The organism is Dictyobacter arantiisoli (assembly GCF_008326305.1).
In the GTDB taxonomy this organism is placed as follows: domain Bacteria; phylum Chloroflexota; class Ktedonobacteria; order Ktedonobacterales; family Ktedonobacteraceae; genus Dictyobacter; species Dictyobacter arantiisoli.
Window position 1 is genome coordinate 57,672 of sequence record NZ_BIXY01000010.1, and the last position, 57,465, is coordinate 115,136.

The window sequence follows — 57,465 nt, forward strand, 5'->3', positions numbered from 1 at the left end:
TCCTTTTGCGACCTGAACAACAGATATCCGCGCTACTACGTGCATTGCGCCGACCAGCCGATAATGCATTGATCGTATTGGATCAGTTTGAATTGTTACTCCATCCTGAAACCAACCAGGGTGTAGCTGGCCGTGGCGTGCTCCCTTTGTTCCTGGAAATGCTACAGACCGATCTGGGAACCAGCCGTATATTGCTCACCAGCTATAATTCTCCTTATAATGAGGAGAAAATCACCGATCCCCATGTCCGTTCTTATCTGGTAACACGTATCAGTGTGCCAGAAGGAACCGCCTTGCTGCAACAGCGAGGTATCCAGGGGCGGCCCGAAGAAATCACCTATATCTGGCAACGCTGCGCTGGACATGCCTATGCACTGGTACTGTGTAGCGCCTTGATCCATCTCAGCAAATTTTCACTCGACCATCTCCTCAACTCACCCGATTACCGTCCACTCTGGTCAGGAGATGTCACAGCTAACCTGATTATCGCCATTCACTACTTTCTGAATCCTACCCAGAATGCCATCGTGCATGCCCTGAGCCTCTTCTATGAGCCAGTGCCCAAAGAAGGCATATTTATGACTATCACAGGCGAGGAGCTACAAAATCAAAGGAAAAGTGGGCATGCTGAAGTGGTTGCGGCTTTTGAACAGGAGATGCAGCTGCTGACTCAATATGGATTAATACAGGCAGTCATGAATGCTTCTAACCATCCTTGCTATACTCTGCATCCGATTTTACGCCAGTATACCCTTGAGCATTTTATGGAAGATATGAGTCAACGTGGTCAAACAGGTCACGTTCCTCCCTGGCCGGGCAAAAACGGGAACAAATCAACGTCTGATGATGACAAGCAGCTAAAAAATGCACTGGTGGCTGGTCATGTACAGGTCGCCACCTACTATGAACATGTCATTCAGGAGGTTTGCCCGCCGCGTGAGCAACGGCAGGGACTCCAGGACATCGCGCCTATCATTACGACTTTACGTCATCTCTGCCTCGGCCAGCGCTGGCAACGCGCCTGCAATCTCTTATTCAATGAGGGGCTGCATGAATATATGGTGCAATGGGGGGCCTGGAGTACGTTGATTGGACTCTATACCGCCATGCTTCCTCCCTTTGGCGTCTTACGTCCCCAGGATGAAGGGCTGGTCGCTAGCCATGTCGGTATGCTCTATGGGCGTATCGGCGAACAGCAACAAAGTAAGGTCTACTTTGATCAGGCTGTGGCACTCCAACGCAGTATTGGCGATCAACATGGCGAGGCGATTACGCTTACGAACCAGGGCGAACTCCTCCGTCTGCATCGGGATTATAAGCAAGCACGCCAGAATTTTGAACATGCCTTATCCTTGATCACGTCATTACCGGACAATCAGACGAAAAGCGTCATTTACCACAATCTTGGATTACTATCGCAGCAGGAACACGACTATACGCAAGCCTATACCTATTATGTGGATGCGCTCAAGCTCGCCATGCAGCTACAGCAAGCGCAAAATACAGGTATGATCTTAACTAATCTGGGCATGCTCCTCTACGAACAGCGTCATCATCAAGAAGCCCTGGCCGTCCTGTTTTCAGCTCTGCAAATCCGGCAGACGGCGCAAGATCCCACGACCTCGCTGCTTGAACGCTTCCTCGTCGCCATCGAACAAAAAATGGGCACAGAACAATACACAAAATTATGCGTCGAAGCCCTGGAGATCCAACCCCAGGTCCTGGCACGCTTTACCAACCCATAAAACAATCGATTATGTAGGCATCGACCTGTGCTACGCTTCATGCCGTTCCTACATCTTCCAACATTTATATCACCCTGGTATTTTTCTCATTTTGATGAATGCCGAATAATGTTGTGCGGCCCCGACGTTTTCGGCATTTTTGGTAGGAGGACAAACATGGTACACTTATGAGTAATGTTTTATTTACAATGAAAGAGAGTTTCACTGTATGTCCACCACTACAGGTTCTCGGGAGACACAGGCCACTGTGGAGTCGGGGGCGACGATCAGCCGTACGGGATTACAGGGCTGGTTGTTGATGCTCCTGGTTTTTATCGCTGGCGCTGCTTCGCTCTCGATTGAGATGGCAGCCTCACGCCTGCTCGCGCCATACTTCGGCGATTCTTTGTTTGTCTGGGCCAGTATCATTGGCTTGATCTTACTGTATCTCACGGTCGGCTATTATGTGGGTGGATTGCTCTCTGATCGCTATCCCAGACCAGCTCTACTCTATTGGATTACCGCCGCTGCCGCACTTCTGATCGCACTGGTTCCCGTCATCGCTGGCCCGCTATTGAGCTGGGCCCAACTTGCCTTTGCTGGTTACGACAATGGAGTATTTTATGGTTCCTTGTTGACCGTCATTCTCCTCTTTGCGCTTCCCACGATCCTCCTGGGTTGTGTGTCGCCATTCTCGATTCGGATACGTATGCAACAGGTCGGTAGCGCGGGACGCGTCTCCGGGATGCTCTACGCCATTTCAACTGCCGGCAGTATTATTGGTACCTTTCTGCCCACACTAGTGCTTCTGCCCGATCTGGGTACCCGACAGACCTATCTGGTGACGGCACTTGCCCTGCTACTGATTGCGATTGCTGGCCTGCTCTTTGGAGGCCGGATAAATACACAATTGGTAATAATGCAAGATTCCAGCGAGCTTCCCGTCTGAATGGCTAGCGGCCAGATTAAACGGTAGAATATTCGACACAGGCAGCAGGACATTTAAAGCATATGGTCTTCGCGTTGTGATATACTACCTTTGTTTCCATCTGCGGCCTTCGCTCCTGTCGAAGAAAGGAATTTTTCAATAGATGAGTAATCAACAAGGGTTACCCCCTAACTATTTCTATCATAAATTGCCGAATGGTATTGAGCTTATCGGTCAACGTATGCCCAGCCTGAGCTCTATTAGCTTTGGTTTCCAATTGGATGCAGCGGTTGTCCATGAGCCAGAGGAGCAGCAAGGGCTGGCTCATCTCTTTGAATATATGCTCTTCCAGGGTACAAAAACCAGGGATGCACGCGCATTGAACGAGGCGTTTGAGAGCCTGGGCGCACGCAAAGGAGCCAGCACCAGTCTGGAAACAGCGATGGTCTGGGGCCAGATTGTCAATACGAAATTCGATGCTACGCTCGATCTTTTCCGAGATATCTTGCTCACACCGACCTTCCCACGTGATGAGCTGGATCAGATGCGCAATCTTATCCTCCAGGAGATTCGTCGCCGTGACGATGAGCCGATGAGTAAGATCTTTGAGCTGGTACGCGCCGATTTCTATAAAGGGACAGCCCTGAGCCGTCTGGTACTGGGCACCGATGAGAGCGTACGTCAGTTAAAACAACAGGATCTCCGTAATTTCTGGCAAGCACGCTATCATCCCAATAACATCCTTTTCTCTATCGCTGGCAAATTCGAGTGGGATCAAGTGGTTGAGAAGATAGGTCATCTTTTCGGAGATTGGCAGGGGGAGGCCGCAGCATCGGCCGAGCAGACGCCCAATCCACAAACCAGCGTCTCGCTGGAGTTCCGTGAAGGCAAGCAGGAACATATTGGCCTGATGGTGCCATTTCCAAATTATAATGATCCAGACTACTATGCCGCGATGGTGATCGCGGAGGTACTGGGCGGCTCAATGGCCTCACGACTGTTTGTTGAGGTACGTGAGAAGCGCGGTCTGGTGTATAGCGTTTCAGCCGGTCTGGCCGGAAACAAACACATCGGAGCCCTGCGCATCTACGCTGGTACCACTCCTGAGCAGGCCCATGAGTGCCTTGAAGTGATCATTAATGAGCTGCACAAATTAGAACGTGAAGGCATCACTGCCGATGAACTGGATCGCACCAAGGTTCAGTTGAAGAGCGAGCATGTGATGCACGGTGAAGGCTCAGCCTCACGTATGAGTGCCATTATCCGCTCCTGGTGGTATGAGCGCCAACTCAAAACAATTCAGGATGTCAAAGATGGTATCGACGCCGTCACGCAGGAACAGGTATTGAGAGTGCTCAAACGTTACTCACCCGTTCAGCCTATGACAATCGCCGCCATCGGCCCCCTGTCCAAAGAAGAACTGGTAGGCACTACGCTTCCCAATTCCTAGCCTATCTTCAGCATAAAAAGAAATGCGGCTGCTCCTTTTCATATATGAAAAGGACTGCCGCATTTCTTTTTCGCCTATTTATAATTACCACATCCATTGATTGGTACAATGAATATATTTAATCAGGAGAGCATCAAATGAGCACAAGCAAAGATATCTTTAAGGATCAACAACCACATTGGGAAAGCATCTCAGGAATATTGGCCTTTCTGTGCAAATCTATCCATGATCCTCTCTATGGTCAGGGTGAGGAAATTGAACAGGACATGTTTATTAGAGACGGTCATGTCAGGCATTTTTTTAGCGAAGACTATGCAAAAGCTTGCTTAGGAAATAACTTCACAATAGAAACGCTCCAGAGTGGAACAGCAAAGTTCTATAGTCAACAGTCTGAATTTGTAAAAGTCATTGCACGAAAAATATAGAGCTTCGATCCTCTCACTCTCTTGTTACAATTGTGGACTTACTAATCCCCCTCAAGTGGACATAGCGAGAACTTGCTTCATTCTAGAGATAGCTGTACTTCAGTCTCCTGACGCGAGAAAGCGTGCGTAACGCCTGGTATAGAGCTCCCTCAATTGTGTATCAGGCAAGATGCGGCTCACTGGTCTGGGGGCCAGAGTATTCAAGGAGGCGATATCGGGCCAGGTTCCATTCGCCAGACCGCCCAGTAGCGCCGCGCCTCGCGCGGATGCATCTGGAGCCTCAAGCAGAATGAGTTCACGTTGCAGGATGGTTGCCAGCATTTTTTGCCAGGCGGGATGCTGTCCACCTCCTCCAGCTAAACGTAGCGGGATTGTCTGATCCGAACCAGGCAGAGCCGTTAGTGCCTCACGTATCCCAAAAGCGACGCCTTCGAGAGCCGCGTGTAAGAGGTGCACCCGCTGCTGATCAATACGCAGATGCAACCACGCTGCCTGACTGTGAGGATTAGCATGATGGGGGCGTTCGCGTGTGACATAGGGAAGGAAGAAGCCATGTTCCAGATCAGGAACGATCTGCTCGGCACTGGCATAGAGTTCATCCCAGCTCGCATGCAGGACGCGACAGACCCAATCCAGTGCCAGTCCAGCATTTTGTACTGCCGCCATGGCATACCAGTGAGAGCCATCCGCCGCACGATAGAGATGGGTGAGCAGGTTTGGATCAGACTGTGGCTGCTCACAGATCTTGATAAGCTGTGCACCGGTGCCGATGGTCAGTTGCATCGTACCAGGAGTCAACAGTCCTGTCCCCAGGGCGGCAGCGGCGGTATCAGCCGCACCGGCGGCAACGGGCAAGCCAACGGGTAAATCCAATTCACGCGCGGCCCGGGTGGTCAATGTACCAGCCGAAGCTGAGGATGCCATCAGAGTGGGAAAGAGCTCTCTGCGTAGTTCTAACGCCTCAATCACATCATGCGCCCAATTATCGGCGGGAAGATCATACAGCAAGGTGCCAGAAGCATCGCTGGCTTCAGTTATGATCTTGCCAGTCAGCCGCAAACGTATCCAATCCTTGGGCTGCAGCGCCCAGCGGGCCTGCTGATAAGAGGCAGTCTCATGTAATGCTAACCAGCGCAACAAGGGACCGGCCATACCGGGAACCAGAGGATTCGCCAGACGTTGCAGGGTCGCGGCTGGCAATTGTCGATAGAGATCCAGTTCCGCTGTCGCACGCGTATCGGACCATAAAAGCGCCGGGCGTACTACTTGCTCATTCGCCGTTACCAGCACCACCCCATGCATTTGTCCAGAAAGACCCAGTGCAACGATCTGCGTCTGCGGAACCTGAGCCTGCACAGCATGGACCGCCGTCACCGTCCCTCGCCACCAGTCCTCAGGATCGCTTTCAGACCAGCCTGGTCGAGGCGATGCAACTGGATACGCAGCTTTACTCACAGCCAGCGTATGTCCTTGCAGGTCCAGCAGTAAGGCTTTCACCGAACTTGTCCCTATATCGATGCCCAACATGGCACCGCCAGATCCCTGTATCTTCATGCTACCCATGCCTTTCTAGAATCCACCTGAATCCATGTCTAGAATTCCTATACTCCCACAATAAACTATATTCATTTTGTGAGTGTAATGATATACTCTACCATACAACAAAAGGCTATGATTATGCTCATCTAATCTTAGTTCTCCCATATGAAAAATCAAAATGACGCAAAATTCATAGAGAAATCACCTCGTTATTTAACGCAGATGCTATACAATAGAAGCAATAGTTATTGCATAGTGGGCACGGGAACAGCCTCCGAAAAGGGTTCAGATAAAACACATAGAAACCGGCCTGCGTCCAATCGCTGACAACGAAGAGCAACCGGGAATGTATGGCAAAACAATATACTGTACTCAACCACTTTTCGTACGTATAAGAGATAGTAGATAGATGATCATTGTAACCATGGTCCGTCAATGCAGACGATAATACTAGAAAAGGCAACGAAGCAAAGGAGCAAACAAGTATGGCAGATAAACGGGGAGACCACACCCTCTACGAACAGGTCATGGCTACCATTAAAAGCGAACGAATCAATTTCGTTAATCTGGAATTCACCGATGTTGTCGGCGTGGCAAAGTGTGTCACGATTCCAGCGGAACAGTTTGCAGATTGTGTGCGGCACGGCAAATGGTTTGATGGGTCCGCACTTGAGAATATTGCCCGGGTGGCCGAAAGCGATATGTACCTGTATCCAGATCTCGCTACCTTTTCCATTCTACCGGGTCACGTACGCCCCCCATCAGGTACACGAAAAAATGACATTCATAATGATGGTGATAATGTTATAGCCCGTGTTATTTGCGATGTACGCGAACCAGACGGCGAACGCTTCGAGGGTGATCCACGTGCTGCCTTATTCCATGTTCTGGAACTGGCAAAGGAGATGGGCTTCAAATACCAGGTCGCTCCTGAACTCGAATTCTTCCTACTGCGTTTTGATGACAAAAAACCCATGCCCCTGCAGGATGATCCAGGCAGCTATTTTGATCTTTCTACACAAACGACAATCAATATTCGCAGTGAAATGGTCCATGCTCTGCAAAGTATGGGGATGAAGATCGAGGGGAGCCATCACGAAGTCGCCTCTGGCCAGCATGAGATTGATTTTGATACCGGCGATGCGCTCCGCATGGCGGACAATCTATTGACGGCTAAATATGTTATCAAGGCCATTGCGGCCCAGCATCAACTTTACGCCACCTTCCTGCCTAAACCCTTTTATCGCATCAATGGATCAGGATTACATATCCATCAACAGCTGCTGCATCGTGACACCGGCCAGAACGCCTTTATCGATGACCATAGTGAATACGGCCTGTCGGAAATTGGACGCGGTTTTATTGCAGGACAACTGGCACATGCGCGTTCAATGTGTGCCATCCTTGCCCCACTGGTCAACTCCTACAAACGTCTGGTACGTGGCTATGAAGCTCCAGTCTTCATTAACTGGGGACGCGTCAATCGGCAAGCACTGATCCGGGTACCTCGTCCAGGGACCGATCCGCAAGCATCCATGCGCATCGAATTGCGCTGTACTGATCCCAGTTGTAATCCTCATCTCGCTCTGGCAGTGATGCTACGCGCAGGACTGGACGGCATCCAGCGCAAGTTAACGCTGCCGCCAGCCATGGATGAGACAATCTTCCTGCAAGATGATAGCGAACGCCTGCGCCCGCGCTCCCGTCTCTTACCAGCTACCCTGGGTGAGGCACTGGATAGTATGCGCGAAGATAGTCTGATCCGCGATGTATTGGGTGATACGATCTACGAAGGCTTCATGGATGCCAAAAGCATTGAATGGACCGAATATCGCCAGCAAGTCCATCAATGGGAAATTGAGCGTTATCTGGCTCAGTTCTAAACCCAGTTTTAACTGTGCTGAGAGGCTACAGCGGTTGGGCCGCAGGGACGCGCCCAACCGCTGTAGCCCTATCCATAGCCAGTGTATACACTTGCTCATGGGCATCCAGCATACGTTTGAGTGAAAAATTAGCTACGACATGGGCTCGACAGGCGCTCCGCTCGATAGTTGCCAACCGGGCTACGGCGGCGGCGGCCTGTGCGCAGTCCCCAGCGGGAATCAAAAATCCCGTCTGCTGATCGCGGATAACCTCGGTCACGGCTCCACGCTGGAAGGCGATCACGGGCGTGCCTGCAGCCATGGCTTCAACGGGCGTCAGGCCAAAGGGTTCGTCCCAGGCAATCGGAAAAAGTAAGCCTTGCGCCTGCCCCATCAGTTGCCAGAGCGTTGGATGGTCAAGCTGACCAAGATAGTGAATGCGCCCCTGCCCGACTTCCAGGCGTGGGACAATGCGTTCGCTATAATAAGACTGATCATAAATGCCGCCAGCCAGCAATAGTTGACGCCCGGCCTGCTCGGCGATCTCAATCGCCTCCTCGACTCCTTTCTCTGGCGTGATCCGGCCAGCGAATAGGAGCGGAGCATCGTCGGCTACCTGTAGCACAAAGGGAATGGCATCCAGATCCAGGCCATTGTAGATGATATGATCGAAGGTGGTATAGGATGCATAATCGCGTGCGCAGGCTTGCGAGACGGTGATCAAGGTGAATGGATGTTGCTGACGCTGTAGAATCCCTAGGACTGCATTAATCTCTGGCGAGACGGCTGGCAGATGAATGGTATGCAGTACCGGAAGCGTGGTGAGCAGGGCACTGGCAGTAAAGCAGGGCCAGTCAAAGGCGTGAGCATGCAGGATATCAAATTCACTGGCACGCTGGCGCAGCTGTAAAAAGAGCTCAAAAAAGACATTCGCCTGGATCATAAATCCTGGATCAGCGGATTGGGCGGTACCGGGCTCGGAGAAGCGTGAGGGAATCACGCTGTCAGGTACTACAACCGGCTCGATCTTAACGCCAGGAATAGATGAACCTTCGCGTGCAAACAATGTCACCTCATGACCACGTTGAACCATACCCAGAGCCAGATCAGCCACTAACGCCTGTGAACCTCCCACAAATGGTTGCGCTATCGGAGTCACCAGTGGAGCAACCAGCGCGATCCTCATACCTGACCTGCTTTCGACACGCTCTCACGATCTCCATGGTAGGTTGCAATATTATTCTCTGTCTCATGCAACTTTACCTCATATAATAATCCTTCCGGAAAACCGCGCTCCAGGCGCTCCCAGAACTTGATTGCCAGCATCTCCGCAGTCGGGATCACCCCTTCCAACCAGGGAACATCGTAGTTGAGATGCTTATGATCCACCCAATTAACAACCTGCTCATTGGTAATCCGCTTTAAATCGGTTAAATTGATGACCATACCCGTATGCTCATTGGGCTCCCCACATACCGTCACCTCCAGGACATAGTTATGACCGTGACCATTGCCATTGGCACATTTATCATAGATGCGATAATTTTCTTCTTCAGTCAGATGATTGCTCCATAGACGATGTGCCGCACTAAAGGTGACACGCCGGGTCAGATAGACCATGATCCTATCTCCTCTATCATAATCGTAATAGTAAGCGTAGCAACCACCCTTCACGGGCAATACCGCTTCAACAAGAGGAATCTCGACGAATACGGTAGGTGCGTGCCGAGGTCGCAACCAAGGTGCGCTTGCCCATTCATCGTACGAGCATCCCGCCCATAGGCCATTCCTACCCCGACACCCATGCCGGAGAACAGTGCAGAGCGTTGGGGTGAGAGAGTCGTACGCGCAAGGGAGCATTGACCTGCGCTGCGCTCCGTGCAATGCCTACGTTTTGTTCATAATGCTCCGTATTGAAGCGGTATTGCCCGTGAAGGGTGGTTACTACGATCTACGATCCTTTCTTTTCGCTAGGCGTTAGTGAACAGCTCGATGTTGCTGCCGCTGAACATGCTTCCAGAGTCATCGGCCAGGAAGCGGATAATTTCGGCTAACTGTTCAGGGGACATGGCTGCATTCAGATGCGGGGCCGCTTGCCGCAACATCTCGGTATCAATAGCACCGGGACTGACTGCCGTGACACGAATGTTATAAGGTTTGCCTTCGACAGCCAATATTTCAGTCAAGCCTGCTACACCTGATTTTGAGACGTTATAGGCACTCATTCCGGGGAATTTCTCTACTCCTTTGACGCCTGAAAGCGAGGAAATATTGATGATTACTCCCTGCTTCTGTTCCATCATCAGCCGGAACGCGGCATGGCAGCAGAGAAAGGTACCACGCAGATTGATCCCCATCACTTGATCCCAGGTTGCGATATCCATATCGGCAAATGGCTTTACCGCTACAATAGCAGCACAATTCACCAGAATATCCACGCGACCATGCGTCTCTTTGACACGCTGAAAAAGCGCCTCGACATCTGCTTCACGTGCAACATCACCAGCCATGGCGAGGACACTTCCAGCCGATGGCGCAATGTCAGCCACCAGCTCATCTAACTGGGATTGGGTGCGGCTGAAGAGCACAAGTTGTGCTCCAGCTTGCGCGAATAAGCGGGCTGTAGCGCGGCCTACGCCGCGACCAGCACCAGTAATAATTGCTACTTTATTTTTCATGCTTGAATTATAACAGGCAACGAGCCGCAACGTGATTGCATACAACCATCTATCTACCCTGTATCCAGAGGCGGTATGGCTATGGAGAGCAAACGTCAATCTGACCTGCTCACCCGCTTAAAATACGAAATTAAAACCTTCTTGCGCATTTACTTATTCAGCTTGTTGAATTACCTATAGCTCTGATATAATGCAATGCACAGGCCTTGATAGTAAGAACACTGAATGCTAAGATTATCTTCCACATCACCGATACATATTGTATCTAACTGACCAAGCTGGCTCATGGGGGGAGTATGAATACTAACACCGTCTTGTCCGGTAATCTAAGGGATTTTGGCCTCATAGAGATTTTACAGATGGTAGAGCTCGGAGGCATGACGGGAGCGATTCATCTCAAGCAGAATACCGGCCGCATGGGCATCCTCTATTTCAATGAAGGCCTCTTAGCCAACGCAACTGAACTTGATCCAGGTGCTCTGGCCCTCGGCGACGTATTACAACAACTGGGAATGACAACGTACCAGCATATTGAAGAGGCATATGCCCAACAATTACAGGACCCATTGGGCAAGCGCATCGGTGAACGTCTGGTAATGATGAATGTGATTACAGAACAGCAGTTGCATGAAGCTCTACGCATCAAGACGTTATGGACGGCACGCGAAATTTCGCTCTGGAACGATGGTCACTATGAGTTTATCGCCAGTTCTAGTGTCCAAAAATTATTACCCTATGGCGAGGCTTCACTGGATATTGAAGTGGTGCGCGCCACGATGGAGATGGTCCGTTACAGCGATGAGTGGCAGGAATTAAGCCACATTCTTCCCCATGGCATGCGCACGATGCTACAGCTGGCACCGACAATTTCCAGTGCCATGCGCTTCGATATCCGCAGCCTGGAACTCTTTACGCATGTCAACCTCTATCGCCGCGTGCGCCGGATCGCCAGCGCCTTGCGCCGCCCGGAATTGGATGTTGCACGCGAACTTGGTCAATTAACCAAACAACACTTCCTGTTGCCTCTCTATCAAGAAGCCCCACATCTCAACGGTCGCAAAGTACGCCTGCCTGGTCCAGCAGAAAAGCTACGCATGGAAAACTTTGAGTTATTGAATCTGATCAGTCGCATGGAACAGGCCTGGGAAACCAAAAACACGCCTACCGAACAACTTTCCGCACTGGTGATGTTTATTAACTGGACCATGGATGCACTCTCCGAAACCTGCCGCACCAATGGTATAGATCTCGATGTCAATACATTACAGACACTTATGCGCAATGAAAATCTCTGGCATATGGGTAGTTATGAATTTCGAGTTGACCATAACCATATCGACATTGAGAACTTCGCAGCCTTATGTTATGAAATTCTCAATGGCGATATTAAAAAAGCCGCAGGCTTCTATGATGAAGCCTCTATGGTGCTCCAACGCTTGCTTAGTTGTATCTTTGAAATGATCAATGGGCGTGTGGCGAATCCCCGAGAACGCATCGAAAACCAGGAGGTCTGGGAGGCGATGTTCGAGCAGTTCGCCTTACAACGTGGTGATGATTAGTTGTCTCTGGCAACGATATTCCCGGTCAGTGGCACCTCTGTGCTGACGGTTTCTAGCTGCACATCATCAATCCAGACCTGGCCGGAGCCGCTGAGCGCCAGCCCAAACTGGATATAGCTGCTAATGGCAGATACATCCAGCACTATCTCATAGCGGGCCCAATCTCTGGTACCCACAATTGGACGCGCACTCATATCATCAACAGACAGATGCCCGTCTGCATTGCCGATATGCATCCATAAACCAGCGTAGCCTGTAACATTGCGCGCTTTCACATTCGCCGATAAGCGAATACGGCGCTGGCGATAGAGATCAGATGGAAGCATTTGTCCCAGCCAACTGGTCTCAGCAGTAAGGGTTGCAGTGGATTGTAGATAGGCACAGACATGACCGCGATAGGCAAATGTTGTTTCAATTTCACAGGTGTATCCCTGGGGCGTCTTCCACTGCCAGAAAGCCAGCCCGGCTTCAAAACGTAGATTGCGCGGCCCCTTCAAATTTTTTGCTGTAAGCTGACGAGGAGCTTCCACAGCAGGCTGGATGGCATTCAACAATCTGGATGGCGTTCCCTCCTGCACATGCATAACCGCATCGAAGACATCCGGTAAGCACACTGTTGCCCAGCACTGTTTTTCTAGCTGAGGCGTATAGGCTGCACCTATGAGTCTGTAACAATGGGGATTTTGTATCCATTGATAAGGAACATCCGGCAATCCTTGTAAATCAATCAGCAGGCGCGGCAGACCCACGGCGCCGAATAAGGCTTCATAACTCTGTTGCGGTGCCAGACCGACAGCAGGCGTAATGATTTTTCCGGGCTGGCTACGATCCTCAGCATTAAAGGTTCCACTGCCAAGTAACAGACAAAATGAAACCAGATCATTACCATACATTTCGTTGAGATAGGAACCAAGTGTACGTGGTTGTGCATTAGCACTGGCAGCAGCGGCATGTCCATTATGCGTCCAGATACATATTCTGGCCTCATACTCATACTGTGCCAGATGCCAGGCAACATTCTCTGCCATGGAGCGACTGCGCAATGAAAAGTCATGCCGAGAATACATTTCTTCCGCCTGCAAGACAATTTGTGCGCATTGGAGAGCATAGGCAAATGCCTCATGAGATGAGGATTTCTCATAGGTCGCCCGCCGCTCCACCAATAGATCATGAACCCGTTGCAATTGCGACCAGCATGTTTGCTTAACCTGGATGGTCTCGTTACTATACAGTTCCAGATCATCGGTATATTCGCCGAAAGCTTGATAGAGGTCAGTGATTTCACTCACTGCATCCGCATCCACATAACCGATATAATTCAGCACGTTGATCATAGCTAAAGTGCACGATTGCATATCCAGACCAAGCAATTGCAAGGCAGGCTTCTCACCCCGCTGCTTATTATACTCCCGCATCCACTCAATCACATCCAACATCTCCTGCGTCTTCCAGGTCCAGGATAACAAACCGTTGAGGAGTTCTTTAGGATCTCCTTCACCCGTTAAAACATAGTGATTAACGCATTCCACCTCACACAGACCATCCTCAATTGCCAGCAACGTAAACCCTTGTTCCCGCACCAGAAATTCCAGGCAACGATGCTTGAGCATAAAAAACTCGTGATTTCCACGAGTCGCTTCTCCAAATGCTACGATATGAGCATCACCTACAATATTCGCCAGTGGTTGCAGATCGCGATAATTTCCACCAGGCATACTATTTTTCAGCCGCAGCGCGCTTTCTTTCAACAACTCAATCACATCTTCCAACTGTATAACGTGCTGTCGTTGCATATATCTCATCCTTGTTAAGCTATGGAACAGCTACTATGATATATACGCCGGGAAGTCTGTATTTGTTCTATCAACCTTCTTGTATATATTCTTTCTGCTATTGCAAAAACCGGAAAATATATTTGCCAATAGAGAGGAATCATGATGGAGAAATGTAGGTGCGTGCCGAGGTCGCAACCGAGGTGCGCTTTCCCGTGAATCGTACGATTCAAGCCCCGAAGCCCTGTATCCATTTCCCTGGGATCGAGAGATGATGGAAGATGTAGGCACGAAGCGCAAGCGCAGGTCCGTGCAATGCCTACGTTTTTTCTCATACATCCTCTTATTTAAACGGTATTGCCCGTGAAGGGTGGCTACTACGGAGGGACGATGCACGCAACCTCACCGTAAAGGATGAGGTTGCGTGCATCGTATGTTGGGGTTAGTGCTTGCGATGGGTAGGATAGGAGATGAAGACGCTTTTGACTTCACTGAACTCGTTGACGGCGTCCGCGCCCAATTCGCGATGGCCGTTGCCGCTGTTCTTCAGGCCACCGAAGGGAAGCTGGATCTCAGAACCAGTGGTAGCAGCATTGATATACACCAGACCGGATTCAATATCCCGCATGGCTCGAAAAGCGAGACGTGCATCATCAGTAAAGATACCAGTCGAAAGGCCATATTCAGTAGAGTTCGCGACCGCAATCGCCTCTTCATAGGAGTCAACGGGAAGCAGGGAGAGAAAAGGACCAAAGACCTCTTCGCGCGCAATACGCATCTCGGAATGTACATCACCAAAGATGGTGGGCTGGTAAAATGCGCCTTCCGCATAGGAATCATCGGTCAGAGCATTTCCGCCTGTCAGCAGGCGTGCACCCTCCTGTTGTCCAATCTGTGTGTATTCATGGATCGCCCTGATACGACCGCGATTGACGACAGGACCAACCTGCGTCTGACTATCCAGGCCATCACCAATGCGCAATTGCTCGGCAGCAGCCACCAGACGATCTATAAAGGGCTTATAGACTGCCCCATGCACAATGACACGACTGGTCGCAGTACAACGCTGTCCAGCCGTTCCAAAGGCACCAAGCGTAATGTTGTTAACGGCCAGATCGAGATCAGCATCATCCATCACAATCACAGCGTTTTTGCCACCCAGTTCCAGGGCGCAACGGCGTAAATCACGCCCGCATAGTTCAGCGACACGGCGTCCCACCTCATTTGAACCCGTCAAAGAGATCATATTGATGCGCTTATGACTGGCCAGCGCATCACCAAGGGAGCCACCGGGGCCAGTAAGCACATTTAATACGCCCGCAGGTAATCCAGCCTCGTGCAGGATCTCTGCCAGTTTCAAGCTCGATAAGGGGGTATCGCTGGCCGGTTTGAGCACCACCGCGTTACCTGCCAATAATGCCGGGAAGGTCTTCCAGGCAGGAATCGCCATCGGAAAATTCCAGGGCGTGATAATACCCACAATGCCCAGTGGATGCCGCAATGTCAGACACATTTTATCAGGTAAAGCCGAAGGGATGGTTTCGCCTTCCGCGCGACGACCCTCGCTAGCGACAAATTTCGCTACATCGATCGCCGTCTGCACATCGCCACGGGTCTCATTCAGAATCTTCCCCATTTCGCGCGTCATCAAGCGTGCCAGTTCTTCTTTACGCTGCTCTAACAAGAGAGCTGTACGCAACAGGATATCCCCACGCCCTGGTGCAGGGGTGGCAGCCCAGGCACGTTGAGCCTGCGCAGCAGCCTCAACCGCATCCTCAAGATCCGCGACATTCGACAATTGGAAATGTCCAACAATCTCTTGCGTATGCGCTGGATTAGTACTGGCGAATGTTTCACCACTCTGCGAGTCACGCCATTGCCCGCCAATAAAATTCTGATAGGTGGAGGGTTGGATAGAGGATGCTGCTTGTGCCATAAATATCTCCCACTTGCTTTTGTGAAATTTGTAAATTCTAAGAACTATCAAACCATACGTTCACACCTTGTTATTATATCAGAGCTACATCCCCATCGTAGAATCTACCCTTCACGGGCAATACCGCTTCAATAAAGAGAAGCAGTATTGCCCGTGAAGGGTAGATTCTACAGGCTATACAAATAGAAACGAGAGAATAATCAAATGATTATTCTCTCGTTTCTATTTGTATCTATATGCTATTAGACGCTTTCGACGGTTGGGCCGCTACTGGCCGGAGGAGTTGGAGGTGCAGGGGTCTCCTCGCTAACAGCCGGTGCGGCTGGCTCTTCGTAGTCTCCATCTTGCGCCGGGCGCTTGAACACGTAGTATGCGGAGTTGGAGGTCAGTGGTTGTACGCTGACAAGTTCCCAACTATCGCGACCAACACTGTTAAAATAACGACGTACAAATGCACTGCGCCGCTCATTCCCGATCAGGGTCTCTTCGCCTTCACAAGAAATGCGTCCACGATAGTCAACATAGACGACTTTGTATGCCCATTGTCCCATCGTATGATCCCTCCTCTACCGCTAAAAAATTTGTGCATGCTTTGAGTCGTCCACCAGTATGACGCCATCCATATCATATCCGATGCTATGCCCACAGACAGTTCGGGTATGCTGTGCGTGATCGTCATGCCTCGCCCACAGACGCTACACACATCTTCAAACCGTCTCCGAACGCTAAGGTCAACGCCGGGTTCCACAATCAGCGCATCGCTTATCGCTGGGCATCATACCAATGGTTCCTCTACACAGTCATAGTATAGTTGCGTATCGTCCCTGGCGTACCGCTATTTCCACCAGTTTTTTAAGCAGAGCAAACTACCTGTATCTCTCCTGTCTATTTCTACAGGTATCCCTGCCACGCGAAACAGCACATATCTTTGATGCATACACACGAACAGAATTTAACAGACCCTACAAACAAGATCACAACGTCATACACACACACGCACAACAAGAATCCGACAAATTACGTCTTGCATTCCAACAATCCGAGCAGTATAACGTAATAAGCATAGAGGTTTTCTGGACAGTGCGATGCTGCATCAATGCCATCGCCACATACCAGATAGGATAGGAATAGTAGAGACAAGAGATCAAAGGGGGGGCGACATGGCAGAGCGTCACTTATCACTCTCTGAGGCCCAGGAGCAATTTACGGCATTGCCCCAACTCTTTCAACAAGAGCAAGATCCGATTATTGTCACACAGAACGATCAACACGTCATGGCAATTTTGCCCATTCATCAGTATGCCCATATGCGTGAAACAATTGAAACGCTCAGTCAGACTCTCGAAATTCTCTCGAATGAGAAGTTTATGGCCTCGTTTCGACTGGCACAAAGGGGTATGAAAACCGATATATTGACTTCTCTAGAGCAAATCAAACAGGAATTAGGCTGGGAGGACGAAGAGCACGATCAACCATGAACGTGATGGGCATCTCTGCCCATCAACCTTGCTCAGATGCCCTCTTCTGGGCATCTTCAATCAGATCGACAATCGCCTGTAGCTTCTTTTGTGTATGCTGTACATTCCGTTTGTTGCGCTCATAACCATCGGGCGCCAATTGTTTGAACCAACTCTGAATATCTTCGTCAGAAATGTCATACCACTTGGCATCGGCTTGCAGGCGCAGGTAGACGCGCATCTGAGGATCTTGCTGCTTACGTACAGCCTTGCCGGGTACGCCAGTTGCACCAGTCACTCCCGCGCTCTCTTGCTCATCCTCAGCGACAGCCTCGGCTAACTCACTGGCTGGATGCAACTCATTATAAAGCGCCTCAACATCGCTGGCCCGAAAAAATACATCGCGACCAACACCACTGCGAGCCTTCAGACGTCCTTCTTTGATCCAACCTTCCAGTGTGATCCGATCAACTCCCAGACGCCGGGCCGCATCACCGGCATCAATAAACGCAAAACGTCCAGTACCAGGTTTACCCACCATGACGTTATCACTCCTCTTTACTTTATGCTACTTTCTCTTCAATCTGCATTATATCCTATTCCAGTGTGCCTTTGTTCTCTAATAAAACAGGCACTTTAGGAGTTCTTTACTGCTAAGTAGCCTGAGACTTGTATAGACATTTGGAAATATGCTATGCTTACAAACAAGTCAAAATTGTTTTAACTTTGTTATCGCAAAGAATAATAATTTAATAAGTTTAGGCCATAAGGAAGAGTAAGACATGTGTAAGAGGATGCGTTGGTCATGGCTTAGTGTATTTACGCGTGCACCCTTTGCCCTACGAATAGGAGTTTGTCTCTCAATGTTTCTCGGTAGCGCAATCTTTTACTTTCTCACCTTTGAAAAAATACGCAATAGCTATGTTTTGCTGCTTCCTATGCTGGTATGCACGGTCGCTTTTCACAAGAAAGGGGCCCTGGTCTGCTTTGTTAGCACATTCACAATTATGTTCTGCCACATGCTTCTCTTCCATAGCAACCATCCTGACATAAGTATGGTACTAGTAGTCTTTGTGTTTATTCTAAATATACTGGTGCTTGCGGCAGTTGGTATAGGCATGATTTCCTTGCGCACAAAATATATAGCATCTCTAGCAGAAACAAAATATATAGCATCTCTAGCAGAAACAAAAGATACAGGCATAACAGGTATAACAGCAGATATAGCAATGACGCCAGCCGCTATCGAGGCTGAACAGGGTGAACTTGAACGTCAGATGGCTCTGGTTCAGGATCAGTTCCGCCAGTTACAGGAGACACAGGAACAGTTTGTCTCGAATATGAATCATGAGTTGCGTACCCCACTTACGGCCGTCTATGGATATTTTGGACTGCTTCAATATATCTTTGAGAAAAATGGTACGCTCGAATACGAATCTCATGCAAGCTATATGCGCAACGCGGTGCAATATTGTGAAGATCTCTGCTCTATTGTAAACAATATCTTGAAGAATATGGATATCGATCACCAGCAGCAACCTATCCCAGGCGAGGAATGTTCTCTCGCTCAGATGATACAAGAACTTTGTAGCTCAGGTGACCTGGACACATCCGAACAGCAACGTCTTCAGATTCAGCTTCCTGCACACGATCTGATGGCTTACACTGATAGCTCATGTCTGCGCCATGTGCTACAACAACTCATCTCAAATGCATTCAAATACACGCCGGAGGCATCACCAGTGATGATAAGCGCCACAGCTTATGACGATGCCATGGATTACATCTGCATCAGCGTCACTGATAGAGGTCCTGGCATTCCACCCGCAGAACAGGATCGTATTTTTGAGCAGTTTGTACGTCTCAAACGCGATATTGCCGGGACAGTACAGGGAGCGGGATTGGGACTGACAACCTGTAAGCATTTAATTGAAAGTATGCAGGGGAAGATCTGGGTGGAGAGTACAGGAATTATGGGTGAAGGGAGCAGCTTCCGTTTTATCCTGCCACGGACTGCTTCAGTCAGGAAACAGCCCGTACCAGGCATACAAGATATACAAGGCATACCAGAGATCAACCGCGTGCCCTCTCAGGCACTGCGTTGACGATAGAACATCAAGAGTGTGCTGCCATAACGGCGCTCATCGGTTAATGCAAAATTGTGACATTCCACAGCTGCAACACCGGGGCGCTCTTTCGGATGGATCTGTACGATGATCAGTGTCTCACCTGTTAATAGCGTTGAGCTATCCAGCAATTGCAAGGCTCGCGCTGCCATCTCTTCATATTGAGGAGGAGCGACATAAATAATGTCATACACGCGCTGCTGGCCCGGCAAAGGGGCAGGAAAATAGGAACGCTTCTCACGCTCACGCTCACGCGCCAGTACGGATGCAGATGACTGGTGTTGCTGGTGGGATAATAAGAACTTAAATGAATCCGCTTGTAATGCCTCTGCACGATTGGTCATGCCAGTGATCTGTAAATTCTCACGTACCAGCTTTACGATCTGGGGACTCATCTCAATAAATGTCGCCCGGGCAGCGCCACGGCTCAATGCTTCAATTCCCACGCCTCCCGTACCTGCGAATAGATCCAGAAAACGGACATCGCTAATTTCAAACGCGAGAATATCAAACAGGGCCGTCTTCACACGGTCCATGATTGGACGTGTCCCAATCGTTTTCGGTGACTTTAATTTCTTGCCTTTAGCCTCGCCGGTAACTACACGCATAACGTTCCTCCTATAGCACTTCTAGAACAGCTTCCACCTGTTTCATAAAATCATCCTCTAGTTTGGCCCAGGAGATCAACGCCTCTGCCTGATCAACTTTCAGCTTCTTGGGTGTCTGAATATTCCAGACACCACTAATCAGTTTGTTCAGCTCCTGCTCACTGATTTGAGAAAGTACTACATTGCCAAGCACCTGTAAACGTTGTGGACTGACAATGGTCGGACCCTGCGATTCGCGCAATGAGTTGACTTTGTTGCGTGCCCGCTCTAATTCCTGCTCACTAAACTCATCACCCAGCATCGGCAAATCATCCAATTCATCGAAGCTGGTCACGTCATCAGCAGGGCGTCCCAGTTCCTCGTCAGCGATCTCTTCATCAAAGCCAACACTGGGACGGCGCACGCGCATCTCAATAATGGGTGAATCTGGTTCAGGACGCACTATATGGGGTAATGCACTCGTCGGCTGGCGTCTGGGCAGTTCCTCACCCGACATGGCATCCTCTCCATTACTTCGTTTCGGTACCTGTAGTGAGGCGGGAGCGGGTCCTACCTGTCCCACTTTTTCTTTAAGCAGCTCTAACGCATCCCGCAGATTGATACCTGTAGTGAGAGAACGAACATTCAACATTTCCATCGCCTGCTTCGGCGTCAAATCTAGATTATCTTTAATATACTGGATAAATTGTGGCAATGGTATGTTGCTGCCCGGCTCACTGGATGGCAAATTTAAGCCGCTACCATGACGGGCCTGTGTCTGTGAAGTATTGGCAGGCACGTTGTGATAATTATCAATACTCTGACCTGCGGACGCTTCTTCCTGCACATCCCCGGTGGGAGCGGCGGGTTGGGTTGCCGTCTGAGGAGCAGCCAATGCTGCGGAACGATTACCGCGTTGTATAGCCGTTGCCTGTGCTGGCGTGGTGCGTGTGTTTACTGCTGGCTGGGGAGCGGAGGAACGTCCATTCTTTGATCCCGACTGTTGAGTCTGGCTGGTACCAGAGGGAACGCGCTGATCCATATGGGCTGCTAATTGCTGCATTCCCACTTCAGCCTCACGAATCAAAGCAGCACGCTCTTCGACACTCGCCCCGATAGGGACAGGAACACTCATCTCCAGCGTCTGCGTACGACCATCCCTGATGGTATATTGGGTCGCGTAACGCAACCAGATATATGGTCCGGACCCTTCTTGTATCTTCCTGCTGCCATCCATGGGCGCACTCACCTACTTTCTTCATACAGTGCTGCTCATCAAACGTCTACCGGTGTTCGTGTCATCAGAACACGTTGCACGCATACAGATAAAACGCATGCATGGGCTTCAAATAACAGAACATGGCGACACATTTTGCTGGCATGCGATACAGCCAGTAAAGCACATTTGCTCATCTAACTGAAGAGCATAAGCTCGATTGTAACCAGTATATCTTCATTATATCAAAAACACCCTCCAGGTACATCCCCAACAGGCCTGAAAGTTGTGGCAAGAACTATCGTGGCGACGAAAGTGTCCGATACATTATCTCATACAGTTGTATATCTTGATTAATACCCGGATATAAGGTATGGTACTATCGTAAAATACTCTCTTGTGGATGAGTGAGGAAAACGGCTATTCATCAAACATAGCACGCTTTTTCATAAAGTGACAGGCCCTCGTAATTCGTACATTCTTGTCCCACCGATGTAGATCTCATAGGAAGCATGAGATTTATGGTGCGAGAAAGTTGAGATGAGCGATCTTATGATACCAGCACCAACTCAACCGCCACCAACGCAGATAGTACCGGCAGCACCTCAAATAGAGACTCCCAATGAAGAACGGCCAAAGGTTGCGCTGACACCGGCGCGCAGAAGGCCAGGACAAACTCCACTTGCCCGGACGATTAAAGCTATTTTTCGTCCTGTCTTTAAAATACTCTACTACATCATCAGTTGGATTCGGACCCACAAGCTCGTCTCGTTACTCGCACTGGCACTGTTAATCGGAAGCATCGTGGCAACATCTTATTTTGTGGGCAATAATGCTCCTCTGGCTTCGCAGGATAGTATGAAAAGCTCGGTCCAGAAAAATACTCAGATCAGTCCTGATGTGCAAAACTGGTTGCTGGGACTCCGCGATGGCAAGCTGAATACTATGCTTGAAGTTGAGAAGGCGATGAGTACGGTGCATCGCCCACCGGATAGCTCACTTTATGTGCTGCAATTTAGCGAAAAATACAATCAGGTGAAATGGACCAATGTGAGCGTGACCAGTATCAATGCTGCCCCTGATGGCATGATAGACACATTCATTGAAACTGATCTTACAGTGACCAGCACAAGTAGTACCAGCACATCAACCGCCCCGACCAGATTAATCGTGCTCTGGCACTTTACCACGTTAGCCAATGGTCAAATCTATTTGATCGATTATGTGTCGGCACGGAGCGCATAACAGAACAGAACAGAACAGAACAGAACAGAACAGAACAGAACAGAACAGAACAGAACAGAACAGAACAGAACAGAACATCAGAATACGAAAATTGCAACCTCTGATGGCGCTGAAAAACCAATAACTTCATCGCTCACTCTACACATACTCATAGAAGCAGGCACTATGCAGAAGGGATAGATGCAGTGGCAACAAATACAACCAATACAAAACGGCCACGCAGTAGTCTGGATAAGTCAATCGATCTGGGTATGGACCAGTTTGGCCGCTTCTTACGACGAGCCTGGATCTGGCTTGCCCTGCTCGCGCTGGTTATCTGGTTCTTTGCCTCAGGTACGACGGTGGCAGGTATTGATCCTATCACGGCTGTGGGTCTTTTGCTGCAAATTATGTTTGCCATCTTCTTTGTGCTCGTACAATTTATCGCGATTTTCTGGTTTCTAGGAAGACCCCGTCTCTACTGGGTGATGCCCGGTGAAACAGGTGTAACCTTCGAGGACTATAAAGGGAATCCAGAGGTGCTTGAGTCGGCACGGCGCATTGTCACGCTACTCCAGGGGGTCAAAGAATTCCAGCAGATGGGCGGAAATCCTATTCGCGGTTTGCTCCTTTCTGGACCGCCGGGAACCGGGAAGAGCTATCTGGCACAATGTATGAGTACTGAGGCCGGGGTACCCTTTGCCTATGCCAGTGCATCCAGTTTTAAAGCTATGTTCATGGGTATGGATGTACTGATGATCAGCAATCTCTATCGCAAAGCACGCCGCCTGGCACGCGAATACGGTGGTTGCGTGGTGTTTATGGATGAAATTGATGCAATTGGCACGGCACGCGGCGCAAACGGTCCCACGATGGGCATGGGCGGTGGCATGATGGGCGGAATGATGGGTGGCGGCACAGGTGGGCTCAATCAGCTCTTGATGGAGATGGACCCACCAAACATCGAGACAGGTTGGTTTAAGAAGATCCTGCGTACGCTTGGCCTGACGCATGGCCGCGTACAAAACGAGCCGGTTCTGACCGTCGGAGCGACGAACCTGCCTGAAGCCCTCGATCAAGCTCTACTGCGGCCCGGGCGCTTTGATCGTCAGATCCATATTGCGGCCCCAACTGATAAATATCGTCCCGAAGTGATTGAGTATTATCTCCATAAGATTGAGCATGAGCCAGACATCTCTATCAGCGCGCTTTCCGCACGGCTGGTCAACTATACACCGGTCGCCATTAAGCACGTTATCAATGAAGCGACTATCATTGCCCACTTTGAAGGCCGTCAAAAGGTTACCTACAAAGATCTGATTGAGGCCCAGGATGTACATGAGTATGGCCTGCGCCAATCGAGCGAACTGACAGAGATTGAACGCCGCCGTCTGGCCTATCATGAAGCCGGACACACGGTCGCCAGTTACTATCTGATGGATCGCTACTTCCCGGCCTATGTGACGATCCATATGCGGGGGGATGTGGAAGGTGCCGCTGCCTTTGCCCATCCACGACCAAAAGAAACGGTGATCACGCATAACCGGGAAGATATCCTGGCTCGTATACAGGTCTCACTGGCCTCACGGGCCGCTGAAGAACTCTTCTTGAATACCAAACTCAGTGGTGTGACAGGAGATTTCCAGAGCGCGACACAACAGGCAGCCCTCTATATCGGTGCCTACGGCATGGATAATACCCTGGCCTCGATTCTGGCAATGCAGAGTACCAATGGAGCCCTCGGCAATATACCACGCTTCTCAGAGCGCGTCGAAAGTTTGCTTCAATCGCAGCTTAATGCTGTCAAGCAACTCTTCCTTGAACATAGCGAGGCGCTGATCGCGGTCGCCGAAGCACTGATCGAAAAGGACGAGTTAGTCACGGAAGAAATCAAAACGTTGATCGATAATGCGGATGCACGGCGCGTGGCGCAGAACCTCTTTGGCGAGCTCACCCCTTTACCGAGTATCGACAGTGGTCAGAATAGCAACGGCAATAGCGAGCATAATACGAGCAATGGACGTGCACAGGGAACAGGCCATCTGGCTGAACCACATATCCTGAACAATACACTGCCTGATGGGACACTACAGTTCCCGATGTCCTCGCTGAATGGGTCCGGTTTTATAGAAACATTTGATTATCCAGACAATCCTGAATCACCTGCCCTATAAAGAGCACGAGCGTCAGAAAAAGCGAGGTATCCAGCCGTTGGATACCTCGCTTTTTCCTATCCGATAGGTAAATAGAGTCTTCGCTCCCTGATTACTTGAATAATATGACTTTCTTTGCTACTGTGATAGCAGATGAAAACGACCCTATCGGACAATGTAACAGGATGTTCCCCTGGTAGAATAGAGGAGATTGTTTTACAACCATGAGCACAGTGCTATCAAATGCGGCCAGTACGCATGAACCAACCCCACCTGGCATCACTACACAGCAGAAATTCTTGCTCGCGGCTGGTCTGGTGCTGCTTTTTATTGTAGCCCTGCTGATGCGTTTGCATACTCTAGGTGTACAATTCGACCGCGATTCCTACGATGAAGGGGTATACTGGCAGACACTGCGCTCGCTTGGCGCAGGCTATGGACTGTATAAGACAACCTTTTATTCACAGCCCCCCTTATTTTTGCTCTCGGTCTTCCCAACCTATCTCCTGTTTGGACAAACCATCTGGGCTGCCCGTCTGGGGATCGCCCTGCTTTCACTACTGGGCTTGCTCGGTATCTTTCTAGCTGGCTTCGCGTTGCGCCGCTGGACAGGAGGCTTTGCCGCCCTGATCCTGCTGCTGCTCAGTCCCATTTACCTCTCGGCCTCGCAAACCCTGGAAGCTGAAGGTCCGCAGATAACTTACTCGATCCTGGCTGTGGCCTTTGCCTATCTGTGGTGGGAAAATCCCAATGGCTGGCGGGGCAATCTTTATGCGGCCCTCAGCACTCTTACTCTTACCCTGAGCCTCTTCAGCAAATTATTTGCCGTCGCCACTTTTGTGCCCATTACGCTGCTCGCCCTGGCGCATATCTGGCGCATTAGCAAACAGCCTGGCGATACACGCTGGCGCTCGGCCCGCTCCCTTATGGTCGGCCTCGTTGTATTGATTGCCGTGTCTGTCTTGATCATGCTCCCTTATCTTAACTCGCTTTCCGCCTTCTGGTCGCAGGTCGTTTCATTTCACAACGCAGCTAAAGTCGTTAGTCATCAGGGTGGAAACCTTGGACTGATCGCGCGCTTCTTGCTCTCACCTCTGGGTGCCGCAGCGCTCTATGGAACAGTGATAGCCTGCCTCAAGAAAGACTGGCGTGTCATTCCTCTGCTCGCCTGGGCGGGCGTATCAGCGCTCCTGCTCTGGCAACAACAACCCTTATTTCAACATCATTTTGTGATTATTGTGCCGCCGTTGATCGCTTTGGCCGTCATGGGATTGGGAAGTCTGCCACGCAATAAAGCTCAATGGATGCAACGCCCCACACTGCTCACTGGTATGAGCCTGCTCCTCATGCTCATTACATTAGCCCTCGGAGCCTATCAAATCCGAGGAAATTATAATCAACTGCAAGCGCAAGATCTTACTGGCAGCACCAGAGGTTCTTTGCGGGTCGCGCAGGATCTTCGACAGGCCGTCGCCCCCGATGCGTTTGTGATTACAGACGGGCAATTTATCGCTGGCCTGGCCGCGCGAAATACCCCCCCCGACCTGGTTGATACCTCCAGTGTCCGTATTAATACGCACTATGTTACCGGCCAGCAGCTTATTCAAAGCGCCTCACAATCCAAAGTCCAGGCCGTCCTCTTCTATACCGGGCGCCTCACTCATCCAGCTCTGGCGGATTTTCGAACCTGGGTCAAACAACACTTTCGTGAGGTGCACCACTATGGCAATGGCAGTTCATTATGGGTTAAGATATAGCAAAGAGTGTTTTTAGCATTGATGAATTCCCAAAGGGGGTAGCGATATGCAAAAGAAGAAAACTTTTAGTACGGTAGAATTAGCCCTGGTTGGAGTACTCGTAGGATCACTCCTGCTCTCCTTCCTTCAGGCCCGCCGTGAAGAAAAAAAACAGTGAAGAGAAGAAAAACAGCTTTCTTGCTGGCAAGAAAGCTGTTTTTCTTCTCTTCTGACCCTATTTAGTGCATGTTATTTTTGAGTTCGCGCACGAAACCGATGGCTCCTTCTTTCCAGGTCATGCGCTGGGTGTGTCTGGCCTGCTGGCGCTGTTTGATAATGAAATCAAGCACTATATCGCGTTTCATCGCTTCCAGACGTTGAATATCATAGATGGTACGTCTGGTGACATCGCTCAAGACGGCATAAGCCTCATTGATTTGTTTGATGCGACGATCTCCCACTTGCCTGTTTAGATCTGGATGATAGATGCGTGCCAGGCGTCGATATGCTTGCTTGATATCGGCGAGAGTCGCTGTACTCTCAATCTCTAGAATGGCATAATAATCTGGTAGAGCCATAAGCTAATCACCTGTACTTCCGAAGCCCCCGCGCCCCTTTCCAACGTGCTCCACTTCATTCCATTCAAAACGTCCAATGGGAAGAAAAATACCTTGCGCGACCCGCTCGCCACGCAAGACTGTGACCGGCTCGTCACGAAAGTTATAGACGGAAACCATTAATTCGTCTCCGTCCCCACAATAATCCTGATCAATCACACCCACTCCATTCGGCATTAAGAGTCCTTTGCGACGCGCGGTACTGCTGCGCATCGTCAGGAGCAACATATAGCCGGGAGGGGTTTCTACGATCAAATTACTGGGGAGCAAGGCCAGCCCGCGTGGCGCGACCTCAGTATCTACTCGACAGAGCAGATCAAATCCAACAGATCCGACCGTTGCATAGGTAGGCAACGGCAGTTCGGAATCAATTCTTTTTATATTTATCGTGAGAGGTTGTGTTGAAACGTCCATATAGGGTATATTCTAGAGAATAGAAAGTGCCACGTCAAGGGATAATTCAGGGGTTCATTTTGTAACCATGCAAACAGAAGAAATGCCAAGAAAAACCATTCAACAACGCTTCATCTTGATTAGTTTTTGTCTGCTACTGGCAATTATCGCAGCAGGAATCGCGACCAATGCCACGATCCACGAGGTCCAAACCGTCCACCAACAACAGATAATGGTCGGTCAGGGTGATGTGCGACTGATTCGCCAATGGATGACCATTCCTTATGTCGCGCATGTCTATCGTGTTCCCAGTAATCTCATCTATACATCCTTGCAGCTCAAAGAGGACGCAGTGACACGCCATTGTACCCTTCAGGTTGTTGCTTTCCAGCGCAAACAGCCGGTGGATGTCGTTATCCACCGAATACAATCATCTATTCTATCCTACCATAAAAAACATCCATTCAAACCGTATCCCACCCCGACAACAGATAGAGGGGGGCAACGAAATATTTGAGCACACTACTTCCATTGATTTTAACCTGGCTGCAAATCTACGGATATCCAGCGCTGTGGGTATGCGTCTGCATTGCAGCCATTGGTTTACCGCTCCCTATTGGATTGCTACTTCTAGCTACCGGTGCATTCGCGGCCCTCGGCGACTTCAATGTAATCCTGCTCTTCATTACCACACTCACTGCATCCGTCTGTGGCGATAGTATCGGTTATCTGATTGGTCGTAAACTGGGATCGCGTATTATCGACTGGCTCAGCACACAAAAACGCATCCGCTTTATCTCTCCCAAAGTTGTAGTTCGTTCACAGGAGTATTTTCAACGTCGTGGCATCTGGGCCATCTTTTTGAGCCGTTGCCTTGTGCCTGCGTTGGGAGGCTCTATCAATATTTTAGCAGGAGCCGAACGCTATCCCTATCGCAAATTTCTGCTCGCGGATGCCCTGGGAGAAACTATAGGCATTATGCCTTCTCTAATTCTAGGCTTTGCCTTTGGCACAAGCTGGGAAGAAATCAATAATTTAATGACCACAGCCTCAATCCTGTTATTTTTATTACTCATTGCCGTCTATCTGGTCGTCCTATTGGTACGCACCCTCCGCCGTATGCAAGCGGCACGGGCACAAACAGAGATAACAGCGGAAACAGAGCCGAAAAAGTTACAGTCATTGGAGGTTATGAAGGTCACGGTGAACGCCAAAAAAAGTTAGCAAGAAGAAAATTCAAATAATGACTCTATTTCTTGCCACTTTAAGAAGGGTTCAAACGTATAAAAATACAGATGGATTACATCCCTGTTAGGTTTTCCTAAGAAAATGACGCCAAATCCAGGCCATTGGGACTAGAATGAAAGGGTGACTTGCGTTATAATTGAGGTAGGGATCTCGTTCCCTGACTCACTGGCAACGATATTGTCTTATCCACTGGTTGGCAATTATCGGTGGCATTGTATGCGCTCCGCACAGCGTTAGCAGAAAGAGGCATGGTGTGCCATAAGAATGAGGAATAAAATTCGCTCGGGCGATGTTTCTACCAGTAGAGACAAGATGCATGTCATTGATTTTCCTCCCACTCGGTTCGGACAGAAGGGTCCGGTGAAGGCTCGCTTTCTCTGAGTGTTGGACCAAACTGACTACGAACAGATATCTTGCTGCTTAGGATATACTACTTTTCATGGAGGGCGCACAATGATAGACACAAAGCGTGCCATGACGGGAACAACGCTTACCTTACATAAATCGCATAATGCAGATCTAGAGAAGCCTTACGACATTGTCGAAAAGTTGCTGACCAAAGATCTTGACTATACATCAGAGGATGATGTGGAAGTTGACACTGGCAAAGACGATCATGAGTTGGATGACGATTTGAACGGAGTGGATACAGGTTCACTCGATATCGAGACCGGACCATTGGAATTAGAAGATTTAGTTGATTCCGAAATCCATGACGGAGCCACAACTTCTGATCTGGAAGTCGATGCAACGATCACAACTCCTACTAGCCATGCTGATGAAGAGACACCGGCCCGCCGTACCGCTGCGCGCCGTCGCCGCTCCGAAGATCAGGATGATAATCAAGTAAATTCTGCCGATGCCGGTGAATCCGACGCGGTGATGACCTATTTGCGTGAAATCGGTCGCGTTCCTATGATTTCCCATGAACGCGAGGTTGAACTGGCGCAACGCATCGAATCTGGTGATCGCGATGCAATGAAGCAGTTTATCCTGGCAAATCTACGCTTAGTGGTCAGCATTGCCAAACGCTATGTTGGTCGCGGCCTGACTTTGCTCGATCTTATTCAAGAAGGCAATATTGGTCTCATTCGTGCGGTACAACGCTACGATTGGCGTCGCGGACATCGCTTCTCGACCCATGCAACCTGGTGGATTCGCCAGGCAATCAGTCGAGCTGTGGCAGATAAAGGACGCACGATCCGCCTTCCCGTCTATGTAAACACCGCCTTGAACCGTATCCGTCGCGAACGTCAGCGCCTCTTGCAGGAACTTGGTCGCGAACCAACCGAGATGGAGTTAGCCGAAGCAACAGGACTTGATCCTATTCGCATGGTAGAGCTTCAGTCAGCTCCCGGAGCCCCTGTTTCTCTTGAGCTACCAGTCGGCGAAGATGAGGAGCAGGAATTAGGTGATGTGCTGGCAGATACCGAGTCCTCATCTCCAGAAGAACTGGCTACCACTCAGACATTAAAGGATGAGGTGCAACGCGTGCTCGAATCGGTGCTGACGCCCCGTGAACAGTTGGTATTACAGTTGCGCTTTGGTCTTGGAAATGGACAAGCCCATCCGCTAGAGCAAGTTGGTCGCGAACTGGGAATTACGCGTGAGCGTGTTCGTCAGATCGAGGCTGGCGCGCTGGCCAAACTCAGACAGCCACCTGTGTTGGAACGCCTACGGAGCTAAATCAAACGGCGTAACAAGAAAAGCTTTTGAGACCCAGGTTTATCCGAGAGGGTGTGCTTCAATGAAGCACATCCTCTCGGATAAACCTGGGTCTCATTTGTGCCATATGCTTATTTACGTTGTCCGAGGTCACGGGCAACGTGGGTAACTCCTTTGATGCGCTCCAGTTTGCTAAAGAGTCGATGCAATTGATCGAGATCGTCAATTTCTAATGTCGCCATGATCACGACGGTCTGATGATTGGTGCTGACATTAGAATTGATTGACATCAGATTAGCCCCTGCATCAGAGACGACGGTCGCAACATCCCGTATCAAGCCAGTACGATCATTGGCAGTAATGACGACTGGAGCATTATAGCGCAATGGTCCCATGCCAGCCCAATTGACGTGGATCAGGCGTTCACGATCCTTTTCCCCTAAGCGAGCAACGTTACGACAATCAGAACGATGAACGATAACGCCTTTACCTCGACTAATAAAGCCAACAATATTGTCATCTGGCAATGGATAGCAGCAGTTGGCGAGGCGCGTCAAGAGCCCGCTGACACCCGCCACCTCTAATTGAGCAACAGCCTGTTTGCTCGGCGTAGCGGCTGGCAGAGAGATGTTTCCTTCAGCCTCCCTCGCATCCTTGTCTTTATCTTTCTCCCGATGGTCACGCTGCCAGTATTCCTGCAATTTGACAATAACGGCACGTGGTCGGAGATCATCCGCGCCAATAGCAGCCAGAAGATCATCGAATGAGTCAGCATTCAGACTGCTACAAACCCAATTTTCAGCATCCTCACTAATCGAGGAAGCATCGCGCGTCCCCAGTGCTTTTAACTCGCGCTCCAGACGTTCCTGTCCAATCTGGATATTGATTGGTCGCTCATTGATTTTAAGATAGCGCCGAATCTTATTACGAGCCGCAGTAGTACGTGCGGAATTTAACCAGTCGCGTGTTGGATGAGCACTACGGCTGGTCACAATATCGACAATCTCACCGTTTTTTAGCTCATAGTTCAGTGGTACCATACGCGATACCAGACGATCACCGCTTCCATCCCCATCCGAAGAAATGATACGCGCACCCGAACAATGATCCCCAATCTTCGAGTGGATGCGATACGCAAAGTCCAATGGTGTCGAACCAACCGGTAGATCTTTGACCTCACCCTTGGGCGTCAAGACAAAGATCTGTTCTTGAAAATAATCATCCTTGACCGCTTCCACAAACTCGGTATCACTGGCATTGGCGATGCGTAGATCTTGCTGCCATTCCGTCAGTTGACGCAGCCAGGTTAAGAGTTCTTTCGCCGAAGCCGAAGCCGTATCCCCCACATCTTTATAGTGCCAATGCATGGCGACCCCATATTCGGCTGTCTCATGCATTTCATGGGTGCGAATCTGAATCTCTACCAACTGATCGTCCAGGCAGAAAACAGTGGTATGCAACGCACTATATCCATTGGGTTTAGGATTGGCGATAAAATCTTTAATACGTCCTTCCTTGGGACGCCAGAGGCTGTGTACATGCCCCAGGGCCACATAACAGTCTGTAGTGGTGTCAACCAGGATACGGAATGCCAGCAGGTCATGGATCTGGCTGATATCAAAAACAGCTTTTAAGCGTTCAAAATCAGTATCATCCTCGCCAATGCGCACAATCTTTTTATAAAAGCTGTATGGATGCTTGACGCGTCCAGAGATTTCCGCTGTGACACCCAGCGAAGCCATTTCGGACCGCAACCTATCACAGACACGTTCAACATACGAACGCCACTGCTTTGTTTCCACATCCAGCGTATTGCGTACCCAAATGTAGCGATCAGGTTCGAGAATTTGAAAGGCCAGATCCTGTAGCTCACTCTCCACCAGAGACATACCCAGACGGCCAGCCAGAGGCGCATAAATCTCACGTGACTCCTCGGCCATCGTCAACATCTCTTGTGGATCGCCATGATAGTCTTGCTGACACATCAAACGCATAGCATGCAAGCGATATGCGAGCTTCAATAAGACGACGCGAGGATCATCGGCCATCGCCACAAACATCTTGCGGACAGTTTCGGCCTGCTGGCGACGCATAGCCTCACGTACACGTGGCTTCTTACTTTCTAAAGCAGACAGCGTCCCATCATCATCACGCTCGTTATAGGCTTTCTTTGACGACGAGAGTTGTGTATTCTGAATTGCCAGTATAGCGCCAGTAGCGGCATTCTGTTTTTTGCGTTCCAGGATATTGAGGCGTAGCATGCTTTCTGCGATACGTGCTGTAGCTGCTCCCAACACATACTCAACCTGTTCAATCAATAAAAGTTCAGCGTCAACAGCCTCATATACCAGACCAGCAGCGATTCCAATGGAATCAACATGCATCATCTGTGCCATAATAGTCGTCACAGCCAGTGCATGATCCAGAGGAGCAATTGGACGAGTGGGATTGCCAGGAACATCCTGGCACGTTTCTCGGGTAAGCTGAAAAGCTTTTACCACATAGTCCACCTCAGCTGGCGTCATATAGTGACGAACCAGCGAGAGTAATTGCATCATCGCAACCGGATAAGGAGGCTCAGCAAATTGTTGTTCTACAGACCTATCTATCATAATTCTTTTACGGCCATATGACATATCCAAGAGGGACTGTCCGGTATATTGACTCAGTATAAAAATACCTGCTTCGAGTTGTTGATACTACCAGGCAACAACCTACAATCATCTCCCCACAGTAGTATACGTACCACAATGCATCTTGTTGGATGAGTTTGTACTTTTGGTGAACAAAATGAAACATCCATATGCGTCACTCTAATGCACACTATACATTTTCGCACATTCACAACGCGTGCTTCTCACAATAAAAGTGGAATTACATCCTGCTGTTATGGGGATGGGGGCACTCGATTGCGACGAATGCCCCCCAATGGCAGGAGCCTTATTTTCCTGGTGCGCGCTCAACACTGACAACCGTTTTGACCTGGCGCAAACGCCGTAAAATACGCTCCATCTGATCCACAAATGCTCCGGCGTTCGCCGCAATCTCAAGTGTCGCGGTAATCACTGCTTTCTGCGAAGCAGGATTTGTGGTTGAGGTCACAGATACCATATTGATACCCGCATCGGTTACCACTGCGGCAACATCGCGCAAAAGGCCCGAACGATCATGAGCCACCAGCGTAATGGCAACCAGATAGTTCTCGGGATGAATCTGTTGCCAGCTAAATTCGATCAAGTGATTGGCTGTATCTGGATTGCGATGCAATTGCTCACAATCACAACGATGAATCACAACACCTTGATCACGGGTCATCTGTCCTACAATCGCATCCCCAGGAACGGGACAACAACAGCGGCCCAGTTGCAAGGGGCTGGCCTTTTCTCCATCTTTATGTGGATAAAAACTATTCTCGTTCTCGTCACTCTCTTCACAGGGTGGAAGTTGCTCCTGTAAAGGAGTAAGGACCTGTTCGACCTGCACATCTTCGCGGCCCAGAGCCACATAGATATCTTCAAGCATACTGTATTTCTTGGAGAGCAACAATGAACGCGGCTCTTCAATATACAGTTGATATAACAGGCTTTCAACCAATTCATTTAAGCCGGCCATACCCGCTGTCTTCAAGGCGAAGTCTAACCGTTCACGTCCCAGTTGCAAGTTGATTTCGCGCTCATACGTTTTAAGATAGCGCCGAATCTTATTGCGGGCCGCCGCCGTACGCGCAAAGGACAGCCAATCCCTGGTCGGGTGAACGGTCCGATTGACCATAATCTCGACAATTTCGCCGCCCTTAAGCTCATAATCCAACGGCACCAGACGTGTCACCAGATGTCCACTATCATCAGTATTGGTAATGATGCGTGCACCAGCGCAATGATCGCCAAGATCAGTGTGAATGCGATAGGCCATATCCAGCGGAGTTGAACCACGCGGCAAATCCTTGACCTCTCCCTGTGGAGTAAACACAAAGATCTGCTCCTGGAAGATATCACCCTTGACCGCCTCAACGAACTCATCCGCACCTTGTGGCAAGGCACGTTGCCACTCGCGCAATTGCTCAATCCACGTCATCATCTCGCGATAGGAGAGACGCCAGCTTCCTGGTTTTGCCTCATCATGCTCATTTTGTTCTTTATCGGCGTGCCCCATACGTTCTTTAAGGAACCAGTAACTGGCGATGCCATAATCCGCAGTACGTTGCATATCATAGGTGCGAATTTGAATTTCAGCCAGACGATTCTCCAGACAAAAGACCGTCGTATGGAGGGATTGATAGCCATTCAGCTTGGGGGTCGCAATAAAATCCTTAATGCGTCCATCCTTTGGACGCCAGAGGGCATGGATGTGCCCCAGGGCCAGATAACACTCATAATCCGAGTCCACCAGAATGCGGAAAGAGATCAGATCGTGGATCTGACTCAACTCATTGCCGTTCAGCTGGGCGGGCACATCTTCCAACTTGCGGTTAATACTGGCGAGATGTTTCTGCCATGCCAGCACATCGGCGTGAATGCCCGCGCGTCTCATCTCATCGCGCAGCACTCGACAGACCTCGGTGATAAATGGCATGCGTCGTTTCACCTCTTCAGCCACCTGTTTCGCCAGTTTGACATATTTTTCAGGCTCAAGATAGCCAAAGGACAGATCTTCAAGGTCAGCCTGCACCAGGGACATCCCCAGGCGACGGGCCAGAGGGGCATAAATCTCACTGGTCTCGCGCGAAGTATTCTGTTGCTGCGCGGTAGACATCGCGCCCAGCGTGCGCATATTATGCAGACGATCAGCCAACTTTACCACCACCACCCGTGGATCTTCAGCCATTGCCAGCAGCATCTTACGCACCGTCTCTGTTCGAATACGGCGTTTATCAACCAGCGAAGGAGGAACACCTGCGGTCAGAGTGGCTTGATCCTCAACTGCAGTGCTGGCGCCTTCCTGCCCTGATTTCGCGGGCTTTGTACCGGCGAGCGTATCAAACTTCGTCACCCCATCCACAATATGGGCTACAGAGGAACCAAATTGCTCACGCAGATCTTCAAGTGAATACTCAGTATCTTCAACTACATCATGGAGGAGTGCAGAGACAATACCATCCGCATCGATACGCATTCCAGCAAGCAGTAGGGCTACCTCCAACGGATGTTGAATATAAGGTTCGCCAGAGCGTCGCAAGGCCCCCTTATGTGCACGATGCGCTAAATCGTAAGCACGCTGAATCTTCTCCATGTCTTCTGGAGTAAGGTATTGCCGTGTCTCAGTTAACAAGTCCTGGATCGTCATACGCGACTGCGTGACTTTCGCTCCCATAGTCATTGTGGTGCGTACCATAGGAACAATCGCCTGCGTATCACTGGATTTATCGGACTCATCAGCAATTTTGTCGAAATTGGTAGCCATTCTCTAATACCTGCTACTACATGCTGTACCATCTGCCCATACCTGTTGGAGAGTTGGCGAGCTTTTTACAATGCCTGTTACGATAAAGTGTTCCCTCTCGAGAGATTTACTCGCATAAAAGAGCGTCTCTACATCTGGGAACACTTACATCCAGGCAAAAGTGATGTTACTTCTCTATTATAAGGAGCAAAGTGAGACTGTCAAGCAGATACTATACCACTTACGTTGAAGAAGGGGTAAAAAGAGGACATTCAGGTGTAGTGACGAGGTACAGATTATTTACTTCATCTATTTCAGATGACAGATACAGGCTCGCTGTTATTCCCGAATCGGCAAAAGTAGACGCTTTACACATAATTCCGGATCTTTCCTGTACTTTTACCATCCGGCTAGATCGTGGCCTTATCCACCCGGACAAATGTCCAATCCCTTTTTCATGTGGGGGCAAAAATGGGCTCTACCCATTTTTGCCCCCACATGAAAAATCTCCTGAGCGCTGAAGACGCGAAAACTCAGGTACGCAGCTAAAAAGGCTTAGCTAAGAACACACCTTAGCTAAGCCTTTACATTTCTTTTGGAAAAAAATTAGTTATTTTCTGTCTATCGCACAGCAGAGAAGGAATTCCGTCCCTGGTGGTTCGGAGCACCCTTCACCTGAGTCACTGTACGCATGGACTACCCGACTACCAGGGAATGCTAGTCGCGAGCCACACGGACCTTGTCATAGCAAGGGCTGCAATAGACGGGGCGATCATTCTTTGGCAAGAATGGCACCTGCGTTTCAGTACCACACTCGGCACAAGTTACGGTATGCATTTCGCGCGGGGCACGCTCGCGGCTACCAGAACCACCATTCGCCTGACGACGGGCGGCACGGCATGATGGACAGCGTCCAGGCTGGTTTAATAGACCTTTTTGCTGGTAGAATTCTTGCTCTCCGGCGGTGAATACGAAATCGCTTCCGCACTCACGACATTTTAAGGTTTTGTCAGCTAAATTCAACTAGGGACCTCCTGTGTGATATGTTGGTAATCCTCCAGGTCCATATCCTAGCAGTTGTCACCAGTTTTACTCCCCCTATCAGTGTGGGATTTTATACCCTGGACGAGTACTGTATGCAAGACCGAGATTGGATACCGTTTGAAAGCATACACTATTGTTTCGTGATTTGCAAGGGTTTTTATGATAAATTGTCTCTATGGTACATATTTTTATGTATCTTTTATATGGAACAGGATTTGCTAATTTACATATGATGATTACAGTTAGCTTTTATAAGCGTATTCTTAATCATGCGTATGTAGAGTTCATACCTATCCTTTCTATAACTGCTATCTTTTTGTTATATCCTACCGTGATGGACAGTAGAAAGTATCAGTAGAATTATTACCACACATTCCCTTCTCTTGATTGCCGCCTTCAGCGGCGCAGGGAGAGCAACCCAGACCAACCCGAGTTCCAACTTGACGCTCATGAGAAAATAAAGAGAACAATGGGTAGCTATTTTATTTGTTGGTGCCCATCTATACCGCATTGTGTTTGGGAATTACATGTCATCATTTAACTTTACAATTGACGCTGAATCTTCCGAGACGTGGGCGCGGGCCGGAACGATTCAGACTCCCCACGGGACCATCGAGACGCCGATCTTTATGCCAGTTGGAACACAGGCAACAGTCAAAAGCGTTTCACCTGAAGAACTACACGGAGTTGGCGCACAAATCATTCTTGCCAATACCTATCATTTGATGCTACGACCGGGATCGGCTTTGATCGATTCCTTTGGTGGTCTGCACTCATTTATGAACTGGCAGGGCCCAATTCTGACGGATAGCGGCGGCTTCCAGGTCTGGAGCCTGGCCCATAATCGCAAATTAAATGAAGATGGTGTGGTCTTTAAGTCACACCTGGATGGCTCGTCGCACGCGCTCACCCCCGAACGCGTCATGCAGATTGAGGCTGAACTGGGGGCTGACATTGTCCTACCGCTGGACATTTGCGCGCCCTATCCCTCAAATCCTACCGAGGCCCGTAAGGCGATGGAATGGACCCACCGCTGGGAAGAACGTGCGCTGGTAGAAAAAGAGAAACTCCGTCCGGAGCAGACACTCTTTGGTATTGTTCAGGGGGCCTTTGAAGCTGATTTACGCGCCCAGAGCGCCCAGGTGATCGGGAACATGCCTTTTCAAGGACTCTCGATCGGCGGCCTATCGGTCGGCGAGCCAAAAGAGCAGATGTGGGAGATGCTCAAGCATGTAACGCCAGAATTGCCACGCGACAAACCACGCCATCTGCTGGGAGTTGGATCACCCGAAGATCTGGTCATTGGCGTCGGGTTAGGCATGGATATGTTTGATTGTGTCCTCCCGACACGCGTTGCCCGGCATGGTGGACTCTTTACCCGCGATGGACGGGTAAGCATCAAGGGTGCGCGCTTCCGCACTGCCCACGGTCCCATTGAGGAGGGCTGCGATTGCTACACCTGCCAGCATTATAGCGCCGCCTATGTCTGCCATCTGGCACGCGCAGAAGAACAGCTCTACTATCGTCTGGGTAGTATTCATAATATACGTTTTATGCTCCGCCTCGCTAAAGAACTACGCGAGTCGATTATAAATGGTACCTATCCAACTTTTCGCGAGACATTTCTGGCACGCTATGTGCCAGCATCTGAGAAAGTGCGCGAAGCACAACGCGAAAAATGGATCAAAGCGCGCGATCAACGCGCATAGCACCTGACAGGAACAGAGTTATGCAGACAGCACCCTATCGTTTTGTCGAGACCGGTATTCAAGATGCCGCTTTAAATATGGCTATTGATGAGGCTATTCTTTTTCATCATATTCAGGATCAGGTGCCACCAACGCTACGCGTCTTTCGCTGGTCCCAACCGGCAATTTCACTGGGAAGATTTCAAAGCATTGAACGCGAGATCGATGTGACTGAGTGTGAGCGTCAGGGAACGATCCTGGTACGTCGTCCAACCGGGGGACGTGCGGTCTATCATCGCGATGAGTTTACGTATAGCATCGTGATCGGTAAACGTGACGGTGTACCTTCAGGAGTCGTCGCCGCCTATGCCTATCTCTCACAGGGACTGCTGGCAGCGTTGCGTCAAATAGGGGTGGAGGCCGAAATCAGTGATGAGCGCGTCAACAAACATCCATCGGCCGCCTGCTTTGCATCATCAACCCAGGCAGATTTAACCAGCGGAGGCTTTAAACTGGTCGGGAGTGCCCAGGTCTGGAAAGATCAGTCCTTACTTCAGCAAGGCTCATTGCCATTGGATGATCGGGCCGCTGAATTTTTCAACATGCTCCGTTTTCCTGATCCAGAAACCCGCCAGGAAGCCCTGGCACTCTACAGCGAAAAAACGACACCGCTCCATACCTTTGCGCCCCAGGCTAGCTGGAACGATGTTGCCACAGCCTTCAAGCAAGGCTTCAGCACCTTCCTACACCATGAATTTGAGCCTGAAGAACTCAGTACATCCGAATGGAATCTGGCACATCAACTGGTTGAGGAGAAGTATAACAAACTCAACTGGCGCAAAGAGCGTGTGAAATTGATATCAGAACGCCAGGACGTAGCCCTGTAACCCGAACACAAAAACCACGTACATAATAAATAAGGATAACAAAAACATCACACAATCAATTCTCCTGCCGGGGCACAAGGTGTCTTTACTCCTTTCCTGTTCTCTCTCCACGAAGGCTGCAACAAAGAGAACAGGAAAGCCCTGGACATAAAACCAATCCATTGCACGTGGACGGTATGTGATGTACAATGAGCAAACGTACATGTTGTTATGTTTTTTACTTTTAAGTAGAGGAATTATCCAGAAATTTTTATCTACCGGAGATATAAAAAACGCAACAGGTAGGGAATAGACACAGGTCATGGAAATATATTTCAACCTCTACGTTGCACGCGAAGCAGTCATTTAGTAAGGAGTTATCTGGGCGTGAGTATATCGATTGAGATGGCGCACAAGGTCATGGAAGCCACCAAGCAAAAGGCACGTGAACGCCGTAGCCCGGTCAGTATCGCCATTGTAGATGCCGGAGGGCATCTGGTACTGTTTGAACGCATGATGGCCCCCTACGGGTTCGCTACAGGCGATATCAGCATTGCCAAAGCACATACGGCGGTGATGTTTAATCAATCCACCGACGAAGTTGCCCAATGGGGACCTGGCATTCCGGGCTTTGCCGCCAGTCTGGCTGGTATGACTCATGGTCAATTCATTATGGCTGCTGGTGGCTGGCCTTTGCGTGTCAATGGCATCACAATCGGTGGTATTGGCGTCAGTGGTGGCAATGCTCCCGGTCGTGATGATGAGATTGCGAAGGCAGGTCTGGCTGCCCTTGAGAGCATGACTCCTGTGGCAGTACCCGCGCCGCCAGTGCAACCAGCCTATGCCCAGCCAGCGCCAGCATCATCGGCATCCTACTCTCAGCCGCTCTATGCCCAGGCTTCTTTCTATGCCAATGGAACAAACGGGACAAATAATGTGCCCGCTAACGCCCCATCAGCATTTGAGACACAATCCCAGGGCTCGCTCGCGCAACAGGATGCACCAACAGGCGAGCAAAATCCCGGCCATTAATTCCGTTCTATTCAGCCAACCCACCTGAGGTGGACCATCCAGGAGACCAAGCATGAGTCAAGAATATAAAACCGCTGCGAGAAGAACCCATCGTCGCGTACCCCATAACCGTCCAGTCCTTGTCACAGGCACCGAAACCCAGGAAGAAGTGGCCCTGCTTGAGCCACAAACAGAAGATCTGACTCGCGATACTGGAACGCTGGCAGAGCCAGAAATTGGTATTACCCCTGTGAAAAGCAGCAGACGGTCGCTAAGCCTTCCCAAATTCTTCTCTAAAGTTGAGAAGTCTGAAGTGGAAGAATCGACCGATGAGGATAAAGTCGTCGAAGCGCGCATGGCTCGTGCAAAAAAGAGCTTGAATGGCAAAAACGCTACCACCAAAGAAAACGATCCTGTAGCGAGCAGCAAACCAGCTGCCAGAGCACAGACACCGGCCAAGCCACGGCTGTTCAAAACACGACACATTATCGGTATGGTTGTCTACCTGTTTGGTGCTAATCTAGTCCTGCCCTACGAGCGCACCCTCACAATTGGTATGAATATCGAGAAGAACTTATTCACGATCCCTGGCATCAACCTGCCAGTCTCGACCTCTTTCCTCTTGAATATCATCACCTTGATCGTCCTGTTGTATGTGCTGGTCGCCCTGGATTTCCTGCCCAACGGCAAACAGATCGGTAACGCACAAGTCAACAGCAGAAATAACAACAAGTCCGTTAACGCCAATACCTCTGTACCGAAAGCCCCACAGGCTACCATACGCCAGGGAGTAAAGGGCGAGCACGACAATCTTTATCAATCCTACCGCACCAATCAACGCAAAAAACGCTAAACAGCAAAGCATTGCCCGCCCAGGAGGGCATATATGAAAGTTGAGGAGGAAGATCGGCGTGTCCGGTCTTCCTCCTCAACTTTATACAGCGTTTATCTCCTAACAGGATGGCTCGATTTACTTACCAAGCCAGGTAATCTCGACAGAGGATGCATCGTAGCCTTTGACTTGAATAATCTGAGGATCATTCGGTAAGACATCGAGCATATTGTCGCTCCAGGTGAGATTGCCCGGCGCGTTCAGCCAGACACCTTTGGCAGGACGCTTGGCGGTCACGCTGATACTGTTCTCATCAATCTGTTCGATCTCGATTTCAGGATCAGGGAGGGACAGATATTTGAATGGTTCGGGCCAGAGGGTTGCGCGAGCAACGATGGCTTTGTCTTTGAGGAGACGAGCCTGCATCACCCAGTTTTCGCCCTGAGGACGGGATAAGGTTGCCAGTTCGCTCGCCTGATTGGGCGGTAACACGATAGTCTGGCTCTGCTCATCCAACAATTCACCGGCGAGATTCCAGGTACGTAGCTCAAGTTCGAACTGGACTTCGCGCTGCTCTCCATTGACGGCCCAGGCATGCACCGGTTCAGACTCGTGTTGTGCCAATCCAACTGCATAGCGAGCCAGTTCACGTTTGATTGTGTAATAAGCTGGCTTGGGCCGCAAATAATAGTCCACAACGGCCCAACTGGTAACTGGCCAGCAGTCATTGAGCTGCCAGACAAGTGCTCCGGCTGTATATTCACGTCCAGGTCCCTGCCAGCGTCTGCGCCAACCACGGATCGCCGATCCCAGCGCCTCGGATTGAATAAACTGAGTATTATAGATGTAGCCTGGTAGATCGGCGGCCACACGAACATTATCGACGATATACGGGGCCAGACGGCGTGGACCACCGGCATCCTTGTTATGGAAGTCAAGCGTACGGCTCTGTGGATACCATTCAGACTCGGGCGCAAACTCCTTGATGGTTTCCATGACCGGGAAGGCTTCCATACCAAACTCGCTGACAAAACGGCCCGCCAGCTTATAATAATCCTGATAGGCCACGCCACCATGCCAGACAGTCCAGACGTGAGTATCGCCCACGGTAGTATCATCCACTTTTGACCCCTGAGGATGGTTGGGACCATGACCAAAGGGACTGCCAGGCCAGTAGGGACGAGTAGGATCAAGCTGCGCACATACCTGCGGCAGAATCTGCTCATAAATGACGCGCGCTGGAAACGCTGTCTCCTCAAAATTCTCTGTCACAGTAGGATCATATTTCGGCCCGGCGATAGCATAGTCCTCGTTATTGCCACACCAGAGTACAATGCTGGGATGATGACGCAACAACCGAACGTTCGCCTCCGCTTCAGTGCGTACACTCTGCTTGAACCAGTCGACAGCGGGATATATCCCACAGCCAAACAGAAAGTCTTGCCAGATTAAAATGCCCATTTCATCGCAGAGCTCATAGAAAGTAGCATCCTCAAAGATACCTCCTCCCCAGACACGCAACATGGTCATATTGCCATCCACCGCCAGTTGCAACCATTGACGATAGCGGGCGCGATCAATGCTCGTCGTGAACGAATCGGCAGGAATCCAGTTCGCACCACCACAGAAGATGGGGGTATTATTGATCTCAAAATAGAAACTACTGCCTGGCTCATCCTGCAAGGCATGCTGGATCAATCCCAGACGGCGCAAGCCCAGAACCAGAGAATGCTGATCCAGTACGCCCTGCGCGTCTCTCACGATCGTCTCAAGGCGATAAAGGGGCTGCTCGCCGTAGCCATGCGGCCACCATAATTCAACCTGCTCAAGTGTGAGCTGCACGTCGGTTCTCTCACTCTGGACGGGAACCGTTTGCTCAGCCACTAGCACACCGGCTGGATTATAGAGTGCGACAGAAAGTTCCGCCGCTGTGCTACGCTCACCGTTCTCAATCTGTACGTGGATCGGCAACAGCGCGCTGGATAAGTCCTCAGCTACCTCGTAGGGACAATGCACATCAGCGATACGTACCTCATATGCCTCTAAGTGGATAGCTCGCCAGGGACCCGCTGTCATAAAGATCGGCCCCCAATCCCAACCATAGTGATATTGTGCCTTGCGCACATAGAGGCGGCTGGAATCGCCATTCCAGAGAGGAAGCTTGCCGCCATTCTGCTCCTCAAGCTCCTTACCACGTAGTAAGGCCGACTCAAATAAGATATGTAATTCGTTGTTCCCCTCCTGGAGCAAAGCTTTTACATCCAGGCGATAGGGAACAAACATATTATCGCTCTGCAAGATCTGGGTATCATTCAACCAGACAGTAGCATAGGTATCCAGGCCATCAAAGCATAACTGAAGTGCGCCATGCGCAAGATCCTCAGCCGTCAATGAGAAAGTAGTGCGATAGAGCCAATCACATTCGCCAATCCATTGCAGCTGTGTTTCATTCAATCCCTCAAAAGGGGCCGGAATCTTACCAGCCGCCAATAAATCTAGCTGCACAACGCCAGGAACGCTTGCCGCAATCCATGTGTCTGCAGAGACAAAATCATCGTTTAAAGCAATTTCAGCGTTCCGTTGCTTTAATTGCCAGCCAGCCGAAAGGTCTCGATAATTCACAGAATACACATTCCTTTCAAAGAAAGCAGTAAAAAGCGCTTGCTTTTGTACAGCATACCAGCCTGAAAGTGCTTCGACAACCATAAATTCTTTCAACCTGCCTTTCATTTTACAATTTCTCCACAGGCAAAAACCAGCGATACGTAACAGGCATATTCCCAGATAGGAATAATACTATAGAGAATGGGCAGGAGTGACGGTAGTCATAAGAAGATAATACAAAGGGAACATCATAATACATCTTCAGGAAGTGTGGAAGCTGAAAAATACCACAAGAAAAAAAATTACCTCTTGACAGATGGATCAATGGGTACGTATAATCATGATAAGGATCTGAGCCAACGAGATAACGTGTTCGATCCAAAAAAGAAAAGTGGACAAACTTATGCTTAGCCTGCATATCAAATTCGTACAATCGAGTTTTTATTATTGGTTTAGCCCTCCAGCATGATGGTGGGCCCTTTGGGCTGAGCAAAAACAAACCACCAGCATGCTGGGCGAGCAGAGGAATATATCCTCTGCTTTTTTGTTTCTCAAATTCCGCCCCGGCTTGAATTATTTAGTGTTTGGAACTGAAAGGATTGCACCATGATTATTACCATTCAGAATGAAGCGAGCAGTGATGAACGAGCGCAGTTAATGGCCCTTTTATGTCGTATCACCGGGAGCCAGCACCCGATAACGTCAACGCAGATGGGTGAACGTGAGGTTATCGCCCTGGACTCAGCATCGCTTGATGCTCAGGCACACACCGCCCTCTCCGCTCAGCCCGCCGTCGCCACCCTCCACTCTCCCAAGACCAGTTATCAATTAGCAAGTCGCCTCTTCCAAACACACAACACCACCATCACCATCGGTGAAACCCATGCCTGTAATCCTGTTACCATAGGTGGAGAGCAATCCATGCCAGTCGTGATGGCCGGGCCATGTGCGGTCGAGAGCCGTGAGCAACTCATTACAACCGCACAAGCGGTCAAACGAGCAGGAGCACGTGTTTTACGTGGTGGTGCATTCAAGCCGCGTACATCACCCTATCAGTTCCAGGGGTTGGGCATCGAAGGTCTGCATATGCTCGCCGAAGCACGAGAAGTAACTGGCCTACCAGTGATTACCGAGGTAATGGAGCCTGGAATGGTTGAAACGGTAGCGCAATATGCCGATGTCCTGCAAATCGGCACACGTAATGCTCAGAATTTCCCACTTTTATTGGCGGCTGGACGCAATAGTAAAAAGCTGCCAGTACTCCTTAAACGAGGATTCTCCTCTACTCTGGATGAGTGGTTGCTAGCAGCGGAATACATCCTGGCGGCAGGCAATCCCAATGTCATTCTCTGTGAACGTGGTATTCGTAGCTACGATCCACAGACACGCAACGTTCTTGATCTTACCTGCATCCCATTGCTTCATCAATTAACCCACTTGCCAATTGTCGTCGATCCCAGTCATTCCACAGGTCGCCGCGAACTAGTTCCCATCATGTCACGTGCCGCTATCGCCGCCGAAGCCCAGGGATTAATCATCGAAGCCCATCCAGATCCAGATAAAGCGCTCTGCGATAGCAAGCAATCTATTACGCCAACACAACTGGAAAAAATCATTCAGGAAACACATATGATCGCCCGTATGCTGCGGGGCGAGGCCTATGTAGCATAGATTAGGAGGGATAGAGCAGACCACCCGCGGTGTCATATTCACTATCGACGCTTGATCCAGAGTTATGATATACTCTTTGTACGTAGAAAGAGTATTTTAGAAGATGGGTGGGAATAGACCAAAGGCTTTGAGGAGACACTAATGCCAACACGAATTATTATTGCCGATGACGAAGCCATTCAGCGCATGGATCTGAAGGATGTGCTTACAAAACAAGGCTATCTCGTTATTGGAGAAGCAGGGGATGGACAGAGTGCGGTCAATCTGGCTCGTGAATTACGACCAGACCTGATCATCATGGACATCCGTATGCCTGATATGGACGGCATCGCTGCCGCCGAAACGCTTACCCAGGAAAAAATTGCACCAGTGTTGTTGCTCACGGCCTTCGGTGACCAACAGTTGGTCGAGCGTGCTAAAGAGGCAGGGGTTGTTAACTATATTGTGAAACCTCTGCGCGAGAGTGAAGTCGCCCCGGCGATTGAAGTCACGCTGGCCCGCTATAGCGAATATCGTGCGATTGAAGATGAGAACCGCACTCTGACCGAGAAATTGGAGACACGTAAGGTTGTCGAGCGCGCCAAGGGACTGTTGATGGAAAAAAACGGTCTTTCGGAGCAGGAGGCCTTCCGTAAGATCCAAAAAGCGAGCATGAATAATCGCAAATCGATGCGCGAAGTAGCTGAGGCTATTTTACTTACCAATGAGATGTAGGCAGGATCAAGGGATGTGGCAATGACGCACCATCCTTTGATAGTCTAGCAAAGAATTGAAAAACGATGTCACTGGCAATGCAAACCGAAAAAACAGTTGCTGTGGTTGGTATTCGCTTTCGTCCTACGGGCCGTATTTACTACTTTGATCCCGTAGAACAGGTCTTTTCGAATGGCCAGTACGTCATTGTAGAAACAGTTCGTGGTGTAGAGGCTGGTCGTGTAGTGATTGCCTCAAAGAAACTGGCAGAAGGCGACCTGAGCGATCCCTTGAAACCAATTCTACATCTGGCGACAGAAGACGAACTGCGGATGATGCTTTCCTTTAAGAGTAAAGAAAAAGAAGCATTGGTTCGCTGCCACGAGCGTGTGATGTATCACAAGCTTCCCATGAAGCTTGTTGAGGCTGAATATACGTTCGATGGGAGCCGCCTGACCTTTTACTTTACTGCGGACGAACGTGTAGATTTTCGGATCCTGGTCCGTGACCTGGCCTCTACGTTCCGTACGCGTATTGAGTTGCGCCAGATTGGTGCACGCGATCAAGCCAAATTGCAAGGCGGTGTAGGTCCTTGCGGCAAAACCCTCTGTTGTAGTTCTTGGATCACTGACTTTGGAATCGTCTCGATCAAAATGGCAAAAGAACAGGGGCTCCCTCTGAATCCCTCCAAAATCTCGGGTGTCTGCGGACGCTTGATGTGCTGTCTCTCGTATGAAAATGACAACTACATTCAGGCCAAACAGCAGATGCCACAAATCGGGACCTTTCTAGATACCCCCAGTGGTCGTGGCAAGGTTGTCTCAATCAATGTGCCACAAAATTCCGTTGAAGTCATGCTTGAGAGTGGCGTCACAATTCACACCCCGGTTGAAAGTCAACCCGTGAAAGCGGGCGGCTGTAGCGCCAAAGGTGGAAGTTGTGGCTGTAGCGCCAAAGGTGGCGGCTGTGGAAGCGGTGGCTGTGGCTCCAAAGGTGGCGGCTGTGGAAGCGGTGGCTGTAGTACCAAAGGTGGCGGCGGCTGCGGATCATGTAGTCTGAACAGGAAATAGTGAACAAACGACTAACTGGTTGTAGAGATGAGAGGAAGGTGCGTGTACACATGTCGTCGGACAGGAAGGACCCCGGGGATGGCAGTCAAGATCCCCCCAACTCAGCGTCTCATTGGCATCAACTTCCTGATGAACAGTCTCCCATAGTAGAGGGGGAGTTGGTCCAATATCAAGACGATCAAGCAGATTTTGAGGATGACTATGCCGGTGCTCTCCCACCACATGGAGGGGATACCAGTAACGCACGTGCGGGTGGCTTTTCTAGCACGACTGCTCGTACTGCATCCTCAGCCGTTGAAGCCTTGAAAAATGTCAGTCAGTATATTACATCAATAGCGATTCCTCTCGTGCTAGGTGGTCTCACCTGCTTGATTGTCTTACCTCAAATTGCCTCAGGCCACGCCGTTTTTCCCGCCATAGCTTTTTGGCCTATCTTGCTGGTGATTCTCGGGGGAACGCTCGCACAGGGCTTGATTGTCTATTATACAGGAGCCGACCATGCACAATGGATACTGGGTACGCTAGGAGGCTTCTGCTTTTTCTTGTTGTTGATCTGTTTCACCCTGTTTAATCCCCTGGTGGGCGTGGTGACACTGCTAGCGCTGGTCGCACTTGGCGTGGTATTGATGCGTCGCTATCTTCATCCTGTACCAGAAGGTATGGTAGATATTGTTTTTAGCTTTAAAAAGTATGCTCGTACCCTGTATCCAGGCTTTAATATCCTGCTCCCCTGGGAAGAGGTTAAGGCCCAGCTCAGCGTGGTTGAGGTCGAATGGATCAGTCCAATACAGATTGTGCAGATCTCTCGCGACGAAGATGTAATGCTGCGTGGCGTTGTTACCTATCAGTTGCTGCCAGAGGATGCCTATCTGGCGATCACGCAGGTTCTGGATTGGCAAACAAGCCTGCGCGATCTCTTTCAAACGATACTCCAATCTATCCCGACTGTCTTTCAGCCAGATGATTTCTTGATCTGGCCGGATGGTCGACATAGCAGTAGCTTTCAGCCTGGCGATGATGATTTCACAGCCGGGTTCGAACGCCGTAAACAGATCGAAAACTTCTTGTTTGAACAGCTCCGCGACCGGGCCGCACTCTGGGGAGTGCAAATTAGCTGGGTCAGTATCCGGGATATCGAGATTGCTCCCCATGGATCATTTAAAATTGAATCTGTAGAGAGTTCAACGACAATGGCAACAAGTACGCCCGCAATGACGAGTGCATGGGCCAAACCTGAGCCCGTGGCAGCGCGATCAACACAATCAGTCGCCCATACAACGCTACCGGATGAACGCTCCACATATCAACCAGCCATGCAAGCGCAATCTATTACGCCGCCCGCTGAGGTCAATCCACATCTTTCGGAGGCAGTCCTGGCATCCGCTTATCAGGAAGTGCAGAACGGTAAAATTACCGATCCTATGACCATTCGCAATATCGCAGCCAGATTTGAAGCCGTGGCGCAAAACCCCGAGCTGGCACAAACCGTCAGCTTTGATCCAGCCCGCGCCGCACTCAATCTGTATGAGCAAGCTCGACAGAATGAGCAAGAGTATCCACAGGGAATATATCGTGATGAAACGCAGCCGGAACTGGTGATACAACGACCCGGGGATGAAAGTCTACCAGCAGCTGGCAGTTAGATCATAGCAGGAATAGTCATTGAGTCAAAAAAGAAGGGCGGCTATACGAACGTAGCCGCCCTTCTTTTTTAGTAGAGAGAGCTATTTGACCGCGCTACCGCTAAATTCACGCAGTACATTATTAAACTGGGCCGCCTGCTCATCTTGTAATTGCAGGGTAGCTTTATCCAACAGACGCACTTCAATACGAGAATTGACGCGCTTAAACGCTGAACTGGCCTCGGCAGGAGTCAGGAAACCTTCCCGTCCCCAGAGCGCCACCACTGGTACCTGGAGACGTGCCAGCGGCTCATGCACATCCAGGTGTAGATGCCCGCTCAAGAAAGCAGCTGCCGCATGGCGACTGTTGGGCTGATGGGCGGTCGTATAGATATATTCTACCAGTTCATCGGTAATCAAGCCGGGATTATGATAACCCTGACCATCATAGTAATTACGAATAGCCGGACGTGATGTCAAAGTGTTGTAGATGAATTGACCAACAATGGGAGTCCGTAAGACAAACTTCCATACTGCATTCAAGGGACCGGGATACGCTTCCTGTAAAATCGTGGGAGGAGCAGCAACCAGCATCAGGCGCTCAAACAGTTGTGGACGACGATAGGCGGCGGCAATCACATAAGCACTGGTGAGACCATGGGCCACCACGAGCGCGGGCTTACCAACCACCTCACGGATAAAATCATTGAGCAGATCTGTATAGGTTTCAGCATCATAATCAATCACGGGATGATCGGAGAGACCATGCCCCAGCAAATCCAATGCATAGACACGGAACTGCTCGGATAACGTATTGATGTTTTTGCGCCACTCATATGAAGATGCTCCCGGACCAAAACCATGAATCAATACCAGCGGCTTCACCTCACGATCGCCCTTCACCTCATAGAACATATCCCCGTATTTCCACGGATAGCGGCGCTCTTCTCCCGTTAGAACAGTGTCAAGCTCGCCTGCCATCGTTTCCGTGACTTTATTATACAGAGCCAGTGCACCCAATGCACTGCCAAGCACCAGGCTGGTGTTAAACAATTTCTTTGCAATTGTCATCTGAATAAACACTCCTACTTGCTGTTCTACCAATTTTTATTTTTGCAACGACCATTCCATCGTATACCAAAGGGCCGTCTCAACATTCTACTATAGAAATCTTACCTATAAAAATATTCATATCTCAATTCGAATTGAACGTCTAGAGCAGAGCAGGCTCAGCAGTTACTATAGCATGTGAGAATGCGAAAACGCAAACGGTACTAGCCCAAATATCCTTCTAATGCCCTAAAAAACAGCTATTACAACCTGCCTGCAAGTGTCTTCAAACTATCATTTGATAGAGCTGCTCAATTTTCAAGCAGGGATGCAGGAGAAAGCAGTCCTACTGCCGGGGATCTGGGATGAGTACATCCTATCTCTCTTCACTCCCTCACCGAAGCTGACAAAAAGAGAATTGGAAAGCCCTGCTTCATCTGAGCAGACGTTGATTTATTCTGATATAACGACTACAATACGAATACACAAAAAGATTTTTGTGCATTCTCACTGACTAGTCCTTTTCTTGTAACATATCCTCCTCGAAAGGAGCCGTATTGCCGTGAATAGTCCATTGGAGATTCGTAAGGTTGTAATAGGTGTTGTCCTGGCCATCCTCTGGATGTGTTTGTTCATATTTATCAAGGACTCCATCGTCATCGACTGGAGTGGTGATGGCTCAAACCTTACCTCTTTAAAGATGGTATTAGGGGTGATCGGGTTAATTGTTGTAGCCTGTTATCACCTGTTCATTAATGCCAATCCCGAAACTAAAAAGTTAAGCGCGACCGCAACCCTGACCATTATCTGGCTCTCCCTCATTTTCTTTTATCCGTTTAAAGATCCAGGCAATACCAATGGTGGAGCTGTCGGCTTTTTCGCTTTGATCGGCGGCCTGGCCGTAGTGGTACTCTGGGTACGCTTCTTCTCAGATGATCTCGTCGCTTCCGCATAATACGCGCACCGCAGAAACAACCAGTACTGAGAAAAACAATGCTGATAACAGTTGCTATGTAAATTCGCAACTATTATCAGCATTGTTTTTTGCCACATTACACTCTAGGATTGAACAGCCTGATTGCTATCAAACTGAACCATTTCCCGATCCCTAGCCTATCAGCAGATGCTCGCATCGTCTCATACTGCTCCGGGTCCTTCCTCCTCGCGGCCGCAGGATTGCTTGATGGTCGCCGCGCCACCGCCTATTGGGGATCAGCAGCAGAGATGGTAGCGCGCTTTCCCAAAGTACACGTTGATCCACAGGTGCTCTACGTCGATGACGGCCAGATACTGACCGCCGCTGTTCCAACGGCGATCAATAAAATAAAAACAACGCTTTAGAAAAACCACAAATGCCCAAAAACGGAGGAAATACCCAAATCACGATGGAGAAGTGTAGGTGCGTGCCGAGGCCGCAGCCGAGGTGCGCTTTCCTCGTCTCGTACCATAATCTTGCCCCAACGCTCGGTGATTTACCCAAACGCGAATATTGGGATATGGATGGGTCTACGGTTGAGTACGATGTACAGGAAGCGGGACTCACATCCGTTCTTGCCGCACCTACGTTATTTATTTATAATATCGCTAATGCCTGAAGTGTCGTTTGCCGGTGAAGATCATAGCCATGACATAGCGGTTCGCCATTCGTATGGCATCTTCGTCGCGTTGGGAGCCGCCGGGTTGAATGATGGCGGTGATGCCAGCTTTGGCGGCAGCTTCGATCCCGTCAGCAAAGGGGAAAAATGCATCGGAGGCGAGCACCGCGCCACGCGCGCGCTCTGAGGCTTTTTCAACCGCCAGGTGCACGCTGGTCATACGATTCATCTGACCAGCTCCAACACCTACCACCATGAGCTTATGCGCCAGCACAATGGCATTCGATGTCACGCCCCGCACGACCTTCCAGGCAAACATCAGATCGGTAATCTCTTCCAGCGTTGGTTCTCGATCAGATACCACACGATATTCAGCATCCCCATCCCCAACAAAATCTGGCGTCTGGAGTAATAAGCCACCACAGACGGTGCGTACCTCTATATGTCCCATCAGTAAGCGCTGTGTATTGATCAGCCGGGGCTCGATGGGACAATGGGTCGCCAATAAGCGTATCGTTTTGTGTTTACGCAGAATTTGGAGAGCCTCAGCCGAGAAATCGGGCGCGATCACTGCTTCATACGTTAACTGGCTAATTTCTTGAGCGGTTGCTTGATCAATCTGGCGATTAGAGCCAATGACGCCACCAGCCGCTGAAACGGGATCGGCCGCATGTGCCTTCGTGTAAGCCTCTACCAGCACATCATCACAGGCCAGTCCACATGGATTGGTTTGCTTGACGATCACAACGGTGGGCGCGGTAAAGCTCTGGACCACATTTAAGGCTGCATCCAGATCCAGGACATTATTATAAGAGAGATCTTTCCCATGTAAAATTTCGGAGTCAGCAAGCGTGGGAAGATTCACAGCTGTTGGTCTATCAGCCCAGCGATAGAGTGCCGCGTGCTGATGAGGATTTTCCCCGTAGCGTAAGACATCAATACGTTCAAGTGCCAGCGTGAGCTCTTCGGGGAAGCGCTCCGATAGTGCACCGCGCAAGTACGTGGCAACCGCTGTATCATAACTGGCCGACTGCTGGAAGGCAATTGCCGCTAAATAGCGACGCGTTTGCAGACTTATCTCACCTTGCTCACGCCATTCCTGAAGCACGGGGGCATAATCCTGCGGGCGCACCAGTACGACCACGTTCTGGAAATTCCTGGCAGCAGCTCGTATCAACGCAGCTTCTCCGATATCGATCTGCTCCAGTGCCATATCGAGCGAGATGGTTGGTTCACCAACCGTTTCAACAAAAGGATAGCGATTGACAACAACGATATCAATTGATTGAATATGTTGTGCTTTGAGCTCTTTTTCATGTGCAGGTAGGCCACGGTGTGCTAAAATTCCTCCGAAAATGGCTGGATGCAAGGTTTTTACACAGCCATCTAAAATCTCAGGAAATTGTGTCAATGTACTCACCGGCTGGGATTCAATACCTTCTTTCCACAAGAACTGCTGGGTATCTGAGGTGGAAAAGATCGTGACATGATGACTTCGAAGTTCCTGCGCTAACAATGGGAGTCCCTCCCGATTAGCTACACTGAGTATCGCTTTCATTGATCATCCTTTCGGAATGTGTCATTGACACCAAATAACGAAATGAGGAAGGTAGGCATGACCACAACACATGACAACAATAGCTAGCCGCAATACATGACATGATTAAGCTTGCTTTGTGGCTTTTACACGCTTCAAGCAGTGCAACCGATGACAGCCATGTCCAATCAGGAAGGAGAGATGAGTTACGATGCAGATACTGATAATACGACCAGGAGCTATCGGTGATACCCTGCTAACCCTGCCGCTCCTACGCTATATACGCACCCACACACCTGATCCACAGGTAACCTTCGTAGGTAATTCCGCTGTGTTACCCCTTATCCAGGCCTGGCACCTGGCTGAAAGGACCTCAAACTATGAAAACCGGCTCTGGAGCGGCCTCTTCATGCAACCCTCCATCTCTACATCCACACGTCCTGCTCAGCAACAGTTACAACAATGCTTACAACGGATTGAGCGCGCCATCTGCTGGCTTCCCGATCCGGATGACTGCGTCAAAAGGAATCTCCAGGCCACCGGAATTGCGGAGATTGCTATCGCACCTGGCCGCCCGACACAGGCAATACCCATCCTCTCCTATCTGGCTCAGAGCATCGGTATAACTGATCTGCGGGCCTGCAACTGGCAACCACCGCAGGAGTATGAATGGATCAGGGAAGAGGCTCAAGCACAACAACACCGTACCATTGCCATCCATCCTGGCAGCGGAGGCAGCCATAAATGCTGGCCGGTGACTCATTTCGCCACTGTTATTCGCTCACTCTGGCAACAGCAGATAGCTGTCAACATATTTACAGGACCTGCTGACTATGAACGCCAGGAGGAACTACTTCATTGCCTTCCACCACCACCACAGGCCGATCTTCTGCGGCTCAGCGAGAATGTTCCACTCTTGACGGTCGCACAAGAATTACGGCACTGTTGCGGATATCTCGGCAACGATACTGGCATTACCCATCTAGCTGCCCTGCTTGGCTTACCAACCCTGGCGCTCTTTGGTCCCAGCAATCCCACCATCTGGAAACCAATCGGTCCGCGTGTCACGGTTTTGTATGAACCCTCCCTCGCCTCCTTAGCTCCACAACAGGTACTGCCCCAACTTCTGGCAGGCTTGCATGCCGATAAGGATGTATAGCGCAATGTGCGCGCCTCGATTCTATGCACGATCAGCAACAGGAGCCATTCTCAGGTAACTGGCTTATGCTGTTGTATGAGTGCATCTGTTAAGTAGCACTTTTTGTTAGTTCACCTCTCATAATTTTACATAAATGAGGAGATCACATATACTGATTTGTGTATGGGTATTTTTGACCACCTGTATATGTATTGATACAAAGATGAAAAACAGCACTGAGCATACATACAAACATAGTAATATTTTGATAAATATTCATTGCCGAGAGGAGAACATACAATGAACGGAGGCCCATCAGATCCACTCTATCGCCCGGATTTACTCGGAGGAGGTGAGCCGATACAGCATGATGCTCCAACAGAAATGTTTACCCCTGCGGCATTCACTGATCCTCATGTACAAGCGGCGGCAGGACACCACCCTCCCCTGACGCAACCACGGCCAACAGTGCGACCAGAACAACTGATACGTCCGCAAAACAATCAGGCATTACCGCCAGGAGGGCCTCATGTCAAACTGGCAGCACTCTGGAAAAGAGATCCTGCTTATAAAGTACTTTTTGTGGCAATTGGCGTCATTCTGCTGAGTAGTATTGTGGGAGTGGCCCTGCTAGGCAACGCTTTTATGCATGGATCTTCTTCGCCTCAACAGCAAGCTGATATACCCACCACCACCACAACGCCAACCGGTACTGCAACACCAGCAACTGGACAGGCGGCTGGCGCACAGGCCACTGCCACTATCCAGGCTACCGCCATGCCGACGCCAACACCCACACCACAGGTGACACCAACACCTGTACCGTCGCCAACGCCCCAACCTTCACCTACGGCTAATCCCAATACACCACTCAGCGTACAGATTACCAGCATCCCTACAACAGTAAATAATCATACAACCGTTTCAGTCTCGGTCAGCAGCATTCCAGGCGCGACCGTCTGGCTAACAATAACTACTAACGCCAATCCACCTTATATTACAACTGCAGAACAACCAACGGATGGAAATGGGAATGCAGTCATTGCCTGGCAGATCAACGACAAAGCATATATAGGATTTATTCGTACGGCAACTGCCAGTGTCGTTGCCGTAGCCCGGGGCGCGAATGGGCAACAGCTTAACTCACAACCGCAAACTGTCAAAATTCACCTGGGAGGCTAAAGATAGATATATGGAGGCACTGGCGCGTATTCAACCCAATGCGGAGACACTGTTAGAGGAGATATTGCTCGTCGGAGATAATCCACCCTCAACACATATCTCTGGCATTTCTGTGCACTACCTGGAGGCGAAACAGTCTGGGATACATTACAACACACATATGGCTTAAAAAGGGTGGTAAAACAGAGGTTACAGAGAAAAGCGCGGGCCTATACATCTAACGATATCAGGCCCACTCACGATGAGCGGACAGGGGCCTGATACATTAAAGATCAGGTACCCAGTCCCTGGCGTACGGCAGTTCAGTCGTCTCTGACGCCGTGTCAGTTACGCTATCGCTACTTGAACGCAGGCGTAAGAGGGCTTCTAATTCAGTCTGTTTATAGAGCCGTTGACGCTTGATACCCTGTTTATAGCTCGAGAGAACTCCACGGCTTACATACGTATACAACGTCGAAATCTTAACACCCAGGAAGCTGGAAGCTTCGCGACCGTTCAGATAATTTTCTCCATTTAGCTCAATCAAAGCTCAGCCCTCCTTTCAATTCAATTTACTATTGTGAAATGGTCCTCAAACACCAGGAGATACGACACTATCTTTTCATGTTCGATTCCCACCGTTTTGACACTTTTTATCTTCGCATGTTTCCGTTGAAAAATCAAGCCTTATCAATTCTGGTCGATATAAGTCGAGTCAAGTCGAGTTATATTGACATTTATAGGCATTAATGATACAACATAGAGAGAAGATACAAATTGGCTAGTAATACCTGAAAAAAAGCAAAGGAGCAGACATAATATGTCGATGACGATACCAGATACCGGAAATACCCCGCAAAAAGATACTGGCTCAATGCCAACCGTGAAGCAAAATAAAGGAGGATTGGAAGGCATCATTGCTGCAACTACTGCGATCAGTAAGGTAGATGGAACTGCTGGACGCTTGATTTATCGCGGGTATGATATTCATGATCTGGCACGCACCTCGACATTTGAAGAGGTGGCTCACTTGCTCTGGTTCGGACATCTGCCTGACCAGAAGGAACTAGCATCCTTACACGAGAAGTTTGTTGCAGAACGAACAATCCCCGAGCTCGTTTTACATAACATTCGCGAACTCCCCGACAACTCCCAACCGATGGATGTTTTGCGGACAGCAGTCTCTGCCTGGGGCGCGATTAGCATTTCAGGAAAACCCAGTATTGATCAGGCAATTGCCGCTACGGCGCGCTTCCCGCTTTTCCTGGCCGCCTTCAACCGCTATCGTCAGGGATTAGAGCCGCTAGAGTCACGGTCAGAACTGGGCCATGCAGCGAACTATCTTTACTTGCTTACGGGCGAACTCCCTAAAGAAGAACATGTACGGGGTTTAAATTCCTACCTGGTACTCCTGGCAGACCACGGCATGAATGCATCAACCTTCACAGCACGTATCGTTGCCAGTACCGAATCAGATATTGCCTCATCCCTGGTTGCAGCCCTGGGCGCCCTGAAGGGTCCGCTCCACGGCGGTGCCCCCTCAAAAGTACAGGACATGATCCATTCCATTGGAAGCGTCGAAAATGCTGAGCCATGGATTCGCAATGCAATTACGACTGGCGGCCGCCTGATGGGTTTTGGACATCGTGTCTATAAAACGTTTGATCCACGCGCCGAAGAGTTACGCGAAATGGCGCGTGTGGCCGATCCCGATAATTTCCTACTGGCCCATCATGTCGAAGAAACCGCACAGCGCCTGCTAGATGAATTAAAACCTGGACGCCGTCTCTATACCAATGTCGAATATTATTCCGCCGCATTGATGAATGCAGTTGGACTCAGCGGAGACCTCTTTACACCAACCTTCGCCGTCAGCCGTTGCGCTGGATGGACCGCCCACATCCTGGAACAGGCTAACAATAATCGTTTGATCCGTCCCGAAGCCGAATATACTGGACCATTAAGTGAAACATTCGTTCCCCTGTCCGAACGCAAATAACATCAAGAGAAGGCCCGATCCTTGCGGTCAATACCGCTTCAATACGAGGAATGAGGACGAAATGCACTCGTCGCAGCCACCCTTCACGGGCAATACCGCTTAAATAGCGAGAAGCGGAGGAGATGAATTCTGTAGAGACCGACGAGGAATGGGTTGCAGGAAGTCGGCAAAGGTGGTGTTCTTCAAGGTGATGTTTTGATGCTTTGGTTT

The 57,465-nt window shown here is 49.8% G+C and carries 46 protein-coding genes and 2 pseudogenes (1 of these 48 cut by a window edge); 29 read left to right on the top strand and 19 right to left on the bottom strand.

Annotated elements, in window-relative coordinates; all coding sequences use genetic code 11:
* The 4 genes from F1593_RS05120 to F1593_RS05135 all read left to right on the top strand — a co-directional run.
* Positions 1–1,745, top strand: partial view of a tetratricopeptide repeat protein gene (locus tag F1593_RS05120; protein ID WP_149400471.1) — the 3' portion only. Its footprint begins 520 nt before the window's first position; 1,745 of the gene's 2,265 nt are visible here — the last part of the coding sequence; its start codon lies off the left edge, out of view; its stop codon occupies positions 1,743–1,745.
* Between the two features lie 208 nt (positions 1,746–1,953).
* Positions 1,954–2,673 (top strand): fused MFS/spermidine synthase, encoded by a 720-nt coding sequence (locus tag F1593_RS05125; RefSeq protein ID WP_149400472.1) that lies wholly within the window; start codon positions 1,954–1,956, stop codon positions 2,671–2,673.
* A 142-nt stretch (positions 2,674–2,815) separates the two neighbouring features.
* Positions 2,816–4,102, top strand: a complete 1,287-nt coding sequence (locus F1593_RS05130) for a M16 family metallopeptidase (RefSeq protein ID WP_149400473.1) — start codon at positions 2,816–2,818, stop codon at positions 4,100–4,102.
* A 137-nt stretch (positions 4,103–4,239) separates the two neighbouring features.
* Positions 4,240–4,527 carry a hypothetical protein gene (locus F1593_RS05135; protein ID WP_149400474.1) on the top strand — a complete coding sequence of 96 codons (288 nt, stop codon included), beginning with the start codon at positions 4,240–4,242 and terminating at the stop codon, positions 4,525–4,527.
* 99 nt (positions 4,528–4,626) lie between these two features.
* Here the strand turns inward: F1593_RS05135 and F1593_RS05140 are convergent, their stop codons facing one another.
* Positions 4,627–6,081, bottom strand: a complete 1,455-nt coding sequence (locus F1593_RS05140) for a xylulokinase (protein WP_172631872.1) — start codon at positions 6,079–6,081, stop codon at positions 4,627–4,629.
* Positions 6,082–6,551: 470 nt separating this feature from the next.
* Between F1593_RS05140 and F1593_RS05145 the strand changes: the two genes are divergently transcribed.
* Positions 6,552–7,949, top strand: coding sequence for a glutamine synthetase family protein (locus tag F1593_RS05145; protein ID WP_149400476.1), 1,398 nt, complete (start codon positions 6,552–6,554; stop codon positions 7,947–7,949).
* Between the two features lie 25 nt (positions 7,950–7,974).
* Here F1593_RS05145 and F1593_RS05150 read toward each other — a convergent pair whose 3' ends face one another.
* The 3 genes from F1593_RS05150 to F1593_RS05160 form a co-directional block, all read right to left on the bottom strand.
* Positions 7,975–9,114 carry a glycosyltransferase gene (locus F1593_RS05150; protein WP_149400477.1) on the bottom strand — a complete coding sequence of 380 codons (1,140 nt, stop codon included), beginning with the start codon at positions 9,112–9,114 and terminating at the stop codon, positions 7,975–7,977.
* A complete protein-coding gene (locus F1593_RS05155) occupies positions 9,111–9,548 on the bottom strand; it encodes a 6-carboxytetrahydropterin synthase (RefSeq protein WP_149400478.1) in 438 nt (145 codons plus the stop codon). The genes F1593_RS05150 and F1593_RS05155 overlap by 4 nt, the downstream gene beginning before the upstream one ends.
* 350 nt (positions 9,549–9,898) lie before the next feature.
* Positions 9,899–10,606 (bottom strand): SDR family NAD(P)-dependent oxidoreductase, encoded by a 708-nt coding sequence (locus tag F1593_RS05160; protein WP_149400479.1) that lies wholly within the window; start codon positions 10,604–10,606, stop codon positions 9,899–9,901.
* A gap of 296 nt (positions 10,607–10,902) precedes the next feature.
* Between F1593_RS05160 and F1593_RS05165 the strand changes: the two genes are divergently transcribed.
* Positions 10,903–12,165 (top strand): DUF4388 domain-containing protein, encoded by a 1,263-nt coding sequence (locus tag F1593_RS05165; RefSeq protein ID WP_149400480.1) that lies wholly within the window; start codon positions 10,903–10,905, stop codon positions 12,163–12,165.
* On the opposite strand, the gene F1593_RS05170 is transcribed toward F1593_RS05165, so the two are convergent.
* From F1593_RS05170 to F1593_RS05180, 3 genes are all read right to left on the bottom strand, one after another.
* On the bottom strand, positions 12,162–13,958 hold the full coding sequence (locus F1593_RS05170; protein WP_172631873.1) for an erythromycin esterase family protein: 1,797 nt from the start codon (positions 13,956–13,958) through the stop codon (positions 12,162–12,164). The two genes, F1593_RS05165 and F1593_RS05170, sit on opposite strands and share 4 nt — an antisense overlap.
* A 421-nt stretch (positions 13,959–14,379) precedes the next feature.
* Positions 14,380–15,873, bottom strand: a complete 1,494-nt coding sequence (locus tag F1593_RS05175) for an aldehyde dehydrogenase family protein (RefSeq protein WP_149400482.1) — start codon at positions 15,871–15,873, stop codon at positions 14,380–14,382.
* A gap of 242 nt (positions 15,874–16,115) precedes the next feature.
* Positions 16,116–16,424, bottom strand: a complete 309-nt coding sequence (locus tag F1593_RS05180) for a hypothetical protein (protein ID WP_149400483.1) — start codon at positions 16,422–16,424, stop codon at positions 16,116–16,118.
* Positions 16,425–17,033: 609 nt separating this feature from the next.
* On the opposite strand from F1593_RS05180, the gene F1593_RS05185 reads away from it, so the two are divergent.
* On the top strand, positions 17,034–17,351 hold the full coding sequence (locus tag F1593_RS05185; protein ID WP_172631874.1) for a type II toxin-antitoxin system Phd/YefM family antitoxin: 318 nt from the start codon (positions 17,034–17,036) through the stop codon (positions 17,349–17,351).
* Positions 17,352–17,373: 22 nt separating this feature from the next.
* Here F1593_RS05185 and F1593_RS05190 read toward each other — a convergent pair whose 3' ends face one another.
* A complete protein-coding gene (locus tag F1593_RS05190) occupies positions 17,374–17,871 on the bottom strand; it encodes a helix-turn-helix domain-containing protein (RefSeq protein WP_149400485.1) in 498 nt (165 codons plus the stop codon).
* 688 nt (positions 17,872–18,559) lie between these two features.
* Between F1593_RS05190 and F1593_RS05195 the strand changes: the two genes are divergently transcribed.
* Positions 18,560–19,435: a sensor histidine kinase gene (locus F1593_RS05195; RefSeq protein WP_172631875.1), complete on the top strand. Its 876-nt coding sequence runs from the start codon at positions 18,560–18,562 to the stop codon at positions 19,433–19,435.
* Here F1593_RS05195 and F1593_RS05200 read toward each other — a convergent pair.
* On the bottom strand, positions 19,420–20,064 hold the full coding sequence (locus tag F1593_RS05200; RefSeq protein WP_149400487.1) for an RsmD family RNA methyltransferase: 645 nt from the start codon (positions 20,062–20,064) through the stop codon (positions 19,420–19,422). The two genes, F1593_RS05195 and F1593_RS05200, sit on opposite strands and share 16 nt — an antisense overlap.
* 10 nt (positions 20,065–20,074) lie before the next feature.
* Positions 20,075–21,292 (bottom strand): hypothetical protein, encoded by a 1,218-nt coding sequence (locus F1593_RS05205; protein WP_149400488.1) that lies wholly within the window; start codon positions 21,290–21,292, stop codon positions 20,075–20,077.
* 507 nt (positions 21,293–21,799) lie between these two features.
* Here F1593_RS05205 and F1593_RS05210 point away from each other — a divergent pair.
* The 3 genes from F1593_RS05210 (at position 21,800) to F1593_RS05220 (ending at position 26,393) form a co-directional block, all read left to right on the top strand.
* Complete coding sequence (locus tag F1593_RS05210) at positions 21,800–22,504, top strand: hypothetical protein (RefSeq protein WP_149400489.1); 705 nt, start codon at positions 21,800–21,802, stop codon at positions 22,502–22,504.
* A gap of 185 nt (positions 22,505–22,689) precedes the next feature.
* Entirely contained in the window at positions 22,690–24,657 is a 1,968-nt protein-coding gene (locus F1593_RS05215) for an AAA family ATPase (protein WP_149400490.1), read from the top strand.
* Positions 24,658–24,860: 203 nt separating this feature from the next.
* Complete coding sequence (locus F1593_RS05220; protein ID WP_149400491.1) at positions 24,861–26,393, top strand: glycosyltransferase family 39 protein; 1,533 nt, start codon at positions 24,861–24,863, stop codon at positions 26,391–26,393.
* A gap of 218 nt (positions 26,394–26,611) precedes the next feature.
* Here the strand turns inward: F1593_RS05220 and F1593_RS05225 are convergent, their stop codons facing one another.
* Positions 26,612–26,950, bottom strand: a complete 339-nt coding sequence (locus F1593_RS05225) for a DnaJ domain-containing protein (RefSeq protein ID WP_149400492.1) — start codon at positions 26,948–26,950, stop codon at positions 26,612–26,614.
* A gap of 3 nt (positions 26,951–26,953) precedes the next feature.
* The gene (gene dut / locus F1593_RS05230; protein ID WP_149400493.1) at positions 26,954–27,403 is read right to left on the bottom strand and encodes a dUTP diphosphatase; all 450 of its coding nucleotides are present in this window, start codon (positions 27,401–27,403) and stop codon (positions 26,954–26,956) included.
* Between the two features lie 67 nt (positions 27,404–27,470).
* Between dut and F1593_RS05235 the strand changes: the two genes are divergently transcribed.
* The 3 genes from F1593_RS05235 (at position 27,471) to F1593_RS05245 (ending at position 30,316) form a co-directional block, all read left to right on the top strand.
* The gene (locus tag F1593_RS05235; RefSeq protein WP_149400494.1) at positions 27,471–27,899 is read left to right on the top strand and encodes a hypothetical protein; all 429 of its coding nucleotides are present in this window, start codon (positions 27,471–27,473) and stop codon (positions 27,897–27,899) included.
* A complete protein-coding gene (locus F1593_RS05240) occupies positions 27,896–28,606 on the top strand; it encodes a DedA family protein (RefSeq protein ID WP_149400495.1) in 711 nt (236 codons plus the stop codon). Before F1593_RS05235 ends, F1593_RS05240 begins: the two co-directional genes overlap by 4 nt.
* A 477-nt stretch (positions 28,607–29,083) precedes the next feature.
* Entirely contained in the window at positions 29,084–30,316 is a 1,233-nt protein-coding gene (locus F1593_RS05245; protein ID WP_149400496.1) for a sigma-70 family RNA polymerase sigma factor, read from the top strand.
* Between the two features lie 110 nt (positions 30,317–30,426).
* Here the strand turns inward: F1593_RS05245 and F1593_RS05250 are convergent, their stop codons facing one another.
* The 3 genes from F1593_RS05250 to F1593_RS05260 all read right to left on the bottom strand — a co-directional run bounded on the left by F1593_RS05250 (position 30,427) and on the right by F1593_RS05260 (position 36,697).
* On the bottom strand, positions 30,427–32,907 hold the full coding sequence (locus F1593_RS05250; RefSeq protein WP_172631876.1) for a RelA/SpoT family protein: 2,481 nt from the start codon (positions 32,905–32,907) through the stop codon (positions 30,427–30,429).
* A 328-nt stretch (positions 32,908–33,235) separates the two neighbouring features.
* Positions 33,236–35,695 (bottom strand): RelA/SpoT family protein, encoded by a 2,460-nt coding sequence (locus F1593_RS05255; protein WP_149400498.1) that lies wholly within the window; start codon positions 35,693–35,695, stop codon positions 33,236–33,238.
* Between the two features lie 696 nt (positions 35,696–36,391).
* Positions 36,392–36,697, bottom strand: coding sequence for a zinc-ribbon domain containing protein (locus tag F1593_RS05260; protein WP_149400499.1), 306 nt, complete (start codon positions 36,695–36,697; stop codon positions 36,392–36,394).
* A gap of 548 nt (positions 36,698–37,245) precedes the next feature.
* On the opposite strand from F1593_RS05260, the gene tgt reads away from it, so the two are divergent.
* The 4 genes from tgt (at position 37,246) to F1593_RS05280 (ending at position 41,136) form a co-directional block, all read left to right on the top strand.
* The gene (gene tgt / locus F1593_RS05265) at positions 37,246–38,427 is read left to right on the top strand and encodes a tRNA guanosine(34) transglycosylase Tgt (protein WP_149400500.1); all 1,182 of its coding nucleotides are present in this window, start codon (positions 37,246–37,248) and stop codon (positions 38,425–38,427) included.
* Between the two features lie 20 nt (positions 38,428–38,447).
* Positions 38,448–39,293 (top strand): lipoate--protein ligase family protein, encoded by an 846-nt coding sequence (locus tag F1593_RS05270; protein WP_172631877.1) that lies wholly within the window; start codon positions 38,448–38,450, stop codon positions 39,291–39,293.
* A 366-nt stretch (positions 39,294–39,659) separates the two neighbouring features.
* Positions 39,660–40,304, top strand: a complete 645-nt coding sequence (locus F1593_RS05275; RefSeq protein WP_149400502.1) for a GlcG/HbpS family heme-binding protein — start codon at positions 39,660–39,662, stop codon at positions 40,302–40,304.
* A 52-nt stretch (positions 40,305–40,356) separates the two neighbouring features.
* Positions 40,357–41,136, top strand: a complete 780-nt coding sequence (locus tag F1593_RS05280; protein ID WP_149400503.1) for a hypothetical protein — start codon at positions 40,357–40,359, stop codon at positions 41,134–41,136.
* Between the two features lie 117 nt (positions 41,137–41,253).
* On the opposite strand, the gene F1593_RS05285 is transcribed toward F1593_RS05280, so the two are convergent.
* Positions 41,254–43,737, bottom strand: a complete 2,484-nt coding sequence (locus tag F1593_RS05285) for a beta-mannosidase (RefSeq protein WP_235932493.1) — start codon at positions 43,735–43,737, stop codon at positions 41,254–41,256.
* Positions 43,738–43,747: 10 nt separating this feature from the next.
* On the opposite strand from F1593_RS05285, the pseudogene F1593_RS29785 reads away from it, so the two are divergent.
* From F1593_RS29785 to F1593_RS05310, 5 genes and pseudogenes are all read left to right on the top strand, one after another.
* Positions 43,748–43,903, top strand: a pseudogene (locus F1593_RS29785) (hypothetical protein); the annotation flags it as partial.
* A 422-nt stretch (positions 43,904–44,325) separates the two neighbouring features.
* Entirely contained in the window at positions 44,326–45,390 is a 1,065-nt protein-coding gene (aroF, locus tag F1593_RS05295; protein WP_149400504.1) for a 3-deoxy-7-phosphoheptulonate synthase, read from the top strand.
* A gap of 141 nt (positions 45,391–45,531) precedes the next feature.
* On the top strand, positions 45,532–46,104 hold the full coding sequence (locus tag F1593_RS05300) for an ANTAR domain-containing response regulator (protein WP_149400505.1): 573 nt from the start codon (positions 45,532–45,534) through the stop codon (positions 46,102–46,104).
* A gap of 65 nt (positions 46,105–46,169) precedes the next feature.
* On the top strand, positions 46,170–47,153 hold the full coding sequence (locus tag F1593_RS05305; protein ID WP_149400506.1) for a PSP1 domain-containing protein: 984 nt from the start codon (positions 46,170–46,172) through the stop codon (positions 47,151–47,153).
* 50 nt (positions 47,154–47,203) lie between these two features.
* Complete coding sequence (locus F1593_RS05310) at positions 47,204–48,796, top strand: SPFH domain-containing protein (RefSeq protein WP_149400507.1); 1,593 nt, start codon at positions 47,204–47,206, stop codon at positions 48,794–48,796.
* 81 nt (positions 48,797–48,877) lie between these two features.
* Here the strand turns inward: F1593_RS05310 and F1593_RS05315 are convergent, their stop codons facing one another.
* Positions 48,878–49,846, bottom strand: coding sequence for an alpha/beta fold hydrolase (locus tag F1593_RS05315; RefSeq protein ID WP_149400508.1), 969 nt, complete (start codon positions 49,844–49,846; stop codon positions 48,878–48,880).
* Between the two features lie 541 nt (positions 49,847–50,387).
* Here F1593_RS05315 and F1593_RS05320 point away from each other — a divergent pair.
* On the top strand, positions 50,388–50,780 hold the full coding sequence (locus tag F1593_RS05320; protein ID WP_149400509.1) for a hypothetical protein: 393 nt from the start codon (positions 50,388–50,390) through the stop codon (positions 50,778–50,780).
* A 164-nt stretch (positions 50,781–50,944) separates the two neighbouring features.
* Positions 50,945–51,139 (top strand): annotated as a pseudogene (locus tag F1593_RS29790) (DJ-1/PfpI family protein); the annotation flags it as partial.
* 270 nt (positions 51,140–51,409) lie between these two features.
* On the opposite strand, the gene purH reads toward F1593_RS29790, so the two are convergent.
* The gene (gene purH / locus F1593_RS05330; RefSeq protein ID WP_149400511.1) at positions 51,410–52,978 is read right to left on the bottom strand and encodes a bifunctional phosphoribosylaminoimidazolecarboxamide formyltransferase/IMP cyclohydrolase; all 1,569 of its coding nucleotides are present in this window, start codon (positions 52,976–52,978) and stop codon (positions 51,410–51,412) included.
* Positions 52,979–53,168: 190 nt separating this feature from the next.
* On the opposite strand from purH, the gene F1593_RS05335 reads away from it, so the two are divergent.
* The 3 genes from F1593_RS05335 to F1593_RS28185 all read left to right on the top strand — a co-directional run bounded on the left by F1593_RS05335 (position 53,169) and on the right by F1593_RS28185 (position 55,446).
* Positions 53,169–54,116 (top strand): glycosyltransferase family 9 protein, encoded by a 948-nt coding sequence (locus tag F1593_RS05335; protein WP_149400512.1) that lies wholly within the window; start codon positions 53,169–53,171, stop codon positions 54,114–54,116.
* A gap of 279 nt (positions 54,117–54,395) precedes the next feature.
* Positions 54,396–55,277: a hypothetical protein gene (locus tag F1593_RS28875; RefSeq protein ID WP_216368784.1), complete on the top strand. Its 882-nt coding sequence runs from the start codon at positions 54,396–54,398 to the stop codon at positions 55,275–55,277.
* Between the two features lie 10 nt (positions 55,278–55,287).
* Complete coding sequence (locus tag F1593_RS28185) at positions 55,288–55,446, top strand: hypothetical protein (RefSeq protein WP_172631878.1); 159 nt, start codon at positions 55,288–55,290, stop codon at positions 55,444–55,446.
* A 96-nt stretch (positions 55,447–55,542) separates the two neighbouring features.
* Here the strand turns inward: F1593_RS28185 and F1593_RS05345 are convergent, their stop codons facing one another.
* Positions 55,543–55,803: a helix-turn-helix domain-containing protein gene (locus F1593_RS05345; RefSeq protein ID WP_149400513.1), complete on the bottom strand. Its 261-nt coding sequence runs from the start codon at positions 55,801–55,803 to the stop codon at positions 55,543–55,545.
* Positions 55,804–56,130: 327 nt separating this feature from the next.
* Here F1593_RS05345 and F1593_RS05350 point away from each other — a divergent pair, with 327 nt between their 5' ends.
* Positions 56,131–57,255: a citrate synthase gene (locus tag F1593_RS05350; RefSeq protein WP_149400522.1), complete on the top strand. Its 1,125-nt coding sequence runs from the start codon at positions 56,131–56,133 to the stop codon at positions 57,253–57,255.
* The last annotated feature ends 210 nt before the right edge of the window (positions 57,256–57,465 follow it).

Bases quoted from the DNA above. Each gene is read 5' to 3' on its own strand.
- F1593_RS05305 (WP_149400506.1), top strand. From the start codon at position 46,170: ATGTCACTGGCAATGCAAACCGAAAAAACAGTTGCTGTGGTTGGTATT.
- F1593_RS05130 (WP_149400473.1), top strand. From the start codon at position 2,816: ATGAGTAATCAACAAGGGTTACCCCCTAACTATTTCTATCATAAATTG.
- F1593_RS05155 (WP_149400478.1), bottom strand. From the start codon at position 9,548: ATGGTCTATCTGACCCGGCGTGTCACCTTTAGTGCGGCACATCGTCTA.
- F1593_RS05135 (WP_149400474.1), top strand. From the start codon at position 4,240: ATGAGCACAAGCAAAGATATCTTTAAGGATCAACAACCACATTGGGAA.
- F1593_RS05180 (WP_149400483.1), bottom strand. From the start codon at position 16,424: ATGGGACAATGGGCATACAAAGTCGTCTATGTTGACTATCGTGGACGC.
- F1593_RS05220 (WP_149400491.1), top strand. From the start codon at position 24,861: ATGAGCACAGTGCTATCAAATGCGGCCAGTACGCATGAACCAACCCCA.
- tgt (WP_149400500.1), top strand. From the start codon at position 37,246: ATGTCATCATTTAACTTTACAATTGACGCTGAATCTTCCGAGACGTGG.
- F1593_RS05255 (WP_149400498.1), bottom strand. From the start codon at position 35,695: ATGGCTACCAATTTCGACAAAATTGCTGATGAGTCCGATAAATCCAGT.
- F1593_RS05310 (WP_149400507.1), top strand. From the start codon at position 47,204: ATGTCGTCGGACAGGAAGGACCCCGGGGATGGCAGTCAAGATCCCCCC.
- F1593_RS05210 (WP_149400489.1), top strand. From the start codon at position 21,800: ATGAGCGATCTTATGATACCAGCACCAACTCAACCGCCACCAACGCAG.
- F1593_RS05200 (WP_149400487.1), bottom strand. From the start codon at position 20,064: ATGCGTGTAGTTACCGGCGAGGCTAAAGGCAAGAAATTAAAGTCACCG.
- F1593_RS05165 (WP_149400480.1), top strand. From the start codon at position 10,903: ATGAATACTAACACCGTCTTGTCCGGTAATCTAAGGGATTTTGGCCTC.
- F1593_RS05150 (WP_149400477.1), bottom strand. From the start codon at position 9,114: ATGAGGATCGCGCTGGTTGCTCCACTGGTGACTCCGATAGCGCAACCA.
- F1593_RS05195 (WP_172631875.1), top strand. From the start codon at position 18,560: ATGACGCCAGCCGCTATCGAGGCTGAACAGGGTGAACTTGAACGTCAG.
- F1593_RS05315 (WP_149400508.1), bottom strand. From the start codon at position 49,846: ATGACAATTGCAAAGAAATTGTTTAACACCAGCCTGGTGCTTGGCAGT.
- F1593_RS05245 (WP_149400496.1), top strand. From the start codon at position 29,084: ATGATAGACACAAAGCGTGCCATGACGGGAACAACGCTTACCTTACAT.
- F1593_RS05125 (WP_149400472.1), top strand. From the start codon at position 1,954: ATGTCCACCACTACAGGTTCTCGGGAGACACAGGCCACTGTGGAGTCG.
- F1593_RS05160 (WP_149400479.1), bottom strand. From the start codon at position 10,606: ATGAAAAATAAAGTAGCAATTATTACTGGTGCTGGTCGCGGCGTAGGC.
- F1593_RS05350 (WP_149400522.1), top strand. From the start codon at position 56,131: ATGCCAACCGTGAAGCAAAATAAAGGAGGATTGGAAGGCATCATTGCT.
- F1593_RS28185 (WP_172631878.1), top strand. From the start codon at position 55,288: ATGGAGGCACTGGCGCGTATTCAACCCAATGCGGAGACACTGTTAGAG.
- purH (WP_149400511.1), bottom strand. From the start codon at position 52,978: ATGAAAGCGATACTCAGTGTAGCTAATCGGGAGGGACTCCCATTGTTA.
- F1593_RS05140 (WP_172631872.1), bottom strand. From the start codon at position 6,081: ATGAAGATACAGGGATCTGGCGGTGCCATGTTGGGCATCGATATAGGG.
- F1593_RS05225 (WP_149400492.1), bottom strand. From the start codon at position 26,950: ATGGCTCTACCAGATTATTATGCCATTCTAGAGATTGAGAGTACAGCG.
- aroF (WP_149400504.1), top strand. From the start codon at position 44,326: ATGATTATTACCATTCAGAATGAAGCGAGCAGTGATGAACGAGCGCAG.
- F1593_RS05250 (WP_172631876.1), bottom strand. From the start codon at position 32,907: ATGATAGATAGGTCTGTAGAACAACAATTTGCTGAGCCTCCTTATCCG.
- F1593_RS05300 (WP_149400505.1), top strand. From the start codon at position 45,532: ATGCCAACACGAATTATTATTGCCGATGACGAAGCCATTCAGCGCATG.
- F1593_RS05145 (WP_149400476.1), top strand. From the start codon at position 6,552: ATGGCAGATAAACGGGGAGACCACACCCTCTACGAACAGGTCATGGCT.
- F1593_RS05170 (WP_172631873.1), bottom strand. From the start codon at position 13,958: ATGCAACGACAGCACGTTATACAGTTGGAAGATGTGATTGAGTTGTTG.
- F1593_RS05190 (WP_149400485.1), bottom strand. From the start codon at position 17,871: ATGGTGGGTAAACCTGGTACTGGACGTTTTGCGTTTATTGATGCCGGT.
- F1593_RS05280 (WP_149400503.1), top strand. From the start codon at position 40,357: ATGAGTCAAGAATATAAAACCGCTGCGAGAAGAACCCATCGTCGCGTA.
- F1593_RS05185 (WP_172631874.1), top strand. From the start codon at position 17,034: ATGGCAGAGCGTCACTTATCACTCTCTGAGGCCCAGGAGCAATTTACG.
- F1593_RS05175 (WP_149400482.1), bottom strand. From the start codon at position 15,873: ATGGCACAAGCAGCATCCTCTATCCAACCCTCCACCTATCAGAATTTT.
- F1593_RS05235 (WP_149400494.1), top strand. From the start codon at position 27,471: ATGCAAACAGAAGAAATGCCAAGAAAAACCATTCAACAACGCTTCATC.
- F1593_RS05335 (WP_149400512.1), top strand. From the start codon at position 53,169: ATGCAGATACTGATAATACGACCAGGAGCTATCGGTGATACCCTGCTA.
- F1593_RS05270 (WP_172631877.1), top strand. From the start codon at position 38,448: ATGCAGACAGCACCCTATCGTTTTGTCGAGACCGGTATTCAAGATGCC.
- F1593_RS28875 (WP_216368784.1), top strand. From the start codon at position 54,396: ATGAACGGAGGCCCATCAGATCCACTCTATCGCCCGGATTTACTCGGA.
- dut (WP_149400493.1), bottom strand. From the start codon at position 27,403: ATGGACGTTTCAACACAACCTCTCACGATAAATATAAAAAGAATTGAT.